Origin of the sequence: Paenirhodobacter sp., from assembly GCF_047600745.1 — a bacterium.
Taxonomy (GTDB): Bacteria; Pseudomonadota; Alphaproteobacteria; order Rhodobacterales; family Rhodobacteraceae; genus Rhodobacter.
Genome location: NZ_JASGKI010000004.1, coordinates 1069212 through 1123854, shown reverse-complemented (window position 1 = coordinate 1123854; position 54643 = coordinate 1069212). Strand labels below are relative to the sequence as shown.

The following is a 54643-nucleotide window of genomic DNA, read 5'->3' as shown; positions in this document are numbered from 1 at the left end:
ATCAGGCCGGTGGCCCGCACGGTGCGGAAGCTCGCCAGATGCGCCGCCGGGATGAACAGCGCGATCGCGAGGAGCGAGGGCCACCACTCCACCGCCTGCGCGACGATGGCGGGGGTGAAGCTGCCGCCGATCGCCACGCCGACCACCGGCACGAAACAGTTCCGCAGCTTCATCGGGAACTGCACCAGATAGCCCATCGGCTTCCAGCCGGACAGCGCCGCCCCCGCGACCGCCAGCAACGGCCCGAGCAGCATCGGCAGCGGCAGATGCAGCAGCTTCGCCACCCCGGCCCCCGCCGCCCCGAGCGCCACGGTCAGCGCAAGCGTCGGCAGGTGCACCGGGGTCCGGAAAATCCGGACCTGCATCAGTAATGCGGCGGTTTCTGGTCGGCCAGCGGGATCTGCCCGCCCTCACCATATTCGCGTTCGGCCTCGCGCTCCATCAGCAGCCCGACCATGCGCGCCAGCCGGTCGATCTCCCGCGTCTGGCGGGCCAGCACGTCCGACATGTCCTCGGCGCTTTTCGTCAGGAACGCCACCTGTTCTTCCAGCCGTTCGATCCGGTCCATCTATCCTGCCTCGGGCGCTTGCCGCGCCGCACCCCTTCCGCTACACCCTCGCGCGAGAAACGATCGGGTGCAAGTCATGGCCAGCGAGAAGAAACCGCGCCGCCCGCGCGCGGAAACGCCGAAAGGGTTCCGCGACTATTTCGGCGCGGAGGTGACGGAGCGGACGGAAATGCTCGCCACCATCGCCGAGGTCTATCGCGCGCATGGCTTCGATCCGCTGGAAACCAGCGCGGTGGAGACGGTCGAAGCATTGGGAAAGTTCCTGCCCGATGTGGACCGCCCGAACGAAGGCGTTTTCGCATGGCAGGACGAGGGGGGCGACTGGCTCGCGCTGCGCTACGACATGACGGCGCCGCTCGCACGCGTGGCGGCGCAGTTCCGGAACGACCTGCCCAGCCCCTACCGGCGCTATACGATGGGCCCGGTCTGGCGCAACGAAAAGCCGGGTCCGGGGCGGTTCAGGCAGTTCTATCAATGCGATGCCGATACCGTGGGGGCGCCTTCGGTGGCGGCGGATGCGGAAATCTGCGGCATGCTGTCCGACGCGCTGGAGGCGGTGGGCATTCCGCGCGGCGATTATGTGGTGCGGGTGAACAACCGCAAGGTGCTGAACGGGGTGATGGAGGTTGCGGGTGTGCTCGACCCCTCCGATCCGACCCGGTTCGCCGGTGAGCGTGGCATCGTTCTGCGCGCCATCGACAAGTTCGACAAATTCGGCGAGGCGGGCGTGCGCGCGCTGATGGGGCCCGGCCGCCTGGATGAATCGGGCGATTTCACCAAGGGCGCGGGGCTGTCCAGCGAACAGGCCGATGTGGTCATGGGCTTCATGGCCGCGAAACGCGACACCGGCCCGGCCACCGTCGCGCGGCTGCGCGAACTGGTTGGCGGGTCGGCCCTGGGCACGGCGGGGGTGGAGGAATTGGAATTCATCGCCTCGCTGCTGGACGGGCAGGGGTATGGCCCCGACCGGATCGTGATCGACCCTTCGGTGGTGCGCGGCCTTGGCTATTACACCGGCCCGGTGTTCGAGGCCGAACTGACCTTCGAGATCCTCGACGAAAAGGGCCGCAAGCGGTCGTTCGGCTCGGTCTCCGGCGGCGGGCGCTATGACGATCTGGTCAAGCGCTTCACCGGACAGGAGGTGCCCGCGACGGGTGTTTCCATCGGCGTGGATCGGCTGCTGTCCGCGCTGCGGGCAAAGGGGCGGATCGGCGGCGCGGCGCAGGGGCCGGTCGTCGTCACGGTGATGGACCGTGACCGGATGGGCGATTACCTCGCCATGGCGGCGGAGCTGCGCCGCGCCGGGATCCGCGCCGAGGTCTATCTGGGCAATCCGAAGAACTTCGGCAATCAGTTGAAATATGCCGACAAACGCGCAAGCCCGGTGGCTATCATCCAGGGCACGGACGAAGCCGCCCGCGGCGTGGTGCAGATCAAGGATCTGGTGCTGGGCGCGAAGATCGCCGCTTCGGCGAGCCTTGAGGAATGGAAGAACCAGCCCGCGCAGGTCGAGGTGCCGCGCGGCGAGATGGTGCAGACCGTGCTGCGCATGCTGGGGCTGGGCTGATGGCGGCCAAGGCGCGCGCCCGCGAGATCGGCGAACGGCTGCTGGGGGCCTTTCTGCGGGCAGGGGCACAGGAGGTCACGCCCGATCTGCTGCAACCGGCGGGGACTTTGCTGGATCTCTATGGCGAGGACATCCGCGCCCGGGCCTATGTCACCTCGGACCCGTTGCGCGGCGAAATGATGCTGCGCCCGGATTTCACCGTGCCGGTGGTCGAGGCGCATATGGCCGAGGGCGCCGAGCCCGCACGCTATTGCTACATGGGCGAGGTGTTCCGGCGGCAGGATCATCGCGGCGCCGCGCGGCAGAACGAATACCTTCAGGCGGGCTACGAGGTCTTTGACCGCACCGACCCGATCACCGCGGATGCGGAGGTTTTCGCGCTGTTCGCCCGGCTGCTGGCGCATCTGCGGCCGATGGCGACGGTGGGCGACATCGGCGTGTTGCGCGCGGCTGTGGCGGGGATCGACACCATCGCGCCGCGCAAGGCGGCGCTGGCGCGGCATATCTGGCGGCCCCGGCGGTTCCATGCGCTGATGACGCGCTATGCCGGGCTGGCGCCGGTGCCCGCGCATCGGGCGGCGCTGCTGGCCGGGGCGGTGCCGGACGACGCGCCCTGGATCGGGCTGCGCGCGCCCGAGGAGATGCAGGCCCGGATCGCGGTTCTGCGCCAGGATGCCGAGGCCGCGCCGATCCCGGCGGAGGTGGTGGCGCAGTTCGACGCGCTGTTTTCGCTGTCCTGCCCCGCGCATGAGGCGCCCCGGCGGCTGGCGGATCTGGGCATCCCGGCGCTCGCCCCGGCCATCGACCGGCTGGAACGGCGGCTTGCGGCGATGGCCGCGCGCAGCATCGACACCTCGGCCCTGATCTTCGAGGCGAGCCATGGCCGCAGTTCGATGGAATATTACGACGGTTTCGTTTTCACCTTCTCGGCCGAAGATCCGACCCTGCCGCCGATCGCCTCGGGCGGGCGCTATGACGCGCTGACCCGGGTGCTGGGCGGGGGACGCGAAATCCCGGCGGTGGGCGGGGTGATCCGCCCCGGACTGGTCGCCGATCTGGAGGCACGCGGATGATCAAGCTCGGTGTGCCCTCGAAGGGCCGTCTGATGGAGAAGACCTTCGACTGGTTCGCGGCGCGCGGCGTGACGCTGCGCCGAACCGGGTCGGAGCGCGAATATGCCGGCGCGGTCGAGGGCGTCGAAGGGGTGGAGCTGGTGCTGCTCTCGGCGGGCGAAATCCCGCGCGAACTGGCGGCGGGGCGGATCCATCTGGGCGTCACGGGGTCCGATCTGGTGCGCGACAAGCTGGCCGACTGGCAGGGGCTGGTGCGGGAACTGGCGCCGATGGGCTTTGGCCATGCCGATCTGATCATCGCCGTGCCCGCCTGCTGGCGCGATGTCGATACGCTGGAGGATCTGGACGCCGCCGCCCACGCCTTCCGCGAGGCGCATGGCCAGCGGCTGCGGATCGCCACGAAATACCACCGGCTGGTGCGCGAATTCCTGACCCGCGAGGGCGTGGCCGACTGGCAGTTGGTTGACAGCCAGGGCGCGACCGAAGGCACGGTCAAGAACCTCACCGCCGAGGCGATCGCCGACATCACCTCTTCGGGTGAAACGCTGCGGGCGAACCATCTGAAGATCCTGTCGGACGGGCTGATCCACCAGAGCCAGGCCACGCTCTTCGCCGCGCATGGCACAGAATGCGACGCGCAGATCACGGCCTTTGCCGCGCAACTGGGGCTATAGCGCCCCCGCGTGCATCGGCGCGGATGCCGGATCAGTCACATGGGGCGTGTCGGCACTCTGGATCGCGGTGAAACGGTGGTGGGGAGATTCCCTTCGGCCTGATGCCGACAGAAACCGGATCGTTTGGGGGCTGCGATCCGATCCGGGGCCGGGCCTTCGCGAAGGGCGCGTCACGCGGGCGGCAGGGGTGCGCCGATGTCCAGCCCGCTGTCCACCGCCGCGAGGCGCGCGGCCTCGATCCGGGTCTTTACCTCGGGATCGGGAAGATCCTGCGTCCAGACTCCGGTGAGCGCATAGCGCACCCGGGCGGAGCGGCGGGCCTGATCCTCGATCCGGTCGATGAAGGCCGGGCCCTGCGTGGTCAGCAGATCCTCCAGCGGACCGGCGGCCAGAAGGCCGACCTGCCACGGATTCTCGGCCTTGCGCAGCGCGCGCAGGACGAAGGTGAACAGTTCTTCGGGATGGGCGTCGAGCTCGAACACGCACAGGTCGGACCAGGCCATCTCCTCCGGATCGCCCTCATCCGCGCGGTGTTCCGACAGCCAGACATCCGCCAGCGCCTCGACCGAATGCACCCCTTCCGGGGCGCCCGCCTCGGTGCACAGCCGGGTGATCAGATCGGGGGGCAGGGGGGTCATGCGATACCTTTCAGGGATTTCCGCCGAAGAGCCGCGTCCAGAACCCGGCACAGTCCTTGCTATCACGGTTTACGGTCGAATACATGACGTAGAACTGCTGCGCATCCGGTTCCGGTTGCCGCATCAGATGCACCGAGACCGTTTCGCATTTGCCGCTCAGGGAAAGCGAAGAACTGGTGCTGATGTTGCGCGTCCGCGTTTCGCCGTCCGGCAGGGTGAGCGTGGCGACCGGGGTTTTCGTGTAGTCCCGCCCGACCGAAAGCAGCATGTCATCCGCCACCCGGTAGCGCGCGCCCACGGGCATGTCATAGACCGCGTTCGGGCGCAGAGTGCTGCCGGGGTCGCCCGCCGCATTCGCCCAGCCGAACCACGACCACGACCGCAGCGAAAACGTCAGATCCCCCAGCCCCGTCACGATGAAGGTGATCAGCGCCACCCCCACCGCCTGAAGCGCCATGCTGAGCAGGTTGCTGAGCGTGGCCGAAACCGTATCGCGCAACAGCCAGTGGTCGAGCACGCGGCGCAGAAACGCGGGTTTCCCGCCCTCGGTCACTGCATCATTTCCTTGGTCGCGCTCAGCTTCACGCCTTCGTAGTCGCGCAGCACCCGGTCGATGTCCCATTGCAGGCGGGTCAGGAAAACCGTGTCGCCGTCATTGTCCGTCGCGATATGCTGCTTGTTGACGTTGACCAGCTTCTCGACCAGATCCTTCGGCCCCTGCACCCAGCGGGCGGAGGTGAATTGCGAGGGCTCGAACCGCACCGGGATGCCGTATTCGATTTCGATCCGGCTCGCCAGCACGTCGAATTGCAGCGCGCCGACCACGCCGACGATGAAGCCTGAACCGATGGCAGGCTTGAACACCTTCGCCGCGCCCTCCTCGGCGAATTGCATCAGCGCCTTTTCCAGGTGCTTCGCCTTCATCGGGTCGGTGGCGCGGACGGATTGCAAGAGTTCCGGCGCGAAGGAGGGGATGCCGGTGAAGCGCAGCGTCTCGCCCTCGGTCAGCGCGTCGCCGATGCGCAATTGCCCGTGGTTCGGGATGCCGATGATGTCGCCCGCCCAGGCCTCTTCCGCCAGTTCGCGGTCGGCGGCGAGGAACAGCACCGGGTTGCTCACCGCCATCGGCTTTTTCGTGCGCACATGCAAAAGCTTCATCCCGCGCTCGAAATGCCCGGACGCCAGCCGCACGAAGGCCACACGGTCGCGGTGCTTCGGGTCCATGTTCGCCTGCACCTTGAAGACGAAGCCGGTGACGGCCTTTTCGTCGGGCCGCACCACGCGTTCGGCGGCGGGCTGCGGCTGCGGCTCCGGCCCATAGGTGCCGATGCCGTCCATCAGTTCCTTCACGCCGAAGGAATTGATCGCCGAGCCGAACCAGATCGGCGTCATCGACCCTTCGAGGAACCGGTCCCGGTCGAAGGCGGGCAACAGTTCGCGCGCCATCTCGATCTCCTCGCGCAGCTTCGCGAGCTGCTCGGCCGGGATATGTTCGGCCAGTTTCGGGTCGTCCAGCCCCTTGATTTCAATCGACTCCGCCACCCGGTTACGGTCGGCCCGGTCCATCAGTTCGAGCCGGTCGTTCAGCAGGTCGTAGCAGCCGACGAACTCCCGCCCGGAGCCGATCGGCCAGCTTGCGGGGGAGACGTCGATCGCCAGATTCTCCTGAATCTCGTCGATGATCTCGAATGTGTCGCGCGCCTCGCGGTCCATCTTGTTGCAGAAGGTCACGATCGGCAGGTCGCGCAGGCGGCAGACCTCGAACAGCTTGCGGGTCTGGCTTTCCACGCCCTTCGCCCCGTCGATCACCATCACCGCGGTATCGACGGCGGTCAGCGTGCGATAGGTGTCCTCGGAGAAATCCGAGTGGCCGGGGGTGTCGACCAGATTGAACCGGAACTCCTTGAAATCGAACGACATCGCCGAGGCCGAAACCGAAATCCCCCGGTCCTGCTCCAGCTTCATGAAGTCCGACCGCGTGCGCCGCGCCTCACCCTTGGCCCGCACCTGTCCGGCCATCTGGATCGCGCCCCCGAACAGCAGGAACTTTTCGGTCAGCGTGGTCTTGCCGGCGTCCGGGTGCGCGATGATCGCGAAGGTCCGGCGGCGGGCGATTTCGGGCGGAAGGGCGTTCTGGGTCATGCCGTGCCTTTAGCCTCTGCCGGGCCTTTCGGCAATGCCCTCAACGCGTGGAAAGCCCTGTGAATGCTGGGGCAATGTCATGGCGGGCTTGGCTGTTCTCCCCCGCTTTGTCATGCTGGCGCCCGAAGCGGGCAGGGGGGAGTCATGGAAAACAAGGTGCGGGCGCTGTTCCAACGCTACGAGGGATTTTTCAACCGGGCCCTTCATGGTGATGTCGATCTGGAAGAACTCGCATCGCTGTATTCTGCCGAATTCGTAGGGGCTGGCCCGGCAGGTGTGCGGACAGGGAAAAATGATGACCAGTTCAGAGGGGCGATGGCACAGGGCTACGATCACTATCGGGCGGTCGGAACGAAGGAAATGCGGATACGCAATATTCGCCTCTCGGCGATAGATGAGCTTCATTGCGTGGCTCATGTCGCCTGGGTTGGCACCTATATCCGCAAGGAACGGCCGGATGCGACCATAGCCTTCGACGTTCACTATCTGGTTCAGATGTTGAACGGAGAGCCGAGAGTTTTCGGCTGGGTATCGGGCGATGAGCAGGCTCTCCTGAAACGGCACGGCATTGTTTGATCGACCGTCAGCGGCCTTTGGCGGGCGCAGGCCCCGCATGTGGCGCTGTTCCAGAGCCTGCGGATCGTGGTAGGCATGGGGCAAAGACAGGAGGGCATCATGGATCTGGGGATCGGGGGCAAGCGGGCCATTGTCTGCGCGGGGTCGAAGGGGCTGGGGCGTGGCTGCGCCGAAAAGCTCGCGGAGGCGGGGGTGGAGATCATCCTGAACGCGCGCGGGGCGGAGGCGCTGGAGGCGGCGGCGGCGGAGATCGCGGCGCTTGGCGTCCGGGTCACGCCGGTTGCGGCGGATATCACCACGGCGGAGGGGCGGGAACGGGTGCTTGCCGCCGCCGGTGAGGTGGACATTCTGGTCAACAACGCGGGCGGGCCGCCGCCGGGCCTGTGGTCGGACTGGTCGCGCGAGGATTTCATCAAGGCGCTCGACGGCAACATGCTCGCGCCGATCGCGATGATGCAGGCGGTGATCCCGGGGATGATCGCGCGCGGCTGGGGCCGGGTGGTGAACATCACCTCGGCGGCGGTGCGGGCGCCGATTGCGCAGCTGGGCCTGTCGAACACGGCGCGGACCGGGCTGACGGGATTTGTTGCGGGCACGTCGCGGCAGGTGGCGGGCAAGGGCGTGATCATCAACAACCTGCTGCCGGGCATCCATGCGACGGACCGGGCGGTTTCGCTCGATACGGCGGTGTCGCAGGCGAAGGGCATCACGCTGGCCGAGGCCGCCGCCGAACGCGCCGCGACCATTCCCGCCGGGCGCTACGGCACGCCCGAGGAATTCGGCGCCGCCTGTGCTTTCCTGTGTTCGCAATATGCGGGGTTCATCATCGGGCAGAACCTGATGCTCGACGGCGGCGCGGCGAATATCTCGATCTAGCGGGCGGGCAGGGCGGCCATCACCGCCCTGCGCTCCTCGGGCGTCATGTCGCGCCAGCGCATGATCTCGTCGATCGTGCGTTTGCAGCCGGTGCACAGCCCGCTGTCCGGCGCGATCCGACAGGTCCGGATGCAGGGCGTTTCAACCGGCAAGGTAGCTCAGCCGGTCCAGCGCGCCTTGCAGGATGAACCCGGCGGCCACATTGTCGATGCGCTCGGCGCGTTTCTTGCGCGACAGATCCGCCTCCAGCATGGCGCGCTCCGCCGCGACGGTGGACAGCCGTTCGTCCCAGAAGGCGATGGGCAGCGGGGTCAGCTTCTCCAGATTGCGGGCGAAGGCGCGGGTGGATTGGCAGCGCGGCCCCTCGCTCCCGTCCATGTTCATCGGCAGGCCCAGCACCAGCCCGGCGATTTCGCGCTCCGCCACGATCTTCAGCAGTTCCGCCACGTCGAGCGTGAATTTCTCCCGCCGGATCGTGCGCAGGGGGCTTGCCACCTGTCGGCGCAGGTCGGAGACCGCGACGCCGATCGTCTTGGTTCCAAGGTCCAGCCCCGCCACCGCCCCGATGCGCGGCAGCGCCGCTGCGAAATCCTCCATCGTGGCGCAGATCATTGCACGGCTCCGGCTGGGGCGGCGAGCGCCTGGTCGATCATCTTCACCGCGGCGGGGTCGGCGGCGAACTTGCCGCGCGCCTCGGTGGCGATGGCATTGGCGCGCTCGACCTCGCCCAGCATCCGCAGAGAGGACACCAGCTTCGCCCAATCGGCAACCGGCCCGCCCTGAGCCGCCAGCCGGTCGTTCAGCCGCTCGACCATGCCGCGCACGAATTCCATCCGCTCCTCGGGGGACAGACCGGCGGCGGCCTGCATGTCCTCCGCGCTTGGGCCGGTGCCCGGCATCTGGTAATTCTCCTCGCCCGCGACCCAGGCCAGTTGGCGGATGTTCTGCCGGATCGGCTCCTGCCAGGGTGCATCGGCGGGGGTGTTGCGCATCAGCCCGTCCCACAGCCGGAACGCCCGGTCGCCGCGCCCGTTCTGCGCCATCATCAACCCGATGTAGTAAAGCGACAGCCCCTCGCGCGGGTCTTTCTGCAAGGCGGTGGCAAAGACCTCCTCCGCCTGTTTCGTCACCAGCCCGCCCGCCGCGACGACCATATCCTCGCCCAACTGGGCATAATCCGCCGCCGTGGCCGTGTCGCCCTTCACCGCGATCAGCCGACGCTGCGCCTGCCAGCCGGCGGTGTAATTGCCCAGGATCATTTCGTTGCGTGCCAGAAGCTGTAACCCCACCGGATCGTTCGGCCGCTGCGCCACGGCGGAGCGCAGCTTGTCCATCAGTTCGGTGAATTGCGGATCGGGCGCGGGCAGGGCGGGGCGCGTCGCGGCGGCACGGCGCTCGGCTTCGTCCTGCGTGGGGCGGGAACGGTAAAGCTCTTCGGCCGAAGCGATCCGCTCCGCCAGCGGCTGATCCGGATAGCCCGCGATCCCCAGCGTCAGATAGCCCCCGAACGCGCCCAGCAGCACCAGCGCCACCCCCGCGAAGGCGGCGATCGTCACTCCGCGCGGCGCCGCCCCGGCGCGCGCGCCAAGGCCCGCCCCCGCGCGTTCCTGCCGGTCTGCCTCCAGCATGCGGCGCGAAATCTCGATCCGGGCGCGCTCGGCCTCGGCGGGCGCCAGAACGCCGCGCGTCAGATCCCGTTCCACCTCGGCCAGCTGGTCGCGATAGACCTGCATGTCATGGCTGGCGGTGGTGTCCTCTTCCGCCGGGTGGCGGCGCAGCATCGCCAGCCCGAAAAGGGCGGCAATCGCCACGGTCAGCGCGGCGGCAACGATCCAGAACAGCATGGCGTCTCCTTGTCCTTGCCCCGATCTAAGACCTTTGCGCCGGGGGCGGAAGGGCGGGCGCGGAATGTCGCATCGGAAGGATGTCGCTTTTTTCCCGGCGATGCCGCTTGGGTGTGGCTTTTCCCGCGCCGCCCGGTCCATCAAGATGGCAGAACGCGGGGCGACCGCGCGACAGGGATTCGTCGCTCGAAAGGGAACGCATGAGACGGTATTCGATCTTCGCCGTGGCGCGCGAGGCGCTGCGCTACCATGCGGGGTGGGAGCGTGCCTGGCGCGCCCCCGAGCCGAAAAAGCGCTATGACGTCATCGTCATCGGCGCGGGCGGCCACGGGCTCGCCACGGCCTATTATCTGGGCAAGGTGCATGGCATCAAGAACGTGGCGATCATCGAGAAGGGCTGGCTTGGTGGCGGCAACTCGGGGCGCAACACCACGATCATCCGCTCGAACTACCTTCAGGACGCCTCGGCGGCGATCTTTGAAAAGGCGTTGCAGCTTTATGAGGGGCTGTCGCAGGATCTGAACTACAACGTGATGTTCAGCCCGCGCGGCCTGCTGATGCTGGCGCAGTCCGAACACGAAATCCGCGGCTACAAGCGCACCGTCCACGCCAATGCGCTTCAGGGCATCAAGACCGAATGGATCTCGCGCGAGCGGGTGAAGGAACTGGTGCCAATCATCAACATCGACGGGCCGCGCTATCCGGTCCTTGGCGCGCTGTATCAGGAACGCGGCGGCACCGCGCGGCACGATGCCGTATGCTGGGGCTATGCGCGCGCCTGCGACGCGATGGGGATGGACATCATCCAGCAATGCGAGGTCACGGGCATCCGCGTCGAAAACGGCGAGGTGAAGGGCATCGACACGACGAAGGGCCAGATCGACTGCGGCAAGCTGGCCGGTGTCGTCGCGGGCCATTCCGGCGTGCTGGCGAACATGGCGGGCTTCCGGATGCCGATCGAAGCCTGCCCGTTGCAGGCCTGGGTGTCCGAGCCGATCAAGCCGGTGATCGACGTGGTGGTGATGGCGAACCTCGTGCATTGCTACATCAGCCAGTCGGACAAGGGCGAACTGGTGCTGGGCGGCGGCATCGACCATCCGAACAACTACACGCAGCGCGGCTCGTGGTATACGCTCGAAGAAACCACCCGCGCGCTGGTCGAGACCTATCCGATCATCTCGCGGCTGAAGATGCTGCGGCAATGGGGTGGGATCATGGACATCACCGGCGACCACTCGCCGATCATCTCGAAGACGCCGGTGCGGAACATGTTCATGGATTGCGGCTGGGGCACCGGCGGGTTCAAGGCGATCCCGGGCTCTGGCTGGGCGATGGCGGAACTGGTGGCGAAGGGCGAACCCGGGGCGCTGGCCGCGCCGTTCAGCCTCGACCGCTTCAAGGAAGGCCGGTTCATCGACGAATCCGTCGCCGCCGGCGTGGCACACTGAGGAGCAAGACATGCTGACCCTGACCTGCCCTTGCTGCGGTGTCACCGCCGAGGAAACGGAACTCACCTATGGCCACGAGGCGCATCTGAAGCGTTTCGGGCCGGGATCCACCGATGACGAATTCGCAGGCTATCTGTTCACCCGCAAGAACCCGAAAGGCGTGCATTTCGAGCGCTGGCGGCACAGCTTCGGCTGCGGCAAGTGGTTCCTCGCCGCGCGCGATACCGTGACGCTGGAGGTGTATGGCACCTATCCCGCGCAGACCACGGAACCGCCCGCGGATCTGGTCGCCAAAATCAAGGAAAAATGCCCGGAATGGGAGGGCTGGCAATGAGCACGCGTCTGTCCAAGGGCGGTCGCCTGATCGACCGCGCCCGGCCGATGGGTTTCACCTTCAACGGCAAGCCGATGCGCGGCTTCGCGGGCGACAGCCTCGCCGCCGCGCTGTTGGCGAATGGTCAGGTCCTGATGGGCCGGTCGTTCAAATATCACCGCCCGCGCGGCGTGGTGGCGAGCGGCTCCGAAGAGCCGAACGCGCTCGTCAACCTGGGCCGCAACGCCCGGCAGGAGCCCGACCAGCGGGTGACGACGACGGAGCTGTTCGACGGGCTCGAAGCGACCAGCCAGAACCACTGGCCCTCGTTGGAATTCGACGTCGGCATCGTCAACAACATGGTCGGCAAGCTGTTCCCGGCGGGCTTCTACTACAAGACCTTCATGGCGCCGAAGGCGGCGTGGAAGCATCTGTTCGAGCCGGTGATCCGCAAGGCCGCGGGCCTTGGCACGGCGGCGAAGGAGGCCGATCCGGACCGTTACGAACAGGCCTATGGCTATTGCGATGTGCTGGTCGCGGGCGGCGGGGTCGCGGGTCTTGCCGCGGCGCTGAAGGCCGGGGCCGAGGGCAAGCGCGTGATCGTGATGGAGATGACGCCGCATTGGGGCGGGCGCGCGCCTGTCGATGGCGGGCTGATCGAGGGTCAGGCGCCGCAGGACTGGATCGAGGCGCAACTGGCGGAACTGCGCAAGCTGCCGAACGTGCGGCTGATGGCGCGCACGATGGTCGCCGGGCTGCACAATCACGGCTATGCGATCTGCTACGAGCGCGTGGCCGACCATACCCCGGGCGATGGCCGCCCGCGGCATCGGTTGTGGCGGATCCGGGCGGGGGAAACCGTGGCGGCGACCGGGGCGATCGAACGGCCGCTGGCCTTCGCGGGCAACGATGTGCCGGGCGTGATGCTGGCCGGGGCGGTGCGCGACTATATCGTCAACTGGGCGGTCAGTCCGGGGGATCGCGTCGTGGTCGTGACCAACAACGATGACGCCTATCGCACCGCGCTGGCCGTGCTGGATGCCGGGCTGACGGTGGTTGCGGTGGTCGATGCGCGGGACCGCGCGGCGGGCGAGCTTGCGCAGCAGGTGCGGGCGCGCGGCGTTCAGGTGCTGGAGGGCCGGGGCATTGCCGGTGTGCTGGGCGGCAAGCATGTCACCCATGTGCAGGTCTGTGCGCAGGCGGGCGAAGGCGGCGTGACCGAAACGCTCGATTGCGATTGCGTCGCGATGTCGGGCGGCTGGTCGCCGGTGGTGCATCTGTTCTCGCATCTGGGCGGCAAGCTGATCTGGGACGAGGCGGCGGCGATGTTCCGCCCCGATGCCAGCCGCGCGCCGACCGGGCCGGATGGCGCGGTGCTGGTGCGGGCGGTGGGGGCGGCCAACGGTCACCTGACGCTCGACGCGATCGCGGCGGAGGCCGGGCTGAGCGCCACGGTCGAGGCCGAAGCGCCGATCACTCCGGTCTGGGTGATGCCTGCGGGCGCGAAACAGGCGCTGCGGTTCAAGGCGTTCCTGGATTACCAGAACGACGTGAAGGTCTCGGACGTCGAACTTGCCGCGCGCGAGGGCTATACCTCGGTCGAGCATACCAAGCGCTATACCACGCTCGGCATGGCTTCGGATCAGGGGAAGCTGAGCAACATCAACGGTCTGGCGATTCTGTCCGATACGTTGGGGCAGGCGATCCCGACCACCGGCACCACCACTTTCCGCCCGCCCTATACGCCGATCAGCTTTGGTGCCATGGCGGGCGAGGCGCGGGGCGAACTGTTCCAGCCCCGCCGCCGCACGGCGATGCAGGACTGGCATGAGGCGCAGAATTTCCATTGGGAGCCCGTGGGCTTCTGGCGCCGTCCCTATTGCTACCCGCAGGCCGGGGAAACCCATGCCGATGCGGTCTCGCGCGAGATTATCAACACCCGCACGAACGTGGGCGTGCTGGACGCCTCGACGCTGGGCAAGATCGTGGTGAAGGGGCCGGATGCGGGGAAATTCCTCGACATGATGTATACCAACATGATGTCGACCCTGCCGGTGGGCAAATGCCGCTACGGGCTGATGTGCAACGAAAACGGCTTCCTGATGGATGATGGCGTTGTTGCGCGGATCGCCGAGGATACCTGGCTGTGCCACACCACCTCGGGCGGGGCGGACCGGATCCATGCCCATATGGAAGACTGGCTGCAATGCGAGTGGTGGGACTGGAAGGTCTATACCGCCAACCTGACCGAGCAATATGCCCAGATCGCCGTGGTCGGGCCGAAGGCGCGGCAGGTGCTGGAAAAGCTCGGTGGGATGGATGTGTCGAAGGCGGCGCTGCCGTTCATGACCTGGGCGGATGGCACGCTCGCCGATACGCCGGTGCGGGTCTACCGGATCTCGTTCTCGGGGGAACTGTCCTATGAAATCGCGGTGCCCGCGAACAAGGGCGCGGCCTTCTGGGAAAAGGTCATCGCCGCGGGCCGCGAATTCGGCATGATGCCCTATGGCACCGAGGCGCTGCACGTCATGCGCGCCGAGAAGGGCTTCATCATGATCGGCGACGAAACCGACGGCACGGTGATCCCGCAGGATCTGGGCCTCGGCTGGGCGATCTCGAAGAAGAAGGCCGACTATCTGGGCAAGCGCGCGCAGGAACGCAGCTTCATGGCCTCGAAGGACCGGCTGCGGCTGGTGGGGCTGGAAACGCTCGACGGTTCGGTGCTGCCTGATGGCATCTATGCCGTGGCCGATGGCAGCAACGAAAGCGGCCAGCGCAACACCCAGGGCCGCGTGACCTCGACCTATTATTCGCCGACGCTGAAGAAGGGCATCGCGATGGGTCTGGTGGTGCATGGGCCGGAGCGGATGGGCGAGGTGCTGGAATTCATCGGCAAGGATGTCAGCGTCAAGGCACGCATCGTCGATCCGTGCTTCTACGACAAGGAAGGGGAGAAGGCCGATGTCTGAGGCGGTTTCCGCGCTGAAGGGGCGCAGCCAGACGGGCTTTGCCACGGTGGCCGAGGCGGGGCCGGTGGGCATGGTCTCGCTGCGCGCCGATCTGGGGTCGGCGGCGCTGGCGGGTGCGCTGGCCGCGCTCGGGCTTTCGGTCCCGGGTCAGCGGCAGGTGGTGGGCGAAGGGCGGCTTGCCGCCTGGATGAGCCCGGACGAGCTGCTGATCTTCTGTGCCTATGAAGAGGCCGGGCAGGTGGTGACGGATCTGTCCGCAGCGCTGAGCGCCGAACATGCGTTGGTGGTGGATGTGTCCGACATGCGGTCGGTCTTCACCATCACGGGGGCGAAGGGCGACGAGGTGCTGATGAAGCTCTGCCCCGTCGATTTCGCCACCCTGCCGCAGGGCGAGATGCGCCGCACCCGCGCCGCGCAAACGGGCGTGGCGCTGTGGCGCGCGGGGCCGGAGGAACTGCGGCTGATCTGCTTCCGCTCCGTCGCGGGCTATGTCTTCGGGTTGCTCGAAGCGGCCTCGCGCAAGGGTGGCGAGATCTTCTGACCTCAATCGGAGGACAGTTTCATCAGGATCAGGCCGCCCACGATCAGGGCGGCCGCGATCACCCGCGTTGCCGAGACCTGTTCGCCCAGAAAGGCGATACCGACGGCAAAGGCTCCGACCGCGCCGATCCCGGTCCAGACCGTATAGGCGGTTCCAAGCGGCAGCGACCGCATTGCCACGGACAAGAGTCCGAAACTGCCGAGCATGAAGATCAGCGTGCCGACCGTGGGCCAGAACCGGGTGAAACCGTTCGACTGTTTCATCAGCAGCGCCCAGACTACCTCAAGCAATCCGGCGATACCCAGAAAGATCCAGGGCATGAGAGTTCTCCGTCAAAAGGGCCGGGCCGTCCCGGACATCGGCCCCTGACGGGGGGAGGACGTTGCCTCGCGCCGGGGAGTATAGCGGAGGCGATCTGTGCCGGGAACCCGCGCCTTGCCCTTGACCTTGCGAAAATGCGGGCTTCTATAGGGGCAACGGAAACCTTCGCGAAAGGATGAACCATGGCTTTCGAACTTCCCGCCCTTCCCTATGCCCATGACGCGCTCGCCGATCTGGGCATGTCGAAGGAAACGCTCGAATATCACCACGACCTGCACCACAAGGCCTATGTCGACAACGGCAACAAGCTGATCGCGGGCACCGAGTGGGAATCGAAACCGCTCGAAGAGATCGTCAAGGGCACCTATCAGGCCGGCGCCGTGGCGCAGAACGGGATCTTCAACAATGCTTCGCAGCACTGGAACCACACCCAGTTCTGGGAAATGATGGGGCCGGGCGAAAAGAAGATGCCGGGCGAACTTGAAAAGGCGCTGGTCGAGGCGTTCGGCTCGGTCGCCAAGTTCAAGGAAGACTTCGCCGCCGCCGGTGCCGCGCAATTCGGTTCGGGCTGGGCCTGGCTGGTGAAGGATGCGGATGGCAGCCTGAAGGTCACCAAGACCGAAAACGGCGTGAACCCGCTCTGCTTCGGCCAGACCGCGCTTCTGGGCGTCGATGTGTGGGAGCATTCCTACTACATCGACTTCCGCAACAAGCGTCCGGCCTATCTGACCAACTTCCTCGACAAGCTGGTGAACTGGGAAAACGTCGCCTCGCGTCTCTGACCTGCGGCACATGCGACAGAAGGCCCGCTGCCCCGGCAGCGGGCCTTTCCTGTGGGGGTAGGATATGAGCGAAACGACCAAGGGCTTTCTGGCCATCCTCTCCACCTGCGTGATCTGGGGTGTGTGCGGGATCTATTACAAATGGCTCAGCCATGTCCCGCCGATCGAGGTGCTGGCGCATCGGACGGTCTGGTCCTTCGCCTTCTTCGGCACGATCATCCTGGCGCAGGGGCGGATCGGCGTGCTGCGGCGGCTCTTGACCGGGCGGTCGGTGGCGCTGGTCGCGCTGGCGGCGCTGACGATTTCGCTCAACTGGTTCGTCTATATCTGGTCGGTGACCTATGGCCATGTGGTCGAGGCGAGCCTTGGCTATTTCATCTTCCCGCTGGTGGCGGTGGCGCTTGGCGCGGTGGTGTTCCGCGAACGGCTGGGCCGGGCGCAGGCGCTGGCGGTGGGGCTGGCGGCGGTCGCGGTGGGCTTCCTCACATGGGGGCTGGGCGTCGCGCCCTGGATCGCGATGACGCTGGCGGTGACGATGGGGCTTTACGGCATGGTGAAGAAGGGGCTGCATTTCCCCTCCGACATCACGGTGACGGGGGAGGTCGCGCTGCTGACGCCCTTCGCGCTCGCCTGGCTCGCGGCGCTGCACTGGGGCTGGGGCGTTCCGGCGGGGTCGGGGGCGTTCGGCTCGGACTGGACGACCACGCTCCTGCTGATGATCTCGGGCGTGCTGACGGGCGGGCCGCTGGTGCTGTTCGCCTATGGCGCGCAGCGGGTCAAGCTCGGCACGCTCGGCATCCTGTTCTACGTCAACCCAACGTTGCAGTTCCTCATTGCGGTCTTCCTGTTCGGCGAGCCGCTGACGGTCTGGCACATGATCGCCTTCCCGGTGATCTGGCTGGCGCTGGCGATCTATTCGGCGGCGGGGTTCAGGCGCTGAAGGCGGCGTCGAGCGCGGCCATCATCGCGGGCACATCCGGCGCGAAGGTGACAAAGCTGCGCAGGCTGGCATCGGCGAAGCCCTCGCCGATGATGCGCTCGATCAGCGCGGCGAGCGGATCCCAGTAGCCCCCGGTATTCAGCACCACGATCGGCTTTTCATGCAGGCCGATCTGGCGCCAGGTCAGCACCTCGAAGAATTCGTCGAGCGATCCGGCGCCCCCCGGCAGCACCACGATCGCGTCGCAGTTCATGAACATGACCTTCTTGCGCTCGTGCATCGTTTCGGTGACGACGAAGGTGGACAGGTCGCGCTTGCCGACCTCGCGCGGGAACAGATGTTCGGGGATCACGCCGAAGGTGCGCCCGCCCGCCGCCTGCGCCGCCCGCGCGACCTCTCCCATCAGGCCGACATCGCCCGCCCCATAGACCAGTTGCCAGCCGCGCCCGGCCAGCGCCGCCCCGGTTTGATGCGCGGCCTGCATATAGGTGGGCTGCGCGCCGGGGCGCGATCCGCAGAAGACGCAGACGGAGTGGCTCATGGCTTGTCCTTTCCGGAACCGGCATCGACTCGGGTGCGCGGGGGAGTTGCTTTGCCGCGTGATACCGGGTCAGATGGCAGGGCTCAAGATGGCGGGGAGCGGACGATGGCAGAGGGGCAGGGCGGATCCGGCGCGGCGGCGCTGAGGGGCGGGCTGGCGGCGCTGGCCCTCTTGGCGGTCGGGCTCGGCATCTGGGCGATGACCCGGCCGGAGGCGCCTGCACCTGCCGTTCCCGCACCGCGGGCCGCCGTTGCCCCCGGGGTGGCGGATTCTGTGCCGCAGGCCGCTGCTGTCCCGGCCCCTGTGCCGGAGACGCCCGCCCCCGTGGCGCGGTTCGACATGTTGCGCGCGTCGCCGGATGGGGCGGTGACGGTGGCGGGGCAAACGGTGCCGGGCGCGCGGGTCGAGGTTCTGCTGGATGGGGCTGTCGCCGATACGGTGACGGCGGGGGCGGATGGCCGGTTCGCCTCCGTCCTGCTGGCGGAGCCTTCGGCCAATGCGCGGGTGCTGACGCTGCGGGTGACGGCGGGGGGTGTCGCGCGCGATGGCGGCCAGAGCCTGACCGTCGCGCCAAGCCCCGTGACCGTGGCGGCGGAGCATGTCGTGCAGGCCGAGGCGCTGGCCGAGACGCCGATCCTGTCGGAAGAGGAGGGCGTGCGGGTTCTGGCCCCCGCTTCGGCGGATCTGGTGATCGACACGCTGGCCTTTGACGCGACGGGACGGGTGGAGATTTCCGGGCGCGGCGCTCCGTCGGGGGTGGTGCTGCGCGCCTATGTCGATACGGCGGAGGCCGGGCTGACGGCGCCCGGCGCCGGGGGCGCGTGGCGGATGTCGCTGCCGGTGACACGTCCGGGGCCGCATCTGCTGCGGGTCGATGCGCTGGACGCACAGGGCCGGGTCGTCGCGCGCGCCGAGACCGAATTCGAGACCGCCGCCCCCGAAGTCCTGCGCACCGAGGCCGGGAAGGGGCCGAAGATGGTGGTGATCGGCAAGGGGCTGACGCTCTGGGCGATCGCGCGCGATACCTATGGCGATCCGCTGATGTATGTCCGGGTGTTCGAGGCGAACCGCGATCAGATCCGCGATCCGGACCTGATCTATCCGGGGCAGGTCTTTACCCTTCCGGTCCATCAGGGGGTTGGACAACCGGGGGATCCGGATTAGGTAAGGCCCGCCTGACATCAGAGATTAGCCGTGCCCCCCTCGCAGATCACCCAATCCGGCAGCATGAGTGCCGACGAACGCGCGCGCAACGCCCGCACCATCCGCTCCGTCGTGCCCTACCTCTGGCCGAAGGGGGAGGGCTGGGTGAAGCGGCGCGTGGTGGGGGCGCTGGTGCTGCTCGCGCTGGCCAAGGTGATTTCGGTCGCGACGCCGTTCCTGTACAAGGCGGCGGTGGATGCGCTGGCGGGTCCGGCGCAGGCGCAGGGCTGGCTGCTGCCCTTGGGGGCGGTGGCGCTGACGGTGGCCTATGGGGTGGCGCGGCTGGCCTCGACCGGCTTTGGCGAATTGCGCGATGCGGTCTTCGTGCGGGTGGCGCAGCGCGCGCTGCGCAAGCTGGCGCTGGAGACCTTTCGCCATATCCATGCGTTGTCGCTGCGCTACCACATCACGCGCAAGACCGGCGGGCTGAGCCGGATCGTCGAGCGTGGTGTGAAGGGGGTGGAGTTCCTGCTGCGCTTCCTGCTGTTTTCCATCGGGCCGCTGATCCTTGAGCTGACGCTGGTGACGGTGATCTTCGCGGTGATGTTCGACTGGCGCTATGCGGTGGCGGTGGTGGTGACGATCGGGCTTTATGTCTGGTTCACCCTCGCGGTCACGGAATGGCGCGTGGCGATCCGGCAGCGGATGAACGATGCCGATACGGCGGCGAACCAGAAGGCGGTGGACAGCCTGCTGAACTTCGAGACCGTGAAGTATTTTGGCGCCGAGGCGCGCGAAGCCGAGCGCTACGATGCCTCGATGCGGATCTATGAGGGCGCGGCGGTGAAGACGGGGCTGAGCCTCGCCTTCCTGAACTTCGGGCAGGGGCTGATCATCACGGTCGGGCTGGTCGTGGTGATGGTGATGGCGGCGGTCGAGGTACAGGCGGGCACGCTCACGGTGGGCGATTTCGTCATGGTGCAGGCCTATATGATCCAGATCACCATGCCGCTGGGCTTCCTTGGCACGGTCTACCGCGAAATCCGGCAGGCGCTGGTGGATATGGGCGACATGTTCGACCTGCTGCACCAGCCCGCCGAGATCACCGATGTTCCGGGCGCGCCTGCGCTGAAGGTCACGGGGGGCGAGGTGGTTCTGGATCAGGTCACCTTCAGCTATGACCCGACGCGGCCGATCCTGCGCGGCGTGTCGCTGACGGTGCCCGCCGGGCAGACGGTGGCGCTGGTCGGGCCGTCGGGGTCGGGGAAATCGACCATCGGCAAGCTCCTGTTCCGGTTCTACGACGTGACCGGCGGGGCGATCCGGATTGACGGGCAGGACATTCGCGGCGTGACGCAGGAAAGCCTGCATTCCGCGATCGGCGTCGTGCCGCAGGATACCGTGCTGTTCAACGATACGATCCGCTACAACATCGCCTATGGCCGGGCGGAGGCGACAGAGGCAGAGATCATCGCCGCCGCGAAGGCCGCGAAGATCCACGATTTCGTGATGTCGCTGCCCGAGGGCTATGACACGGCGGTGGGGGAGCGCGGGCTGAAACTGTCGGGCGGCGAGAAGCAACGGGTGGGGATCGCGCGGACGTTGCTCAAGAACCCGCCGGTCCTGCTGCTGGACGAGGCGACTTCGGCGCTCGACACCCAGACCGAGCATGACATCCAGGAAAGCCTTGAGGCGATGGGCCGCGGGCGCACCGTGATTACCATCGCGCACCGGCTGAGCACGATTGCCGAGGCCGACCGGATCGTGGTGCTGGAGAAGGGCCGGATCGTCGAACAGGGGACGCATGCCGAGCTTCTGGCCCGCCACGGGCGTTATGCCGCGATGTGGGCGCGCCAATCCGCCGAGGACGATCAACCGCCCGCCTTGGCAAGGGCCGCGGGTTCCGTGTAGAACGGGCCAAACCCGAAGGAGCCGCCCCGTGAGCCAGACCGACAGCTTTATCGACGAAGTGACCGAAGAGGTTCGCCGCGACCGGCTTTTCGCGCTGTTCCGGAAATATGGCTGGATCGGCGTGGTGGGGGTCATCGCCCTTGTCGGCGGCGCGGCCTGGTTCGAATGGCAGAAGGCCGGGCAGCGGGAGAACGCGCGCGCCTTCGGCGATCAGTTGATGGCGGCGTTGCAGGCCGAGAATCCGCAGCAGATGCTGGATGCGATTCCCGCAGGCGGGACGCAGGGCGCGCTGGTGAAGCTGACGACGGCGGCGCAGGCGCTTCGCGACGGCAGGACGGATGAGGCGCTGGCCGCGCTGAAAACCGTTTATGGCGACCAGACGTTGCCGCGCAACCTGCGCGAGATGGCCGGGCTGAAGGCGGTGATCGTGGGCGGCGACAAGCTGCCCGAGGCCGAGCGCAGTGCGTTGCTGTCCGACCTGGCGAAACCCGGCGCGCCCTATCGGCTGCTGGCGGTCGAGCAACAGGCGGTCGCGGCGCTGGCGGCGGGCGACAAGGAAGGCGCCATCGCGAAGGCGCGCGAAATCCTGATGGATGCCGGGCTGATACCGGGCTTGCAACAGCGCGCGAGTGAGTTGATTGTGGCCCTTGGCGGAGACCCCGTGACCCCGGCCCCGGCCCCCGCCGCGGTTCCGGCTGAGTGATGAGGCAGGGAGAAGAGCGGTGAGGCTGATCCACGGAATCGCTGTGCTGGGCATGGCTGCAACGCTTGCGGCCTGCGAAAAGGAAGTCGTCCTGCCGGGTGAACGGCTGGACCCGCGGGACGTGATGACGGGCGTGGCGAGCGAAAAGCCCGCCAATACCGCCCGCCCGATCAGCCTGCCCGCACCGCGCGCGAATGCCGACTGGCCGCAGCGCGGCGGCAATGCGGCGCACAACCTGACCAATGCCGCGATCGGGGCGGGGACCACGCTCGTCTGGACCGCGCCGATCGGCGAGGGCAACAGCCGCCGTTATCGTCTGGTGGCGGAACCGGTGGTGGCCGGCGGGCGGATCTTCACCGTGGACAGCCGCGGGCTGGTGACGGCGACGGCGACGAATGGCGGCCGGGTCTGGCAGGCGTCGGTGACGCCGCCGGGGGACCGGGCGGCGGATGCCTCGGGCGCGGGGCTCGCCTATGACGCCGGGCGGCTCTATGTGACCTCGGGCTATGCGCAACTGGTCGCGCTGGATGCGGCGACGGGGGCGGTGGTCTGGCGGCAGGATTTCGATGCGGGAATCGGCGGCGCGCCCACGGTGGCCGATGGCGTGGTCTATGTCTCGGTGCGCGACGGCTCCGGATGGGCGGTGCGCGCGGCGGATGGCAAGGTGCTGTGGCAGATGGGCGCGGCGCCCGCGCGGGCCTCGATGACGGGCGTTTCTGCGCCTGCGGTGGATGCCCGGGCGGTGGTCATGCCCTATGCCACGGGCGAGCTGGTCGGCGCGCTGAAGGGCAACGGTCTGACGCTCTGGATGTCGCATGTCGCGGGCGGGCGCACCGGGCGGGCCTATACGATCGTCGCCGACCTGACCGGGGAGCCGGTGATTGTCGGCGGCACGCTTTATGCCGGGTCTTCGGCGGGCAAGCTCTCGGCCTTCGACATGAATTCGGGCGACCGGATCTGGACCGCGGCCGAAGGGCCGAATTCCCCGGCGCAGGTGGCGGGCGGGGCGATCTTCCTCGTGTCCGATCAGGGGCGGCTGGTGCGGCTCGATGCCGGGTCGGGCGCGGTGGTCTGGTCCCATGACCTGCCCTATTACACCACCGAAAAGACGAAGAAGCAGAACCAGATCCATGTGCATTACGGGCCGGTGCTGGCGGGGAACCGTCTGTTCGTGGCCTCGTCGGACGGTAAGCTGCGGGTGTTCGATCCGGTCTCCGGCAATCTGGTGAGCGAGGCGGAAATCCCCGGCGGGGCGGCCTCGGATCCGGTTGTCGCGGGCGGCACGCTTTATGTCCTGTCGCAGGATGGCAACCTTCTGGCTTTCCGTTGACGTGAATCGCGTATAAAGGGGCTTCTTCGCCCGAAGGAGCGCATCATGAGCTTTACCCTCGCCATCGTCGGCCGCCCCAATGTCGGCAAGTCGACGCTGTTCAACCGTCTGGTCGGCAAGCGGCTGGCGCTGGTCGATGACCAGCCCGGTGTCACGCGTGACCTGCGCGAGGGCGATGCGCGGCTGGGCGACCTGCGTTTCATCGTGATTGATTCGGCGGGGCTGGAACTCGCCGAGGATGACAGCCTTCAGGGCCGGATGCGGCGCCTGACCGAACGCGCGGTGGAGGAGGCGGACATCTGCCTGTTCCTGATCGACGCGCGGGTGGGCGTGACCCCGGCGGATGAGATTTTCGCCGACATTCTGCGCCGCAAGAACGCGCATGTGATCGTGGCCGCGAACAAGGCCGAAGGCTCCGCGGGCGATGCCGGGGCGATCGAGGCCTGGGGGCTGGGCCTTGGCGAACCGATCCGGATTTCCGCCGAACATGGCGAGGGGCTCGACGATCTCTATGACGTGCTGCAACCGCTGGCCGACCGGTTCGCGGCGCAGCATGCGGCGGACATGCCCGAAACGGATGTCGAGGTCGAAGAGGATTCCGAGGAGGAGGGCACCTTCCGGATGCCCACCGCCGCGAAGCCGCTGCAACTGGCGGTGATCGGGCGGCCGAATGCCGGAAAATCGACGCTGATCAACAAGATCTTGGGCGAGGACCGGCTGCTGACCGGGCCGGAGGCCGGGATCACCCGCGATGCGATCTCGGTCTCGACCGAGTTCATGGGCACGCCGATGCGGATCTGGGACACCGCCGGGATGCGCAAGCGCGGCAGGATCAACGACAAGCTGGAAAAGCTGTCGGTGGCCGACGGTCTGCGCGCGGTGCGCTTCGCCGAGGTGGTGGTGGTGCTGCTCGACGTCAATATCCCGTTCGAGGTGCAGGATCTGCGGATCGCCGATCTGGCCGAAAGCGAGGGCCGGGCGGTGGTCGTTGCCGCGAACAAATGGGATCTCGAAGAGGACAAGCCCGAGAAGCTGAAGGAACTGCGCGAGAGTTTCGAGCGCTCCCTGCCGCAGCTCCGGGGTGCGCCGCTGGTGACGGTTTCGGCCAAGACGGGCAAGGGGCTCGACCGGCTGCATAACGCGATCATCAAGGCCTATGAGGTCTGGAACCGCCGGATCTCGACGGCGAAGCTGAACCTCTGGCTTCAGGCGATGACCGAGGCGCATCCGCCACCCGCGCCGGGCGGGCGCCGGATCAAGCTGCGCTACATGACCCAGGCCAAGACCCGGCCGCCGGGATTTGTCGTCATGGCGACCCATACCGACAAGCTACCCGACAGCTATGCGCGCTATCTGGTGAACGGGCTGCGGACAGATTTCGACATGCCGGGCACGCCAATTCGGCTGTTCTTCCGCGATCAGGGGACGAAGAACCCCTACAAGGACCGGAAGAAGTCGATCCCCTCGCGGCTGACCAAACACGTCGAGGCGCGCAAGGCCGCCGAACGGAAGGGCAAATCCGTGGGCGGCGTCGTCCCCGGCGGCACGGTCCGGCCCGACAAGCCCAAGCCGAAGGGGCAGCGCCCGCCGAAGAAATAAGCCTTTTGGCCGCCATGCGCCCTTGGCATGCTGCGGGATCGCCAAGCGCGAGCCCGCAGCATGCTGGCCACGCAGCCAGAGTTGACCCAGGGTGACGGACCAGGGCACGCCGACAGCGGTGGGCTATCCGGGGGCGGGTATTCTGGTGTTCGGTCCCGGGGTCAGCGCACGTCGCGGGCCTTGGCATAGGCCGCGTTGTAGCAGTCCTTGAAGCCGTCCATGCTCTCGGTCAGGCCCTGCGCCTGACAGTCCGCGGTGGCCTCGCGGGAGAACAGTTCATCCAGCGCTTCCCGCCCGCATCCGGCGACGATAAGGGCGAGTGCGAACACGATTGCGGTTTTCATGGGATCCTCCGTTCATCGTCGGCGAAGATAGTGGTTGGCGCGGCGGGCGGCAATCCGTGCCGCGCACCAGTGTCCCGGGAAGGTGCCGAGGGTGGCCATCCTGCCAAAGCCCTGACCGGTGTCCGGGGGCAGGGGCCGAGCGTCGGCCACGCCACCCGGCACTAGAGCGTGTTTCTGCCTTTCGGATTCATGCTTCCCAGCTTGGTTGTGTTGTGATTCCCTTCTGTTGAAGCCGATATGGGGGTCGCCGATGGGCAAATCACATCCGATAGAGTTGCGAACGCGAGTTGTTGGGTATGTCGATGGAGGCCATGGGCACCGCGAAGCGGCGCGTCATTTCCGGGTGTCCCCGAAATTCGTCAACGATCTGGTCCGGCTCCGCCATGAAACCGGGTCGCTGGCGCCGCGGCGGCAAGGCAACGGCGGCGGGCAGGGCAAGCTGACGGGCGCGACCGAGTGGATCGAGGCCCGCGTCGCCGCCAAGGGCGAGATCACGCTCGACGAGTTGGTCGCGGAGCTGGCTGAGACGCATGGCATCGCCGTCCACCGCGCCACCGTCTGGCGGGTCTGACACACAAAAAAGATCTTCAGGCGCTTGAACAGAAGCGCAAGGACGTCGCCGACAAGCGACATATCTGGATTGCCAAACGCCAGACATTCATGGCCAATCATCTGGAACGGCTGGCTTTCGTCGACGAAACCTCGATCAAGACCAACATGGCGAAGCCCACCGGCTGGGCGCCGCGCGGGCAGCGCCTGGTCGATCACGCGCCGTTCGGCCACTGGCGAACCCAGACCTTTGTTGCGGCTTTGCGCCATGACCGGCTGGACGCCCCGTGGGTCTTCGACGGCGCAATGAACGCCGAGGTGTTCACCCTTTACATCGAAACACAGCTGGTGCCGACCCTGCGCCCCGGAGATGTGGTCATCCTGGACAACCTCTCAAGCCACAAAAGCCCCGGCGCAGCGACCGCCCTGCGCGGCATTGGCGCCTGGTTCCTGTTTCTGCCGCCCTATAGCCCCGACCTTAACCCCATCGAAATGGCGTTCTCCAAGCTGAAATCCCTGATCCGAAAGGCAGCCGCACGAACCTACGATCAGCTATGGAATGCCGTCGGACAGCTCTGCAACCTCTTCTCGGAAGAGGAGTGCTACAACTACTTCAGAGCGGCAGGATATGAGGCTGATTGACGGCAACACGCTCTAACCGAACCCCGCCGACCCCCCGAAAAACACCGGCCACCGCCCGGATCGGTTCCGGTCGTCGTGCGGCACCGAAAATCCGCGATGGCGGTCATCACTCAGCGCAGAACAACCCCGACCGGCGTCCGGAGGGTGAACATCGCGCGGCGCGGAGACGCACCGGCGACAGACTCGGCGGAGGAAGTCCGACTCGCTGATCCGGGGGTCAGGGGAAGATCCAGACCGGGGTGCCGACGGAGACCATCTTGTAGATGTCCTCGATTTCCCGGTCGGTGACGGCGATGCAGCCTGCGGTCCAGTCCTTGCCGCGGCCTTTGTCCTTGCCCGCCCGGCCGTGGATGAAGATGTCGCCGCCGGGCTTGCGCCCCTGCGATTCGGCATAGGCGCGGTCCTGCGGGTTCGGATAGGAGATGCCGATCGACAGGTGATAGGCGGAACGCGGGTTCTGCCGGTCGATGAAATACAGGCCCTCGGGGGTCTTGCCGTCGCCCTCGAACCGCTTCTTGCCGACCGGATTGCCGCCCAGGGCGATCTTGTATTCCTTCACCACCTTGTCGATCGAGATCAGATACATCTTCCGCTCGGCCTTGTAGATCTGGATCTGCGTGATCTTCGGCCCGGTATAGGGAAGGAACTTCGCCGAATCCCCTCCGCAGGATGCCAGAAGGGTAAGGCCCGAAAGCCCCATCAGAAGGGTGCGACGCTGCATGGTTTGCCTGTGTTCACTGCTCGTTTTTCCACACCCTAGCAGATGTGGTTTTATGCGCGAAGTCCCTAATCGCGCGTGAACAGGGCTGCAAGCTCGACATGATCGGACCAGCGGAACTGATCCACCACGATCAGCCGGGTGATGGAAAACCCGGCATCCACCAGCGTTTTCGCGTCCCGCGCGAAGGTGACCGGGTTACACGAGACATGGACCAGCCGGCGCAGGCGCGAATCGGCGATCTCGCGCACCTGGGCCTCGGCGCCCGCGCGGGGCGGGTCGATGACCACGGCATCGTAACGGTCGATCTCGTCGGGCAGCAGCGGGCGGCGGAACAGGTCGCGGGCCTCATGCGTCACGCGCTTCAGCCCCTGCGCGGCCCGCCATCCGGTATCGAGCGCCGTCAACATGGCGGCCTCGCCCTCGACGGCATGGATTTCGGCGGTTTCGGCCAGCGGCAGGGCAAAGGTGCCGCAGCCCGCGAACAGATCGGCCACCCGACCCGCGCGCCCCACCGCGTGGCGCACGAAGCCGACGAGCGCCGCCTCGCCCTCCGCTGTGGCTTGCAGGAAGGCGCCGGGCGGCGGGGTGACCCGGGCCCGACCGAACACCTGCCGCGCCGGGCGCCGGGCGGCGACGACCTCGCTGCCCCAGCTCAGCCGCGCCAGATCGTGGCGATGCGCGATGGCCGACAGATCGGCGAACAGCGCGGGGTCGATGTCCTTGCCGCCCCTTGCCGCGACCTCCACCCCCGATTCGGAGAGCGTCAGGGCAAAGCTCACCTCGCCCTTGCGGGAGGCGCCCGCCGCCGTGGCTTCGTTCAGGGCGGGCAGCGTGGCGCTCAGTTCGGGGCGCAGGATCAGGCAGCCGGGCACCTCGACCACCGTATCCGAGGCGCGGGCATGGAAGCCGACCAGCGTGCCCTTCTTCGTGCGCCGTCCGGAAAACGTCGCCCGGCGGCGCGAATGCAGCGGCGAGGTTTCGACCGCCTCGACCACCGCCTCGATCCCCCGTCCGGCCAGCGCCGTGCGCACCACCTCGGCCTTCCAGCGCGCGACGAACCCGTCCGAGGCATGTTGCAGCACACAGCCGCCGCAGGCGCGGTAGTGCGGGCAGGGCGGTTTCACCCGGTCGGGAGAGGGCGTCAGGATGCGCGGCGCGGCGATGCGACCGTCGATCACCTCGCCCTCGACCTCCTCACCCGGCAGGGCCATGGCGACATGGACGGTGCCGGTGGCGGTGCGGGCCACGCCATCGGCGTGGAGTGAAAGGCGGTCGATGGTAAAGGTCATGGCGGCGGCTCCTTTGGCGCGGGCTTATCAAAGCCCGGGCGGCGGCGCCATGTCCTCTTCGGTGCCGAGGAACCCGCCCGATTGCCGCTCCCAGTAGCGCGCATAAAGGCCGCGCCCCGCCAGCAGTTCGGCATGGCTGCCCTGTTCGACGATCCGGCCCCGGTCGAGCACGACGATCCGGTCCATCTCGGCAATCGTGCTCAGCCGGTGGGCGATGGCCAGAACCGTCTTGCCCTCCATCACCCGCACCAGCGCCGCCTGGATCTGCGCCTCGACCTCGCTGTCGAGCGCCGATGTCGCCTCGTCCAGCACCAGGATCGGCGCGTTCTTCAGGAAGGCCCGGGCCAGCGCGATCCGCTGCCGCTGCCCGCCTGAGAGCTTCACCCCCCGTTCGCCCAGCGTCGCGTCATAGCCGGTGTTGCCCTTGAAATCCTCCAGCCCGAGGATGAAGTCATGCGCCTCGGCGGCCTTGGCGGCGGCGATCATCTCGGCCTCGGTCGCATCGGGGCGGCCATAGAGGATATTCTCCCGCGCGGAGCGGTTGAACATCGCGGTTTCCTGCGTGACCATGCCGATCTGTCGGCGCAGGCTTTCCTGCGTCACCTTCCGCACATCCTGCCCGTCGATCCGGACCGTGCCCTTCTCGGTGTCGTAAAGCCGCAGCAGCAGGGCGACCAGCGTGGATTTTCCCGCGCCCGACGCGCCGACGATGCCGATCCGCTCGCCCGGACGGATCGCCAGCGTGACGTCATCCAGCCCGCCCGCCTGCCGACCATAGGCGAAGCTGACGTGATCAAAGTCGATCGCGCCCCGCACCCGGCTCAGCGTCACGGCACCCGGCGCATCGCTCAGCGTATGGCCGACCGAGAGCGTCTTCATCCCGTCCTCGACCTCGCCCACCGAGCCCCAGATCCCCATCAGCGACATGCTGACCCAGCCCGACATCTGCGCGATCCGCATCGCGATGGCGCCGGAGGCCGCGATGTCGCCTGCCGTGGCGCTGCCCGCACGCCATTCCAGAACGGTGCCCCCCACCAGCAGCACCGGCAGCAGCCCGGACCAGGCCATCTGCGCCAGCCGATACCAGGTGGAGGTGACGCCGAAGTGATGCGCCTTTTCGCGGAACTCCTGCATCGCGCCAAGCGCCGCGCGGTCCTCGTGCTCGGCATGGGCAAAGAGCTTCACCGTCTTGATATTGGTGATCGTGTCCACAACCTGCCCGGTAACGGTGGCCCGCGCCGCCGCCCGGGCGGAGGAGCGCGCCCGCACATGCGGCAGAAACGCCCGGATCAGCCAGATATAGATGAGCAGCCAGACGAAGAGCGCCACTGCTCCCCATTTGTCGATCCCCATCAGCAGCGCGACCGATCCCACCACGGAGGCCAGCGCGAACATGCCGGTGTTGATGACTTCGGAGGCGGTATCGGTCACCGCCCGCGCGGTCTGCATCTGCTTCTGCGCGATCCGCCCGGCGAAGTCGTTGTCGAAGAAGGTCACCGCCTGGCCCATCGTCCAGCGGTGCAGCCGCGACAGCACCAGCGGCATCACGTTCGGGTTGATCAGCAGGTTCGACGCCGCCGAGGACAGGCCGAACACGCCCGGCCGCAGCAGCAGGTAGAACAGCGCGAAGGCGCCGATCAGCAGGCCGTTTTCGGCAAAGATCCGGTCGGGGGAGGAGGCGAGCACGCCGTCGATCACCTTGCCCAGCAGCCAGGCGGAGACCACCTCCATGCTGCCCGCCGCCGCCGACAGCAGCCCCGCCAGCGTGAGCGCGGGCCAGACCCCGGACAGGCACCAGCGGAAAAAGGCACCGAGCCGTTGCGGCGGTGGACCCTCGGCGGGGCGGAAGGCGTCGATCATCGGATATTCCTTGTGTTGCCTCCGATATAGGCGGATCGGCGCGGCAGGCAAAGGTGCGGCGGGTGTGCGTTCCGGCCGGGGCGGCGGTTCAGCGCAGCAGCTCCGCCCGTGTCAGGCGGAAGCCGGAGGCGATCCAGCGCGCCTCGATCTCGCGCAGGCGGGCGCCGAGGGCGGGGCCGCTGAGCGCGGGCATCAGATCCGCCGCCGCGACCGGCAGGCGCTGCGCCGCGCCAAAGGCGATGCGGTCGGGGGCAGGGGGGGCTTCGCCCAGCAGTGCGGCCCGGATCAGCGCGGCATCCGCCGCCTCCGCCCCGAGCCGATAGCCCAGAACCTCGGGCGGATCGCCCGACAGCGCCCCTGCGCGCAGCCGCTCCAGCCGCCGCGCCTCGGATTTCGACAGCCGCAGCCCTTTGGCCGCATCTTCGCCGCCCAGAACCGCCAGCCGCCGCAGCGGATCGGCCCCGGTCTCCAGATGGACGAGCGGCGCCAGCGCGCGGGCATCGGCGCCCGGAAGCACACGGCTCAGGATCCCCGTCGCCTGCATCGCGGCCACGGCGGGGGCCGGGTCGGGCGCGGTCAGCAGTTTGCGCATCTCATGCCCGATCCGCTCGCGCGAGAGCCGGTCGATCCCCTCGGTCAGCGCGGCACAGGCGGCCAGCCCCTCGGGCTCCATCCCCTGCGCCGGGTCGCCATACCAGGCGGTGAAACGGAAGAAGCGCAGGATGCGGAGGTAATCCTCGCGGATCCGGCGTTCGGGATCGCCCACGAACCGCACGCAGCGCCGCCCCAGATCCGCCAGCCCCTCGCCCAGCGGGTCCAGCACCGTGCCATCCGCCCGGGCATAAAGCGCGTTGATGGTGAAATCGCGCCGGGCGGCATCCTCGGTGATCCGGGTGGAAAAGGCCACGGTGGCATGGCGCCCGTCGGTGTCCACATCGCGGCGGAAGGTGGTGATCTCATGCGGCGCGCCAGCGGCGATGACGGTGACGGTGCCATGGTCGATCCCCGTCGGCACCGAGCGCAGCCCCGCCGCAGCAGCCAGCGCGATGACCTGATCGGGAAGGGCATCGGTGCCGATGTCGATATCCGACACCGGCGCCCCCAGGGCCGTATTGCGCACGCAGCCCCCGACCAGAAGGCCCTGATGCCCGGCATCGGTCAGCATGGCCAGCACCCGCTGCACCGGGGCGGAGTGCAGCCAGGGGGCATTCAGCTTCATGGCTCCATCCGGGCGCAGAGCGCGCGCAGGATCCGCGCCGTCGCGCCCCAGATGTAATAGGGCCCATAGGGCGCGACGTAGTAATGCCGCCAGTCGCCGCGCCAGCGCCGCCGCTCGACCCGGAAATGCGCCGCGGTGATATGCGAGAGCGGCACGGTAAAGGCTTCCTCGACCTCGCCGGGTTCGGGGCGGGGGATGAAGGGCGCGCGGATCCGGCCGATCACCGGGGTGACCTCGAAGCCGGTGACGGTCTCATGCGGCTCCATCGTGCCCAGAATCTCGACCTTTTCCGGGGGGAGGCCGATTTCCTCCTGCGCCTCGCGCAGCGCGGCAAAGACCGGGGAGAGGTCGCCGCTCTCGACCTTGCCGCCGGGAAAGGCGATCTGGCCGGGGTGGTGGCGCAGTTGCGAACTGCGCTTCGTCAGCCAGAGCCGCGCCCCGTCCGGCGTTTCCTCGAAGGCGACCAGAACCCCCGCCGCGCGCAGCCTGCGGCCTTCGGGCAGCACGGTGCCGGGGTTCAGGTCGTAATCCGAAGACGGCCGGCCCGGCCGCGTCAGCGCGGCCAGAACCGGGGCAAGCGGGTCAGTCATCTTTCGCCGAACCATCCGGGTTGACCGTCGCCTCGAAGCCGAGGGACGCCGGGTCGAACACATAATGCGCGCCGCAGAACTGGCAATCGGCGGTGACGGTGCCCTCAGGGGTGGTCATGGTGGCGATGTCCTTGGCCGAATAGATCGCCAGGCTGTCGCGCACCTTTTCGGCGGAGCAGGTGCAGCCGAATTCGACCCGCTGCGGATCATAGACACGGGGCTCTTCCTCGTGGAACAGCCGCACCAGCAGCGAGGTCAGTTCGACCGAGGGGCCGATCAGTTCCATATCCTCGACCGTATCCAGAAGCACATTGGCCCGGATCCAGTTCTCATCCTCCTCGCCCGCCAGAATGTCGGAATGCCGCAGCACCCCGCCTTCGCCCGAGCCCTCACGCGCGACACCGGGCGATTGCGGCATCAGTTGCAGCATCACGCCGCCCGCCCGCCACCGCTCGCCCTGACCGGGCAGGACCGAGCGGCCATAGGCCAGCTCGAACCGCGTCGGCAACTGTTCGGATTGCGCGAAATAGGTCTCGGCGCAGGCGGCGAGCGAGCCGCCATCCAGGGGGGTGATCCCCTGATAGGGCAGGGTGCCTTCGCCCTGGTCGATCAGGATCGCGAAATAGCCCTCGCCGATCTGGCGGAAGGGCGGCACGGCCGGGTCGAGCCGGTCGGCATCGAAGCTCGCCCAGCCGCGGATCCGCGCGGGCTGGCCGTCCTCGGTCGGGCCATAGTAATCGGTGGCGATGGTGCGGATCGCACCATTGCCGCGGATCTGCAACGACAGTTTCCAGCGCAGCTTGATCGTCTGCCCGATCAGCGCGGTGAGCAGCGCGGCTTCGGCCACCAGCGCCTCGACCTGCGGCGGATAGGCGTGCTGCGACAGCACATTTTCCAGCACCCCGTCCAGACGGGCGACGCGCCCCCTGACATCGGAGCGGTCGAGCTGAAACGGCAGGACGGTATCGTCCCATGCGATTTGCGAAAGCGTGATCATCTGTTTCCCGGGGTTTTCGGCCAGCCCGGAGGCTGGCATACCCTGCCTATATGGGGGCGACAACCTCTGACCCAAGGGGAAGGTGCATGCGACGTTTCGGAGAGAGTGTGGTGCGGGGCCAGAGCTACCGCAGGCGGCCGGGGGCCTATGCGGTGCTCTTGCGCGATGGCGCGGTGCTGCTGACCCATCAGGCGGAGCCGGTCCCGGAGTTCCAGCTTCCGGGCGGCGGCATCGACCCGGGCGAGGGTCCGGCGCAGGCGCTGCACCGCGAGGTATTCGAGGAAACCGGCTGGAGCATCGCCACGCCGCGCCGGGTGGGGGCCTACAAGCGCTTCACCTATATGCCGGAATATGACCTTTGGGCCGAGAAGCTGTGCCATATCTATGTGGCCCGCCCGGTCCTGCGCTACGGCCCGCCGTCGGAACCCGGCCACACCGCGATCTGGGCCGAGCCCGAGGCGGCGGCGGAGCGGCTGACCAATCCGGGCGACCGGCATTTCCTGATCCGCGTGCTGCGCGGCGCGGGGCTGTTGTAGCCGTTAGTCCGGATGGTGCGGCGCCGCGCCCGAAACGGCGCGATAGGGGCGGGTGACGTCGCGCAGATCGACCGAGAGGCACTCCGCGCTGACCGAAATCGCCCCATCCCCCGCCAGAGCCAGTTCCAGCGCGCCGGTGCCATCCGCGCCCGGCGTCCAGTGCAGGTCGAGCAGCGAGATCACCGTATCGCGGTCGTTACGGTCGATCCCCTGCGAGGCGACCCGCGTCACGTCCGAAATCACCAGCAGCGACCGCACCCGCTCATAGGGGCGGTTCTCGGCTTCGGCCGCCGCCTTGTCCTCCCAGCGGAAGCGGTTGAGCAGAAAGGCGAGGCGGCGCGCCTTCGCATCCCACGCGACATCGCCCAGCGTCAGCACGGCATCCTGAACCAGCGTCGCGATCACCGCCAGATCCTCGGGCGTTTCCGCCCGCAGCGTCAGCGGGCCTTCGCCCCCGTCCTCGAACCGTGCATCCGCCATGTCACTCGCCCCTTACGCGTTCGATCTGCGCGCCGACGGCCCGCAGCTTTTCCTCCACCCGCTCATAGCCGCGATCAAGGTGATAGACCCGGCTGACCACCGTTTCACCCTCCGCCGCGAGCCCGGCAAGGATCAGCGAGACCGAAGCCCGCAGGTCCGTCGCCATCACCGGCGCGCCCTTCAGCCGCTCGACCCCGTGGACGGTGGCATGGCCGCCGTGCACCTCGATCCGCGCGCCCATCCGCACCAGTTCGGGGGCGTGCATGAAGCGGTTCTCGAAGATCTTTTCCTCCAGCACCGAAGTGCCCTCGGCGGTGCAAAGCAGCGCCATGATCTGCGCCTGAAGGTCCGTTGGGAAGCCGGGGAAGGGCTCCGTCACCACATCCACCGCGCGGATCCGGCCGTTCTTGCGGCGCACCTTGAGGCCGGTGGGCGTTTCCTCGACCGAGACACCCGCCGCGTCCAGCTTTTCGCAGAAACTCTCGACCAGCGCGATCTTGCCGCCAAGGCATTCCACCTCGCCGCCGCAGATCGCCGGGGCGAGCATATAGGTGCCCAGTTCGATCCGGTCGGTCACCACCGGGTGGGTCGCGCCATGCAGCCGGTCGACGCCCTGAATTTCGATCACCGAGGTGCCTTCGCCCGCGATCTGCGCGCCCATCTTGCGCAGGCACTGCACCAGATCGACGATCTCCGGCTCCCGCGCGGCATTCTTCAGCACCGAAGTGCCCTTCGCCAGCGCCGCCGCCATCAGGAAATTCTCCGTCGCGCCGACCGAGGCAAAGCGCATCTCATGCACCGCGCCCTTCAGCCCGCCCCGCGTGCGGGCATGCAGGTAGCCTTCCTTCAACTCGATCTCCGCGCCAAGCGCCGTGAGCGCGTCGACATGGATGTCCATCGGCCGCGCCCCGATCGCACAGCCGCCGGGCAGCGACACCACCGCATGGCCCAGCCGCGCCAGAAGCGGCCCGAGGACCAGGTTCGAGGCCCGCATCTTGCGCACGATGTCATAGTCGGCCACCGGGTTGATCTCGCTATGCGAGGACATCGCCAGAACCTTGCCGTCCTGCAACGACGTCACCTCCGCCCCGAGCGAGGCGAGCAGCTGCGTCATCGTCCGGATATCGCTCAGCCGCGGCGCATTGGTCAGCGTCAGCGGCTCGTCCGAGAGCAGCGTCGCCGGCATCAGCGCAAGGCAGGCGTTCTTCGCCCCGGCAATCGGGATCTGGCCATGGAGCGGCCCGTTGCCGCGCACGAGAATGGAATCCATCTAGGCGTCCTCTTGCCCTTCGTCCCCTGCCGCGCGGCCGCGCGCCTGCGCCTTGCGGCGTTGCAGGTTGGCCCGCAGCGCGGCGCGCAGACGCTCATCGCGGCTGGCATCGCGGCTGCTCGCCTCGGGCTTGGCCGGACGTTTCGGGGGCGTTTCGGGGGTGTCTTCGTTCATCGGCTCTCTCTACCGTGCCCGCCCCGGGCTGTCGAGGCTCAGCCGCATTCCGAAAACCCGCATTCCGGGCAGACCATGCAGCCCTCGCCCCGTTGCAGCGCATAGGCCCCGCAGGAGGGGCAGGCCTCTGGCGCGGCGGCCCCCGGCGCCACCGGATCGGCCTTCAGGCCAAGCCCTGCGCCCTTGATATAGCCGATTTCGACCAGATGCCGCTCGATCACCCCGCCGATCGCCGCGAGGATCGAGGGGATATATTTCCCCTCCATCCACGCTCCGCCGCGCGGATCGAACACCGCCTTCAGTTCCTCGACCACGAAGCTGACCTCGCCGCCCCGGCGGAACACCGCCGAGATCATCCGCGTCAGCGCCACGGTCCAGGCGAAATGCTCCATGTTCTTCGAGTTGATGAACACCTCGAAGGGCCGCCGCCGGTCTTCGACAATATCGTTGATGGTGATGTAAAGCGCGTGCTCCGAGCCCGGCCATTTCAGCTTGTAGGTCGTGCCTTCCAGCGCCGGGGGCCGGGCGAGCGGCTCGGTGAGCCCCTTCGGCGCCGGTACGGGGGAGGGTGCGACCGACAGCACCGATCCGGTCACCGCATTGGGCCGGTAGGTGGTGCAGCCCTTGCAGCCCATGTCCCAGGCGGCCATGTAGACCTCGCGGAAGGTGTCGAAGGCAATATCCTCGGGCACGTTGATCGTCTTGGAGATCGAACTGTCCACCCACTCCTGCGCCGCCGCCTGCATCCGCACATGGTCGAGCGGCGCCAGCCCCTGCGCATCCACGAACCAGTCGGGCAGGGGAGCGTCGCCCTTCACCTCGCGCCATGTCTGCACCGCGTAATCGGTGACCTCTTCCTCCGTCCGGCTGCCGTCCTTTTGCAGCACCTTGCGGGTGTAGCTCCAGGCAAAGACCGGCTCGATCCCCGAGGACACATTCCCCGCATAAAGCGAAATCGTCCCCGTCGGCGCGATCGAGGTCAGAAGCGCGTTGCGGATGCCATGGGTGCGCACCGCCTCGCGGATGTCCTCGTCCATCTTCCGCATCATCCCGGAGGCCAGATAGGCATCCGCCTCGAACAGCGGGAAGGCCCCTTTCTCCGTCGCCAATTGCACCGAGGCCTGGTAGGCGGCGCGGGCGATCCGGTGCAACCAGAGACCCGCCCTGCGCGCCGCCTCCTCCGACCCATACCGCTCGCCCAGCATCAGGAGTGCATCCGCGAGCCCCGTCACCCCCAGCCCGATCCGCCGCTTCGCCGCCGCCTCCGCCGCCTGCTGCGGCAGCGGAAAGCGCGAGGCGTCGATGGTGTTGTCCATCATCCGCACAGCCACCGCGACCAGATCGTCGAGCGCCGCCAGATCCATCTCCGCCCCCGGTCCGAACGGATCGCGCACCAGCCGCGCAAGGTTGACCGAGCCGAGGAGACAGGCGCCATAGGGCGGCAGGGGCTGTTCGCCGCAGGGGTTGGTGGCGGCGATCGTCTCGGCATAATGCAGGTTGTTCATCGCGTTGATCCGGTCGATGAAGATCACTCCGGGTTCCGCATAATCATAGGTCGCGCGCATGATCCGGTCCCACAGATCGCGCGCGGGCAGGGTGCGCCACACCCTTTCGCCGAACCGCAGATCCCAGTCCGCCCCGGCCTTCACCGCCGCCATGAAGGCATCCGTCACCAGCACCGAAAGGTTGAACATCCGCAGCCGCCCGGCGTCGCGCTTGGCGGCGATGAACTCCTCGATATCGGGATGGTCGCAACGCATCACCGCCATCATCGCGCCGCGCCGCGACCCCGCCGACATGATCGTGCGGCACATCGCATCCCAGACATCCATGAAGCTCAGCGGCCCCGAGGCATCGGCCCCGAGCGTGGTCACCAGCGCCCCCTTCGGCCGGATCGTGCTGAAGTCGTAACCGATGCCGCCGCCCTGCTGCATCGTCAGCGCGGCTTCCTTCAGCGCCTGAAAGATCCCCTCCATGCTGTCCGGAATCGTGCCCATGACGAAGCAGTTGAACAGTGTCACCGCCCGCCCGGTCCCCGCTCCGGCGAGGATTCGCCCCGCGGGCAGGAAGCGGAAATCCTCCAGCGCGGCATAGAAGCGCGGCTCCCATTCCGCCGGGTTCTGCTCCACCGAAGCCAGCGCGCGGGCCACGCGGCGCCAGCTCTCCTCGACCGTCTGGTCGACGGGCGTGCCGTCCGGTTCCTTCAGCCGGTATTTCATGTCCCAGATCTGCCGGGCGATGGGTGTGGAAAAACGGGTCATCTGATCCTCGGGGTGAAGCGGAAAGCCGTCCGGTGCGCCAGATATGGTGTTGAACGTCACGAAAACCACAATAGCGTGTTTACTCTCAAAAACCAGCGTTGCGAGTGTCGCAGGCTGGGCCTAGACTTGGCGCCATGATGAACCTGATCAAACTCTGCGTGGGCGCCGAGCGCGTCGAGGATCTGCTGGACTGGCAGGCGCTGCATTACGGCACCGGCCCGGCGCGGCACCTGACCCGGATGTGGCCGAAGCGCGGCGATGAAATCCTTGAGGGCGGATCGCTCTACTGGGTGTTCAAGGGGGTCGTTCTGGCGCGGCAGCGGATCCTGGCGCTGGAAGAGGCGCTGGCCCCCGACGGCACGCCGCGCTGCGCTATCGTGCTCGACCGCGAGGTGGTGCGGACCGAGGCGCAGCCGCGCCGCCCGTTCCAGGGCTGGCGCTACCTCACGCCCGAAGACGCGCCCCCGGACCTGCGCAAGGGGCGCGCGCGCGAAGACACGCTGCCCCGCGAGCTTCAGGCCGCGCTGTCCGAGATCGGCCTGCGTTAGCGCAGGATCGGCGGCTTTTCGGGGTCCATGCCGGGGCCGACATGGACATGCTGCACGTCCTCTTCGGGCACTTCGGGCAGATGCAGCACCAGCGCCTTTTCCAGAAGAACCTGCGCCGCCGGGTCTTCGGCGGTCAGGAAGGTCACATCCATCTCCCCGGCCTCCAGCCCGGAGAAGGTCAGCGCCTCGTGCATCGCCTTGGCCACGCCGGGCTGCGCCGTTTCCGGCACGCCGATCAGCGCCAGCACATGGCCGCGCCGCCCGTCCTCATAGGTCACCCCACCCAGCAGCGCCTGCGCGAGCAGGCCGGCGAGCTGGTCGAATTTCGCCTCGAACGCCGGGAGCAGCAGCGCCAGCACTGCGGGCGGCAGGGCGGGGGCGTCGAAGGCCACCGGCCGGGCTTCGGCCCGTTCCGGGGTATGGGTCAGCGTGTGGGTCAGCCATTCCAGCGCCTCGGGCGGCAGCAGCATCGCCGAATCGGCCACGCCCAGGTTGATCCCCAGCCCGACGCCTTCGCCCGCCAGCGTCTGCGCGATCACCCGCCCGGGCAGGGCGGCATAGGGCGCGGGGGCGTCGCTGAACTCGGCCAGACGTTCCTCAAGGTCGAAGGCCAGGACGAAATCACCCTCTTCCGTCTCGAACACCTGCGGGATGATGTCATTGTCCTCGTCCGGCTCGTGTTCGAGCAGCAGGAACAGTTCCGCATCCGCCAGCCGGTCATAGACCGCGAGGCGCAGGGCCTCGTTCTCCGGATCGGCTTCCATCGCGGCATGGGCGCGGTCGTATGGCGTCATAGAACCTCCTTCACCCGGGCGCGCAGGGCGGGCAACAGCTCTGCCCCGAACCATGGGTTGCGTTTCAGCCATGCCGTATTGCGCCACGACGGATGTGGCAAGGGGAAGACGGCAGGCGCATGGGCGCGCCAATCCGCCACCGCCTGCGTCACGTTGCGCGTGCCCAGATGCCAGCGTTGCGCCGCGCCCCCCACCAGCAGCGTCAGATCCATCGGCCCGAGCAGGTCCAGCACCCGCGCCCGCCATGTTGTGGCACAAACGGGCGGCGGCGGCAGGTCCGACCCCTTCGCGTCATAGCCCGGAAAACAGAAGGCCATCGGCACGATCGCCACGCGCGACAGGTCATAGAACGTCTCCGTGCCGATCCCCATCCAGTCGCGCAGCCGGTCGCCCGAAGGATCGGTGAAGGGCCGCCCCGAGGCATGGACCCGCGCACCCGGCGCCTGCCCGACGATCAGCACCCGCGCGCCGGGCCGGAACCAGACCACGGGCCGGGGCGCATGGTGAGTCGCCGTCGCGGCGAACCGGTCGGCGCAGATCCGGCAATTGCGGATTTCGCGCATCAGCCCGGGCGTGCTGTGAGACATCTGTTTCATGCCATCTGGTGAAACTGCGGATTGCGGCGGTATATTTGCCTGATTGGACATAATGCTGCCCGAATGAATGCGTAAGGGCATGGGTATCGTCAACATGTGGCGCGGGAAGCCTTCGATTGTGGCATCGGGTATTGAATTCGTAAACGTCAGCAAGTCATTCTGGACGGGCAAGCAGCGCAAGGTCATCCTGGACCGTGCGAACTTCCGGGTGGAACTCGGGCAGTCGCTGGGGATCCTGGCGCCGAACGGCTCGGGCAAGACCACGATCGTCAACATGATGGCGGGGCTGGAGAAGCCCGACGAAGGCGAGATTCGCAAGGCCTGCCGGATCTCCTTCCCGCTCGGCTTCATGGGCGGGGTCGTGCCGCGCCATTCGGCGCGCGAAAATGCCCGCTACATCGCGCGGCTCTACGGGCTGGATCCGGATTATGTCGAGGCCTTCTGTCGCTGGCTGTGCGACCTGAAGGAATATTTCGACATGCCGGTGGGCACTTACAGCGCGGGGATGCGGGCGCGGTTCACATTTGCGCTGCTGCTGGCGCTGGATTTCGACATCTACCTGATCGACGAGGGGATGCCCTCGACCACCGATGTCGCCTTCAACCGCCGCGCGGGGCAGATCCTGCACGAACGGCTGATGTCCTCGACCGTCGTCATCGTCTCGCATCAGGCTTCGACGCTGGAAAAATTCTGCCGCTCGGCCGCCGTCCTGCGTGATGGGCAACTCTACATGTTCGACACTCTCGAAGAAGCGAAACGGATGTATGACTACAGCTCCTAAGGCCACGCGCTACCGCATTCGTCGGGTTCCGATCCAGCCCGCGGCCCCCGAACCGGCTGCTGCCGCGCCGTCGGAAGACGGTTTCGATCCCGCTGTCTTCACGCCCGTCGATGCGGCACCCAGCGGCTGGCAACTCCGGCTGGCCCGCCGGATCGCGCGCAAGCACGGCATCGAGGTGGCGACCGACGCGGAGGCGGTGGCCGAACTGCGCGCGCGCGGCATCGACCCGTTCGACCGGGCGCAGCTTCTGTCGTTCGAGGGCGTGCCGGAGGGCAAGGCCCCGGCCGGGAGCGCGAACGAATCGGCCCCTCCGCTGCCGGTGGCGGGTACCGCACGCAAACATGCACAGGTGCCGCAGGTCGGCCGGACCGTGCCGCCGCCCGCGCCGCCGCTGAACGAGGCCGAGCGCGTGCGCGAGATCATGCGCATCCAGCAGGACATCGCACAGCGGCGCCGGCGCAAGCTGCTGTTCCTGTTCGCGCGGCTGGCGTTCTTCGTGCTGCTGCCGACACTGGTGACGGGGTGGTATTATTTCGCGGTCGCGACGCCGATGTTCGCGACGAAATCCGAATTCGTGATCCAGAAGGCGGAGGGAGTCGGGTCGTCCGGGGGTGGTCTGGGCGGGCTGTTCGCAGGCACGCAACTGGGCAGCAATCAGGATTCGATCACGGTGCAGAGCTATCTGCAATCGCGCGATGCGATGCTGAAGCTCGATGCGGAACACGGGTTCAAGGCGCATTTCCAGCAGCCTGTTATCGACAGGCTACAGCGGCTGCCGTCCGATAGCAGCAACGAACAGGCTTACAAGCTGTATCAGCGCAATGTGAAGATCGGCTACGACCCGTCCGAAGGCGTGATCCGGATGGAAGTGATCGCCGCCGATCCCGAGACCTCGAAGCAGTTTTCTCAGGCGTTGATCTCCTATGCCGAACAGCAGGTCGACCGGCTGACCTCGCGGCTGCGCGAAGACCAGATGCGGGGCGCGCGCGAAAGCTATGAGGATGCCGAGGCGAAGGTGATCGCCGCGCAGGACAGGGTGCTGCAATTGCAGCAGAAGGTCGGCGTGCTGGATCCGGTCAGCGAAAACAGCCTGGTGATGGAGCAGATCGCGACGTTGCAGACCCAGCTTCAGGCAAAACGTCTGGAACTGAACCAGCTTCTGGACAACTCCGCCCCGAACGCAGCCCGGGTGCAGGGGGCGCGCGGCGATATCGCGCGGCTGGAGCAGTCCATCGCCGGGCTGCGGCAACAGTTGACGACGGCGACGGATGGCACGACCTCTCTGGCCGCCGTCACCGGGCAGTTGCGCATCGCCGAGGCCGATCTGGAAACGCGTCAGGGCCTGCTCGCGGCGGCGGCGCAGCAGATGGAGGCATCGCGGATCGAAGCGAACAAGCAGGTCCGTTTCCTGGAGACCGGCGTCCGCCCGATCGCCCCGGATGAGGCCACCTATCCACGCGCTTTTGAATATACGCTGCTGGCCTTCCTGATCTTCTCCGGCATATATCTCATGCTGTCGCTGACCGTTTCGATCCTGCGCGAGCAGGTGTCGAGCTGAGCCCCGCAGGGAGATGACCATGAAGAACGTGCAGATCGGCGGCCTGACCGTCGGCAACGACCGCCCGCTGACGCTGATCGCCGGCCCGTGCCAGTTGGAAACGCTGGACCATGCGCTGATGATCGCCGAGACGATGGCGCGGGTCTGCGCGGCGAACGGCACGCAATATGTCTTCAAGGCCAGCTACGACAAGGCCAACCGCACCAGCCTGAAGGGCCGCCGTGGCGTGGGGATGGAGGACGGGCTGCGGATGCTCGAAACCGTGCGGGAGCGGATCGGCTGCCCGGTCCTGACCGATGTGCATGACATCGAACAGGCCCGCGCGGCGGGGGCGGTGGTGGATGTGATCCAGATCCCCGCCTTCCTGTGCCGCCAGACCGATCTGCTGCTGGCCGCGGGCGAAACCGGCTGCGTGGTGAATGTGAAGAAGGGGCAGTTCCTGGCGCCCTGGGACATGCCCAATGTGGCGGACAAGATCGCCGCGACCGGCAACGAAAAGATCCTGCTGACGGAGCGTGGCGTGACCTTCGGCTATAATACGCTGGTCGCCGATATGCGCGCGCTGCCGATCATGATGCAGACCGGCTATCCGGTGATCATGGATGCCACCCATTCGGTGCAGCAGCCGGGCGGGCAGGGTGGTTCCTCGGGCGGGCAGCGCGAATTCGCGCCGCTGATGGCGCGCACGGCCGTGAGCATGGGCATCGCCGGGGTCTTCATGGAGACGCATCAGGATCCGGACAACGCGCCCTCGGACGGGCCGAACATGGTGCGATTGGAGAATATGCCGAAGCTGATCGCCTCGCTGATGCAGTTCGACGCGCTGGCGAAGGCGGATCCGTTCCGGCTGTGATTCTCCCCGCGTGTGCGGAAGGGGCCATGCCGCCCCCTGTGCACGGGGTGGATCGTTGCGGATCCTTGACGAGCCCACGCGTTGGGGCGGCCCTCCCGCGCGCAATGTGACCGCAACGTATTCTACCCGGGTCAGGCCCAGCGGCCCCCGCGCGGAGCGAACTGTGCTGGGTACAGGTTTCTGTTGGCTGAGGTCGGCTGCCCCCCGCGCGCGGAGCGAATGACGCGGCCGTTTCCCGGATCCCGCTGCGGCTCGTCTTGCTTGCGCGCTGACGGAGTGGGGGCCGTGCCGAGATAGGCCCCTGTTTGTGCGGTGGGGTAAGGGCCGCCGAAATAACGCCCCCTGTTTTCGCTGGGGGCGGCAGGTTCCCGACGATCAGGTTGGCCCGTTGCACCCATGTTTGGGCGGGGGGCGAGGGTCTTGTCCCGGTGCTGGGGAAGGCGACAATCCCCACCCGGGCGAGGGGGCCGCAGGCGGGGCCTGAGGCGAACCGATCAGTTGGACAGTTGCCCTTCCGCCGTGAGCAGGGTCTTGCCGCCGAGATAGGGCGCCAGCACCTCGGGCAGCCGGACGGAGCCATCCGCCTGCTGGCCGTTCTCCAGCACCGCGATCAGGCAGCGCCCGACCGCAAGGCCCGAGCCGTTCAGCGTCGCGACGAACTCCGGCTTCCCGCCCGCAGCGGGCTTGTAGCGCCCGTTCATTCGCCGCGCCTGGAACTGGCCGCAGGTCGAGACCGAGGAAATCTCGCGGTAGGTGTCCTGCCCGGGCAGCCAGACTTCGAGGTCATAGGTCTTCTGCGCGCCAAAGCCCATGTCGCCGGTGCACAGCACGATCCGGCGATAGGGCAGGCCGAGCTTTTCCAGCACGTCTTCGGCGCATTTCACCATCCGTTCATGTTCGGCGATCGCGTCCTCGGGGCGGCAGAGGGTGACCATTTCCACCTTCTCGAACTGGTGCTGGCGCAGCATGCCCGCCGTGTCCTTGCCCGCCGAACCGGCCTCGGAGCGGAAACAGTTGGTGTGTGCGGTCATCCGGGCGGGCAGGGCGGCTTCGTCCCAGACCTCGCCGGCGATGAAATTGGTCAGCGTGACTTCGGCGGTCGGGATCATCCACCAGCCATTGGTCGTGGCATAGCTGTCTTCGGCGAATTTCGGCAGCTGCCCGGTGCCAAGCATGGTTTCGGGCAGGACCAGCACCGGGGTGATCGCCTCGGTCAGGCCGTGGTCGTTCACATGCAGGTCCAGCATGAACTGCGCCAGCGCCCGGTGGAGGCGCGCGACAGCGCCCTTCAGCACCACGAAACGCGCCCCCGACAGCTTCGCCGCCATGGCGAAATCCATCCCCCCCTGCACCGCCGGAAGCTGGTAATGCTCAACCGGCTTGAAATCGAAGGCGCGCGGCGTGCCCCAGCGGTGGATCTCGACGTTACCGGCCTCATCCGCGCCATCGGGCACATCGTCGAGCGGGGTGTTCGGAACCCATAGCAGCTTGTCGCGCAGATCGGCATCCAGTTGCCCGGCCTTGGCCTGCATCGTGGCAACCTGCGTCTTTTTCACCGCCACCAGGGCGCGCAGCCGCTCGAATTCGGCCTCGTCGCCCTTGGCCTTGGCGGCGCCGACGAGCTTCGAGGCGGCGTTCTGCTCCGCCTGCGCGGTTTCGGCCTGATGGATCGCGGCGCGGCGCTCTTCGTCCAGCGACAGGATCTCCGACGACAGCGGCGCAAGTCCACGGCGCGCGAGGGCGGCATCGAACTGGGCGGGGTTTTCGCGGATCGCGCGGATGTCGTGCATGGGATCACCTCTCTTGCTTGCCTTCGCGTTTATCGCTTTGGCGCGGCGCGCGAAAGCCCCTCGCGGCGCTTGCGCTGCGGGGCCTGCCGGGTTGGATAAAACATTTCTAAAATGGAATTCGAAATGCGTCTCGTCGCGGCTCCTGCCTGTGCGTGCGGGGAGCCTTCCTCGCGATGCCCGCCGAGGGGACCGGCTGGAAGGCCGTCTACGGTCAGGCCGGGGTCCGCGATTCGATCCCGGCGGAGGTCGGGGTATCATCCGCGACAGGGGCAAGACCGCGAATAAACTGTTGCTCCGCCTCGGGCGGGCCGCGGTGTCGATCATCGGCATCGCGATCGGCTGGCGCGAAGGCCTTGTCGTGGTGAGCGTGGGACTTGGATTGGTGTAAAGCCGCCGCCTGTCGTGATGCAGCGCCCGAAGGGGCGCGGGTGATGACCCCGGTCCGGGCCGCTGACGGTCTTCCGCAGCTAGTCGGCGTGGCCGAAGACATCCATGTGGATGATGACATCCGCCTGCGGGATCGCCGCCATGATGCGCCGTTTCAGGTTGTGCGCGATGGCATGGGCTTCGGTGAGCGTCTGGCCGCCGTCCAGTTCGATATGCACCTGCACGAAGGTCATCGTCCCGGCGGTGCGGGTGCGCAGGTCGTGGAAGGCGCGTACGCCGGGGGTGTCGCGGGTGATCTCGGCGATCCGAGCCAGTTCCTCATCGGGCACGGAACGGTTCATCAGCGCGTGCCAGGCGCTGGTGCCGATGCCGATCGCGCCCCGGATCATGATCAGCGCGGCGATGATGGCGACGATGCTGTCCACCCGGCTCCAGCCGAACCAGCCCGACAGGAACAGCGCCAGCACCGCGCCCAGCGTGGGCAGCAGGTCGCCGATGTAATGCAGCCGGTCCGCCGCCACGACCTTGTTGCCGGTCGCGCCGCTGACCCGCCCCTGCCAAGCCACCAGCGCCAGCGTGAGCACGGCCGAGATCAGCATGATCGCCACGCCGAGCCCCTCGTCGCTCAGCCGCTCCGGAAGGGGCCTGATCAGCCGAAGGACGCCCGACCACAGGATCGCGCAGCCCGAGGCGAAGACGAACAGCGCCTGCCCGAGCGAGGTCAGATCCTCGACCGCGGTATGGCCGAAGGCATGGTCTTCGTCCGCCGGACGCGAGGCATAGACGATCGCCCCCAGCCCGGCGAGCGAGATCAGCAGGTCCATCGCGCTATCGGCCAGCGAGGCGGCGATCGACAGCGCCCCCGTCGTCCACAGCGCCCAGAGCTTCAGCCCGACCAGCGTCGTCGAGACCAGCACAGACGCAAGCCCCGCCGACAGGTTCAGCCGGAGTTGGGAATCAATCTTGGGCATCGGCACTGTCCTGGGCGGATTCGGGCCCTGTCCTTAGCGCCGTTCCCGCACCTAGTCACGGGTTTCGTTCGGCTCCACGCCCCAGATCCGCGTCTTCTCGACCCAGCCATCGGCGTCGCTGGAACTGATCTCGCACCAGTCGATGTTGCATTTCCCGAGCTTCGCGATCGCACCCGCCTCGGCCAGCGCGGTGACGGGGGATTTCGGATCGGGGCGGCTGTAGATCTGCGTCATGTCCTCGTCCAGGATCACCGTGCGCACCCCGGACAGCAGCGAATAATGCACCCAGCCGCTGGCGCCGTCGCGGTCCTCGACCCGGCGCCAGTTGCCGAACTCGGCCGTTATCCGCAGTGGCATCCCGGCATGTTTGAACACCCAGTCGATCCGATGGCTGAGCGAGGGGCCGCGCCGGGCGTTGCCCTCGGACCCTTTCAGCGAGACATAGCGCGGCAGCGGCAGGTTGGTCACCGGCCCGCGCCCCTTCTGGTTCGCCAGCGCCATCGACATGTCGAGATCCGTGGGCGGCTGGGCGTCCTCGTCGTCTTCCTGCGCGAAGGCACCCCCGGACAGCGCCAGAAGGACAAGCCCACAGGCCAGCATGCGCCGCAGCGCGGAGATGTGTGCGCAACAAAATTGCGTCGGCATTTCTAATTTCGCCATTTCTGCTCTTTCAGGCCCTTGTGTCTGGGCTCTTTGGGCCTCACTTTGCACCCGGGATCAGTCTATTGGAAGAGAGGAGAGCGCCCCATGTCCGCACCGCGGCTGAATGTTGTCGTGACGCGACGGTTGCCCGAGGTCGTCGAGACCCGGATGAAGGAGCTTTTCGACGTCGAATTGCGCGAAACCGACGCTCCCATGACCCGCGATCAACTGGTTTCGGCCATGGCGCGGGCCGATGTGCTGGTGCCGACGATCACCGATCACATTGACGCGAACATGCTGGCGCAGGCGGGGGAGCGGCTGCGCCTGATCGCGAATTACGGCGCGGGGGTGGATCATATCGACATCGCCTCGGCACGCCAGCGCGGCGTTCTGGTCTCGAACACGCCGGGCGTGACCACGGATGACACCGCCGATATGGCGATGGCGCTGATCCTCGCGGTGACACGGCGGATCCCCGAGGGGCTGGCCCTGATGCAGTCGGGCGAATGGACCGGCTGGGCGCCGACGGCGCTTCTGGGCGGGCGGATCGGTGGGCGGCGTCTGGGGATTCTGGGCATGGGGCGGATCGGGCAGGCGCTGGCCCGTCGCGCGCATGCCTTCGGGATGCAGATCCATTACCACAACCGCCGCCGCCTGCGGCCGGAGATCGAGCAGCCGCTGGAGGCGACCTATTGGGAGAGCCTCGACCAGATGATCGCCCGGATGGACGTGATTTCGGTGAACTGCCCGCATACGCCCTCGACGTTCCATCTGCTGAATGCGCGGCGGCTGAAGATGCTGCGGCCCTCGGCGGTGGTGGTGAATACCTCGCGCGGCGAGGTGATCGACGAGAACGCCCTGACCCGGATGCTGCGCGCGGGCGAGATCGCGGGCGCCGGGCTCGATGTGTTCGAGGGCCGGCACGAGATCAACCCGCGCCTGCGTGCCCTGCCGAATGTGGTGCTGTTGCCGCATATGGGATCGGCCACGATCGAGGGCCGCACCGAGATGGGCGAGAAGGTCATCATCAACATCAAGACCTTCGCCGATGGGCACCGGCCGCCGGATCTGGTCGTGCCGGGCGCGGTCTGAGCGGAAGGGCCGTGGCGGGGGAACCGCCACGGCCTTCAGGTCACTGCTTGTATTCGGGCAGCGCCTTCAATTCGTCCTCGGTCGCCGCGACCCGGAGCGTGATGGCGTCGCCCTCGCGGGTGAGCGTCACCTGAGCGGGGGTGAGCGCCACGGGTTTCGCGCCCATCCCGAGGAAGCCGCCGACATCGACCACGATCTGCGACACGCTGGCATCCGCGCCCATTACCACGTCGCTGACATCGCCGATTTTCTTATCGTCAAGCCCGATCACGGACTTGCCCTTCAGCTCGTCTGCGGTCACCCCCGCCCAGGCGCCGGGCAGGGCGGGCTCCGTGGTCGCGGGGGGCGTGGCGGGCACCGTCGTCGTCTGGGCGGCCAGCGGCAGCGCAAGCATCAGGCCGGTGGCGGTCGTGATGAGAAGCGTTTTCATAGTGTCCTCCTGAGTCGTTTTGCTGTGTCCGGGGCCGTGCCACCCCGTCGGACACATCCCCAACCACCAGATCCGCCCTGCGTTCCGCCGGGGGCGATCAACAAGGTTTGTTCTCACCGGCGGGAACCCGCCTGCGGCTTCTGGCTGGCCTCGGCCCGAAGGCCGGCCCCACCGGCACGGATCTGGCCCGCAATCGGCTGGCGTGTCGATCGCCTGTCACCTGAGAAGGGCGGGGCGGCACCCGGGTTGCGCAACATGTGGCGGGCTGGGCCATGTGGAGGCCGGGATCCGGTGCGGGAATCGGAGGGACAGTCCGGATCCGCATCGACGGATGAGAAAGGGGGCCGATGGCCCCCTTCTTACTGCCTGCGGGCGGCGAGCCAGGCCCGCCAGACATCGGTCGATCCGGCAAAGGCATTGATGTCGGCGATCCCGCCCACGCCGCGCACGACGCCGGTGCCCGTCCATTGCCAGAAGCTCCAGCGCTCGCCCGGATAACGGGCGGTCGGATGGTTCGCGGTCGAACGCAGCCAGAATTCCACCCCCGGCAGGCGGCCAAGCGCATTGTCCGCATAGAAGTCCGGCGTGGTGTAGATGATCGCCCGGGTGCCGTAATATGCCTCGACGATGCGGACATATTCCATGATCTCGTTGCGCACGGTGGCCGGATCGGGGAAGCGGCGGCAGGTCTTCGACTGGTGGTTCCATTCGATGTCCAGAACCGGCGGCAGGTCGCCCTTCACCCGCGGCACGTTCTGGATATACCAGTTCGCCTGTTCGCGCGGCGTGCGGCAGAAGTAATAGAAGTGATAGGCCCCCACCGGCACCCCCGCCGCGCGCGCGAGCGGCGCATTCGCGGCATAGCCCGGATCAACGTAATTCCCGCCTTCGGTGGCCTTGAGCCAGGCGAAGTTGACGCCGCCCGCGCGGGCCTCGAACCAGTTGATCCGGCCCTGATAGCGCGCCGCGTCGATGCCGTGGATCGGCAGCATGGCGGGCGAGACATTGGCCCATGTATGCGGCCGGGTATCGCCGAACTGCGCCGGCACGCCCGGGGCGCGGTAATCGGTCGGGTTCATCAGCTTGGGCGCCATCAGCGTCCCGCGCTTTGGCCCGGGTTTGCCCCCGCCACAGGCCGCCAGTGCCGCCAGCAGCACCGCCATTACCAGAACCTTCGTCTTGCGCATCGTAACACCCCTTGAGTTCGCGCGCAAAATCCCGCAAATCCGCGCCGATGTCACGGGGGGATCAGGGCTGCGGCGCCGCAAGTTCGTCCCAGCAGGCCAGCGCATGGGCCGCATACATCATCCCCGGCCCGCCGCTCATCTGCATCGCCATGCCCAGCACATCGCCCAGTTCCGCGCGCGTGCCGCCCGCTTTCATCAGCGCCTCGGCATGGAACGTGATGCAGGGTTCGCAGCGCAGCACGATCGCCATGCCGAGCGCGACCAGTTCCTTGTCCTTCATGCTCAGCGGGCCGGTTTCCTTCACCGCCTTCGACAGCGCACCGAAGCCGCCCATCGTGGCGGGGATCGTGCGGTTCATTTCCCGCAGCTCGCCGCGCATCGACTCGATCTTTTGCTTGTAGGACATGATGATTCTCCCGGGGCGACCTGCCCCGGGGCGTCTTCTAGCAAACAAATTCACGAATAGGAATGTTTTATCCGAAACGTGCCGGAGCCAGCGCGGCGACGATTTCCGGATCCGGTTCGGGCGCCGTGCCCCCGGCCAGCGCCGCGACAAGTTGCGCCAGCGCCGGGGCGGTCTGAAAGCCGTATCCGCCCTGTCCTGCCAGCCAGAAGAACCCCGGCGCGGCCCGGTCGAACCCCACCACCGGCGTGCGGTCGGGGGCAAAGGTGCGCAGGCCCGCCCAATTCGCCAGAAGCCGCGTGACCGGCGCCGTCACCGCCTCCTGATAGCGGGCGAGGCCCTCGGCCAGCACCATGTCATCGGCCCAGGCATCCATCGGCTCGACCGGATCCTCTTCGGCGGGAGAGACGATCAGCGCCCCGGCATCGGGTTTCATGTACCAGTCCTCGGCGCCGCCGATCAGCATCGGCCAGCGGCTGACATCCAGCCCTTCAGGCGCCGGGATCCGCGCCATCGACCGGCGCATCGGCTGAAGCCCGACCGGCGCCACCCCGGCCAGCGCGGCGATCCGGTCGGCCCAGGCCCCGGCGGCGTTGATGACGACCCGCGCGCGATGGGTCTCGCCCGCCTCGGCCTGCCACAGACCATCGACCCGGCGCAGCGCAGTGACCGGCACCCCGGTCAGCAGCCGCGCCCCGGCGGCACGGGCCTCGCGCTGCCACCGCGCCAGAAGGGCATCCGTGTCGATGTCATGCGCGCTGTCGCCGATTGCGGCATAGGCCACCGTTTCGGGGTTGAGGATCGGCACGATGGCGCGGGCTTCGTCCATGGTGAGTTCGGTCAGGGCCGAAGCGGCCACGTTCCGCGCGAACCGGTCGTGGTTCGCGGCATCATCGACGAACATCACCCCGCGCGGCGTCAGGAACGCCGAAGCGTGGTAAAACGGCCCCGAAGCCTGTGACAGGGCCACGATCGCGCGGTTGCCGTAATGCGGTTCGTAAAGCGCCGCAGAGCGTGCCGAGGCGTGATAGGCCAGTTGCCGCTCCGCCTCCAGCAGGGTGACGGAGCCGAGGGGTGCCAGATGGGCGGCGGCGGAAATCCCCGCGACACCGCCCCCGATGATGAGGAAATCCGTTGTCATGGCCGCATCCTAGGCCCGCGCCGGGGGAAAGGAAAGCGCCGGGCCTTGCGCGCCGGGCCAGCGCTGCTATCCCTTGGGAAACACGTCAGGGAGTTCGACATGACCCGCATTCCGTTTGTTATTGGCGCCGTGGCGCTGTCCGCCTGCACGATGCAGGGCCTGCCCCAGATCGGCGCTCCGGCAGGGAGTACGCCGCGGGCGGAGGACTGGAACAAGCCGGGGACATGCTATGCCGTCGTCTCCAAGGCGGAGGATGGCACCTATACGCTGGCGACCGGGGTGGGCGACGGCAGCGCCGAGCCCGCGGCGGTCCATGCGAAGGGGCTGTCGGCGGCCAAGGTCGATGCGGCGGTGGCGAAGGAAAAGGGGATCATGCAGATCAACCCGGAATGCCTCTCGTCCTATGTCTTCGACCGCGCGGCGGCGGATCCGGCCTCGATGGCGGCGGCGAAGCCTGCTGGCTGAGGGGAGCGGTTTTCCCACAATTCCCGCGTCTCCATAGCGCGGGGATCGGAGAAACTGTCACTTTTGCAACATTCAGGGCATCTGTCCCGTCAGCAGCCGGGGCAGGGGGCCGGACAGGCCCGCCGCCTGCCGCATGAAGGCCCGGCGCAGCGGCCCCACCGCCTGCACGATCCCCATGCCGAGGTCGCGCACCGGGCGCAGCAGCGGATCGTCGTTCGAGAACAGCCGGTTCACCGTATCCATCCCGAGCGCCAGCGCCGTCGCATCGAAGCGGCGCCAGCCCTGATAGCGTTCCAGCACGTCGATGGCGCCGATGTCCTCGCCCCGGCGGGTGGCCTCGATCAGAACTTCCGCCAGCGCGGCGACGTCGCGCAGCCCGAGGTTCAGCCCCTGACCGGCGATCGGATGCACGCCATGCGCCGCATCGCCGACCAGCGCCACCCGGGGCGCGACATAGGCATTCGCCAGCGTCAGGTTCAGCGGATAGGTGAAGCGCGGCCCGGCCAGCGCGATCTGCCCGAGGAAATCGCCGAACCGGGGGCGCAGCACGGCGAGGAAATCGGCGTCCGGCAGGCTCATCAGGGTGCGGGCATTGGCGTCCGTCTCGCTCCAGACGATGGAGGAGCGGTTGCCGGGAAGCGGCAGGATCGCCAGCGGACCGGTGGGCATGAAGAACTGATGCGCGGTGCCGCCATGCGGAAGGTCATGGTCGATGGCGGCGACGACGGCGGTCTGCCCGTAGCCCCAGCCGGTGCGCGAAATACCCGCCCGTTCGGCGGTGCCCGAGCGCCGCCCGTCCGCGCCGATCAGCACGCGGGCCTCGACCTGTTGGCCGTCCGACAGGGTGGCGATGACGCTACCGGGGCCGGACACCTGCGCGGTAACGGCGGTGCCCGGGATCAGGGTCAGGCGGGGGCTGGCCTCCATCGCCGAGAGGAAGGCGCGGTAAAGGAAGCGGTCCTCCAGCATGTAGCCCAGCGGCGGGTGATCGAGTTCGCGCGCGTCGAAATGCAGGAAGAACGGCGCGGGGCCTTCGCCGGGGCGGCCATCGGCGGCCTCGACCGCCATGATCGGCTGGGCCTGCGCGGCGAGGTCGGGCCAGACGCCGATCGCGCCCAGCAGCTTCTGCGAGGCGAGGGCCAGCGCATAGGCGCGCCCGTCGAAGGCATCGGCCGTGCGGGCGCGCGGCGGGCTCGCATCCACCACGGTGACAGTCAGCCCCGCCCGGGCGAGGGCGAGGGCGAGGGCCGGGCCATTCAGGCCGCCGCCGGCGATCAGGACATCGGTTTTCTGCATCATGCCGCAGCATAGGGCGTGACGCGCGGGATTGTCCATGCGCGGCTCTGTCGCTAGCCTGCCTCAACCAACGTCAACGGAGGCATCATGCTGGAACGGTTCTGGTCGGCGGCGCAACAGGGGCGGGCGATTGCGGCGGGAGACCTCGATCCGGTCGATATCGCCGAAGCCTATCTGGAGGCGGCGGCGCAGGCGCCCGATGTCTATGCCCGGCTGATGCCCGAACGCGCGCGCTGCGAGGCGATGGCGGCGCGGGAGCGGGCGCGGGCGGGGCTGCTGCGCGGGCCGCTGGACGGGGTGCCGATCAGTTGGAAGGATCTGTTCGATACCGCCTGCGTGGCGACCGAGGCCGGGTCGCGGCTCCTGAAGGGGCGGATCCCGAAGGCCGATGCCGAGGTTCTGGCGCGGGCGACGTTGCAGGGCGCGGTGTGCCTGGGCAAGACGCATATGACGGAGCTGGCGTTTTCCGGCCTCGGGCTGAACCCGATGACGGCCACGCCGCGCAATGCGGTGACGGCAGGGCTGGCGCCGGGCGGGTCGAGTTCCGGGGCGGCGGTGTCGGTGAAGCTCGCGCTCGCGGCGGCGGCGATTGGTTCGGACACCGGCGGGTCGGTGCGGATTCCGGCGGCCTGGAACGATGTCGTTGGGCTGAAGACGACGCAGGGCCGGGTTTCGACGCGGGGGGTGGTGCCGCTGTGCAACCGCTTCGATACGGTCGGGCCGCTGGCGCGGACGGTGGAGGATTGCGCGCTGGCTCTGGCGCTTCTCGAAGGCGGTCCGGCGCCCGATCTGCGGGATGCGACGCTTTCCGGTGCACGGCTGCTGGTGCTGGAGGGTGTGCCGTTCGAGGGGGCGCGCAAGGGGCCGGTGGCGGGCTTTGAATCGGCGGTGGACCGGCTGGCGCGGGCCGGCGCGCGGATCGAACGCAAGGCCCTGCCGATGGTTGCGCCCGCGATGGCGCTGGCCGGGGTGCTGTATGCGCCCGAAGCCTATGGCCTGTGGAAGGATGTGATCGAGGCCACGCCAGATCTGATGTGGGCGCCGATTCTCGAACGGTTCCGCGGCGGGGCCGGGGTTCTGGCTGCCGATTACGTCGCCGCCTGGGAGGAACTCGGGCAGTTGCGCGCGGATTGGGCGGCGGCAACGGCGGGCTACGATGCGGTCCTGTTGCCCACGGCGCCGATCCTGCCGCCCGACGCGCGCAGGCTGCTGGTCGATGCGGACTATTTCGCGACGGAAAACCTGCTGGCGCTGCGCAACACCCGGATCGGCAACCTGTTCGGGCTCTGTGCGCTGACCCTGCCCACGGGCGAGCCGATGTGCGGGATTTCGCTGATGGCCGCGCCCTTCGGCGAGGAGCGCCTGCTGCGGCTGGGGATTGCCGCCGAGGCGGCGCTGAACTGACACAATCGCGCATCAAGTGCCCGGCGCGGTGTCGTTTTTCTGGACGCGGGCGGCGCGGTTGGGTAACCTCTGGCTTCAACGGGGCGATACGACTCCGATCATGAGGCACAGATGGACACTCCCGAGCGGTTTTCGAACCTGCCCGAATATGCTTTTCCGCGCCTGCGGAAGCTCCTCGATTCGACGCCTCCGGGCGGCGAACCCCTGCATCTGACGCTGGGCGATCCGCGTCATCCGATGCCGGGTTTCGTGGCCGAGGTGCTGGCGGCCAATATCGCGGGCTTCAACAGCTATCCGCCCGCGCCCGGCACGCCGGAACTGCTGTCGGCGATTTCGGCCTGGATCGGGCGGCGCTATGGCGTCGATGTCGGGCCGGATCGGATCATGGCGCTGAACGGCAGCAAGGAGGGGCTGTTCAACGCGGCGATCGCGCTGGCGCCCGAATTCGAAGAACGGCAAGAAGCCGGTCGTTCTGGTGCCCAACCCGTTCTTCCCGGTCTATGCGGTGGCCGCGCTCGAAGTGGGGGCGGAGCCGGTCTATGTCCCGGCGACCGAGGAAACCGGTTTCCTGCCCGATTACGCCAGCCTGCCGAAAGAGGTGCTGGAGCGCACCGTGGTGGCCTATCTGTGCTCGCCCGCCAATCCGCAGGGCGTGGTGGCCTCGCGCGACTATCTGGCGCGACTGCTGCATCTGGCCGAGGAACATGATTTCCGCGTTTTCGCCGATGAATGCTATTGCGAGCTTTACCTGAACGATCCGCCGCCCGGCGTGCTTGAGGTGGCGGCGGCCGAGGGGATCGACCCGGAAAAGGCGGTGGCCTTCCATTCGCTGTCGAAGCGGTCGAACCTGCCGGGGCTGCGGTCCGGGTTCGTG

57 protein-coding genes and 1 pseudogene (2 of these 58 only partly in view) are annotated in these 54643 nt (G+C 67.7%); 27 read left to right on the top strand and 31 right to left on the bottom strand.

Going from position 1 to position 54643, the window contains the following annotated elements:
* Together QM789_RS14245 and QM789_RS14240 are read right to left on the bottom strand one after the other, a co-directional pair.
* A protein-coding gene (locus QM789_RS14245; protein WP_420352526.1) for an AbrB family transcriptional regulator crosses the window boundary here: on the bottom strand, positions 1-365 show its 5' portion. 706 nt of this gene lie to the left of the window's left edge; only the first 365 of its 1071 coding nucleotides appear in the window; its start codon is at positions 363-365; the stop codon falls past the left edge of the window.
* The gene (locus tag QM789_RS14240) at positions 365-568 is read right to left on the bottom strand and encodes a SlyX family protein (protein WP_420352525.1); all 204 of its coding nucleotides are present in this window, start codon (positions 566-568) and stop codon (positions 365-367) included. The genes QM789_RS14245 and QM789_RS14240 overlap by 1 nt, the downstream gene beginning before the upstream one ends.
* 76 nt (positions 569-644) lie before the next feature.
* Between QM789_RS14240 and hisS the strand changes: the two genes are divergently transcribed.
* The 3 genes from hisS to hisG are packed head-to-tail and all read left to right on the top strand — an operon-like array spanning position 645 to position 3882.
* The gene (hisS, locus tag QM789_RS14235; RefSeq protein ID WP_420352524.1) at positions 645-2135 is read left to right on the top strand and encodes a histidine--tRNA ligase; all 1491 of its coding nucleotides are present in this window, start codon (positions 645-647) and stop codon (positions 2133-2135) included.
* Positions 2135-3208: an ATP phosphoribosyltransferase regulatory subunit gene (locus QM789_RS14230; RefSeq protein WP_420352523.1), complete on the top strand. Its 1074-nt coding sequence runs from the start codon at positions 2135-2137 to the stop codon at positions 3206-3208. The genes hisS and QM789_RS14230 overlap by 1 nt, the downstream gene beginning before the upstream one ends.
* Entirely contained in the window at positions 3205-3882 is a 678-nt protein-coding gene (hisG, locus tag QM789_RS14225) for an ATP phosphoribosyltransferase (protein WP_420352522.1), read from the top strand. Before QM789_RS14230 ends, hisG begins: the two co-directional genes overlap by 4 nt.
* A gap of 170 nt (positions 3883-4052) precedes the next feature.
* On the opposite strand, the gene QM789_RS14220 is transcribed toward hisG, so the two are convergent.
* The 3 genes from QM789_RS14220 to QM789_RS14210 are packed head-to-tail and all read right to left on the bottom strand — an operon-like array spanning position 4053 to position 6662.
* On the bottom strand, positions 4053-4520 hold the full coding sequence (locus QM789_RS14220) for a DUF6869 domain-containing protein (protein ID WP_420352521.1): 468 nt from the start codon (positions 4518-4520) through the stop codon (positions 4053-4055).
* A 10-nt stretch (positions 4521-4530) separates the two neighbouring features.
* Entirely contained in the window at positions 4531-5073 is a 543-nt protein-coding gene (locus QM789_RS14215; protein WP_420352520.1) for a hypothetical protein, read from the bottom strand.
* Positions 5070-6662, bottom strand: coding sequence for a peptide chain release factor 3 (locus QM789_RS14210; RefSeq protein ID WP_420352519.1), 1593 nt, complete (start codon positions 6660-6662; stop codon positions 5070-5072). Before QM789_RS14210 ends, QM789_RS14215 begins: the two co-directional genes overlap by 4 nt.
* Positions 6663-6806: 144 nt before the next feature.
* Here QM789_RS14210 and QM789_RS14205 point away from each other — a divergent pair, with 144 nt between their 5' ends.
* On the top strand, positions 6807-7238 hold the full coding sequence (locus QM789_RS14205; protein WP_420352518.1) for a nuclear transport factor 2 family protein: 432 nt from the start codon (positions 6807-6809) through the stop codon (positions 7236-7238).
* 99 nt (positions 7239-7337) lie between these two features.
* Positions 7338-8114, top strand: a complete 777-nt coding sequence (locus QM789_RS14200; protein WP_420352517.1) for an SDR family oxidoreductase — start codon at positions 7338-7340, stop codon at positions 8112-8114.
* Here the strand turns inward: QM789_RS14200 and QM789_RS14195 are convergent.
* Genes QM789_RS14195 through ccmI form a run of 3 tightly spaced genes read right to left on the bottom strand, consistent with a single transcriptional unit; the run spans position 8111 to position 9958 of the window.
* A complete protein-coding gene (locus QM789_RS14195; protein WP_420352516.1) occupies positions 8111-8266 on the bottom strand; it encodes a DUF1289 domain-containing protein in 156 nt (51 codons plus the stop codon). The genes QM789_RS14200 and QM789_RS14195 overlap by 4 nt on opposite strands.
* Positions 8256-8726, bottom strand: coding sequence for a Holliday junction resolvase RuvX (ruvX, locus tag QM789_RS14190; protein ID WP_420352515.1), 471 nt, complete (start codon positions 8724-8726; stop codon positions 8256-8258). The genes QM789_RS14195 and ruvX overlap by 11 nt, the downstream gene beginning before the upstream one ends.
* On the bottom strand, positions 8723-9958 hold the full coding sequence (gene ccmI, locus QM789_RS14185; RefSeq protein ID WP_420352514.1) for a c-type cytochrome biogenesis protein CcmI: 1236 nt from the start codon (positions 9956-9958) through the stop codon (positions 8723-8725). The genes ruvX and ccmI overlap by 4 nt, the downstream gene beginning before the upstream one ends.
* A 200-nt stretch (positions 9959-10158) precedes the next feature.
* Here ccmI and QM789_RS14180 point away from each other — a divergent pair, with 200 nt between their 5' ends.
* From QM789_RS14180 to QM789_RS14165, 4 genes are read left to right on the top strand one after another with little or no spacing between them, the layout of a single operon-like run.
* The gene (locus QM789_RS14180; RefSeq protein WP_420352513.1) at positions 10159-11406 is read left to right on the top strand and encodes a sarcosine oxidase subunit beta family protein; all 1248 of its coding nucleotides are present in this window, start codon (positions 10159-10161) and stop codon (positions 11404-11406) included.
* A 10-nt stretch (positions 11407-11416) separates the two neighbouring features.
* A complete protein-coding gene (locus QM789_RS14175; protein ID WP_420352512.1) occupies positions 11417-11740 on the top strand; it encodes a sarcosine oxidase subunit delta in 324 nt (107 codons plus the stop codon).
* Positions 11737-14688 (top strand): sarcosine oxidase subunit alpha family protein, encoded by a 2952-nt coding sequence (locus tag QM789_RS14170; protein ID WP_420352511.1) that lies wholly within the window; start codon positions 11737-11739, stop codon positions 14686-14688. Before QM789_RS14175 ends, QM789_RS14170 begins: the two co-directional genes overlap by 4 nt.
* Positions 14681-15229, top strand: coding sequence for a sarcosine oxidase subunit gamma (locus tag QM789_RS14165; RefSeq protein WP_420352510.1), 549 nt, complete (start codon positions 14681-14683; stop codon positions 15227-15229). The genes QM789_RS14170 and QM789_RS14165 overlap by 8 nt, the downstream gene beginning before the upstream one ends.
* A 2-nt stretch (positions 15230-15231) precedes the next feature.
* On the opposite strand, the gene QM789_RS14160 is transcribed toward QM789_RS14165, so the two are convergent.
* Positions 15232-15549, bottom strand: coding sequence for a DMT family transporter (locus QM789_RS14160; RefSeq protein WP_420352509.1), 318 nt, complete (start codon positions 15547-15549; stop codon positions 15232-15234).
* 183 nt (positions 15550-15732) lie between these two features.
* Here QM789_RS14160 and QM789_RS14155 point away from each other — a divergent pair, with 183 nt between their 5' ends.
* Positions 15733-16332, top strand: coding sequence for a superoxide dismutase (locus QM789_RS14155; protein ID WP_420352508.1), 600 nt, complete (start codon positions 15733-15735; stop codon positions 16330-16332).
* A 64-nt stretch (positions 16333-16396) separates the two neighbouring features.
* Complete coding sequence (gene rarD / locus QM789_RS14150) at positions 16397-17272, top strand: EamA family transporter RarD (RefSeq protein WP_420352507.1); 876 nt, start codon at positions 16397-16399, stop codon at positions 17270-17272.
* Here rarD and QM789_RS14145 read toward each other — a convergent pair.
* Complete coding sequence (locus QM789_RS14145; protein WP_420352506.1) at positions 17262-17813, bottom strand: TIGR00730 family Rossman fold protein; 552 nt, start codon at positions 17811-17813, stop codon at positions 17262-17264. The two genes, rarD and QM789_RS14145, sit on opposite strands and share 11 nt — an antisense overlap.
* A 105-nt stretch (positions 17814-17918) precedes the next feature.
* Here QM789_RS14145 and QM789_RS14140 point away from each other — a divergent pair, with 105 nt between their 5' ends.
* The 5 genes from QM789_RS14140 to der all read left to right on the top strand — a co-directional run bounded on the left by QM789_RS14140 (position 17919) and on the right by der (position 24499).
* Positions 17919-18977 carry a LysM peptidoglycan-binding domain-containing protein gene (locus tag QM789_RS14140; RefSeq protein WP_420352505.1) on the top strand — a complete coding sequence of 353 codons (1059 nt, stop codon included), beginning with the start codon at positions 17919-17921 and terminating at the stop codon, positions 18975-18977.
* 63 nt (positions 18978-19040) lie between these two features.
* The gene (locus tag QM789_RS14135) at positions 19041-20867 is read left to right on the top strand and encodes an ABCB family ABC transporter ATP-binding protein/permease (RefSeq protein ID WP_420353319.1); all 1827 of its coding nucleotides are present in this window, start codon (positions 19041-19043) and stop codon (positions 20865-20867) included.
* Positions 20868-20895: 28 nt separating this feature from the next.
* Entirely contained in the window at positions 20896-21570 is a 675-nt protein-coding gene (locus tag QM789_RS14130; protein WP_420352504.1) for a hypothetical protein, read from the top strand.
* 19 nt (positions 21571-21589) lie between these two features.
* Complete coding sequence (locus QM789_RS14125) at positions 21590-22900, top strand: PQQ-binding-like beta-propeller repeat protein (RefSeq protein ID WP_420352503.1); 1311 nt, start codon at positions 21590-21592, stop codon at positions 22898-22900.
* A gap of 45 nt (positions 22901-22945) precedes the next feature.
* The gene (der, locus tag QM789_RS14120; protein ID WP_420352502.1) at positions 22946-24499 is read left to right on the top strand and encodes a ribosome biogenesis GTPase Der; all 1554 of its coding nucleotides are present in this window, start codon (positions 22946-22948) and stop codon (positions 24497-24499) included.
* Between the two features lie 161 nt (positions 24500-24660).
* On the opposite strand, the gene QM789_RS14115 is transcribed toward der, so the two are convergent.
* Positions 24661-24843 carry a hypothetical protein gene (locus QM789_RS14115; protein ID WP_420352501.1) on the bottom strand — a complete coding sequence of 61 codons (183 nt, stop codon included), beginning with the start codon at positions 24841-24843 and terminating at the stop codon, positions 24661-24663.
* 343 nt (positions 24844-25186) lie between these two features.
* Between QM789_RS14115 and QM789_RS14110 the strand changes: the two genes are divergently transcribed.
* Both QM789_RS14110 and QM789_RS14105 read left to right on the top strand, forming a co-directional pair.
* Positions 25187-25414 carry a hypothetical protein gene (locus tag QM789_RS14110; protein ID WP_420350218.1) on the top strand — a complete coding sequence of 76 codons (228 nt, stop codon included), beginning with the start codon at positions 25187-25189 and terminating at the stop codon, positions 25412-25414.
* On the top strand, positions 25402-26034 hold the full coding sequence (locus tag QM789_RS14105) for an IS630 family transposase (RefSeq protein ID WP_420353318.1): 633 nt from the start codon (positions 25402-25404) through the stop codon (positions 26032-26034). The genes QM789_RS14110 and QM789_RS14105 overlap by 13 nt, the downstream gene beginning before the upstream one ends.
* A gap of 217 nt (positions 26035-26251) precedes the next feature.
* Here the strand turns inward: QM789_RS14105 and QM789_RS14100 are convergent, their stop codons facing one another.
* From QM789_RS14100 to QM789_RS14075, 6 genes are all read right to left on the bottom strand, one after another.
* Positions 26252-26755 (bottom strand): L,D-transpeptidase family protein, encoded by a 504-nt coding sequence (locus tag QM789_RS14100; protein WP_420352500.1) that lies wholly within the window; start codon positions 26753-26755, stop codon positions 26252-26254.
* 65 nt (positions 26756-26820) lie between these two features.
* On the bottom strand, positions 26821-28044 hold the full coding sequence (locus tag QM789_RS14095; protein WP_420352499.1) for a class I SAM-dependent RNA methyltransferase: 1224 nt from the start codon (positions 28042-28044) through the stop codon (positions 26821-26823).
* Positions 28045-28071: 27 nt separating this feature from the next.
* Positions 28072-29904: an ABC transporter ATP-binding protein gene (locus tag QM789_RS14090; RefSeq protein WP_420352498.1), complete on the bottom strand. Its 1833-nt coding sequence runs from the start codon at positions 29902-29904 to the stop codon at positions 28072-28074.
* Positions 29905-29992: 88 nt separating this feature from the next.
* On the bottom strand, positions 29993-31123 hold the full coding sequence (locus QM789_RS14085) for a CCA tRNA nucleotidyltransferase (RefSeq protein WP_420352497.1): 1131 nt from the start codon (positions 31121-31123) through the stop codon (positions 29993-29995).
* Complete coding sequence (locus tag QM789_RS14080) at positions 31120-31713, bottom strand: CoA pyrophosphatase (RefSeq protein ID WP_420352496.1); 594 nt, start codon at positions 31711-31713, stop codon at positions 31120-31122. The genes QM789_RS14085 and QM789_RS14080 overlap by 4 nt, the downstream gene beginning before the upstream one ends.
* Complete coding sequence (locus QM789_RS14075; protein ID WP_420352495.1) at positions 31706-32710, bottom strand: Hsp33 family molecular chaperone HslO; 1005 nt, start codon at positions 32708-32710, stop codon at positions 31706-31708. Before QM789_RS14075 ends, QM789_RS14080 begins: the two co-directional genes overlap by 8 nt.
* An 86-nt stretch (positions 32711-32796) precedes the next feature.
* Here QM789_RS14075 and QM789_RS14070 point away from each other — a divergent pair, with 86 nt between their 5' ends.
* The gene (locus tag QM789_RS14070) at positions 32797-33246 is read left to right on the top strand and encodes an NUDIX hydrolase (protein WP_420352494.1); all 450 of its coding nucleotides are present in this window, start codon (positions 32797-32799) and stop codon (positions 33244-33246) included.
* Between the two features lie 3 nt (positions 33247-33249).
* Here QM789_RS14070 and QM789_RS14065 read toward each other — a convergent pair whose 3' ends face one another.
* Genes QM789_RS14065 through QM789_RS14050 form a run of 4 tightly spaced genes read right to left on the bottom strand, consistent with a single transcriptional unit; the run spans position 33250 to position 37431 of the window.
* On the bottom strand, positions 33250-33726 hold the full coding sequence (locus QM789_RS14065) for a DUF2948 family protein (protein ID WP_420352493.1): 477 nt from the start codon (positions 33724-33726) through the stop codon (positions 33250-33252).
* Between the two features lies 1 nt (position 33727).
* Positions 33728-34996 carry a UDP-N-acetylglucosamine 1-carboxyvinyltransferase gene (murA, locus tag QM789_RS14060; RefSeq protein ID WP_420352492.1) on the bottom strand — a complete coding sequence of 423 codons (1269 nt, stop codon included), beginning with the start codon at positions 34994-34996 and terminating at the stop codon, positions 33728-33730.
* Positions 34997-35170, bottom strand: a complete 174-nt coding sequence (locus QM789_RS14055; RefSeq protein WP_420352491.1) for a hypothetical protein — start codon at positions 35168-35170, stop codon at positions 34997-34999.
* Between the two features lie 38 nt (positions 35171-35208).
* Positions 35209-37431, bottom strand: a complete 2223-nt coding sequence (locus QM789_RS14050; protein ID WP_420352490.1) for an adenosylcobalamin-dependent ribonucleoside-diphosphate reductase — start codon at positions 37429-37431, stop codon at positions 35209-35211.
* A 137-nt stretch (positions 37432-37568) separates the two neighbouring features.
* On the opposite strand from QM789_RS14050, the gene QM789_RS14045 reads away from it, so the two are divergent.
* Positions 37569-37979 carry a DUF1489 family protein gene (locus QM789_RS14045; RefSeq protein WP_420352489.1) on the top strand — a complete coding sequence of 137 codons (411 nt, stop codon included), beginning with the start codon at positions 37569-37571 and terminating at the stop codon, positions 37977-37979.
* Here QM789_RS14045 and QM789_RS14040 read toward each other — a convergent pair.
* Positions 37976-38773, bottom strand: a complete 798-nt coding sequence (locus tag QM789_RS14040; protein ID WP_420352488.1) for an SseB family protein — start codon at positions 38771-38773, stop codon at positions 37976-37978. The two genes, QM789_RS14045 and QM789_RS14040, sit on opposite strands and share 4 nt — an antisense overlap.
* Positions 38770-39369, bottom strand: coding sequence for a uracil-DNA glycosylase family protein (locus QM789_RS14035; RefSeq protein ID WP_420352487.1), 600 nt, complete (start codon positions 39367-39369; stop codon positions 38770-38772). The genes QM789_RS14040 and QM789_RS14035 overlap by 4 nt, the downstream gene beginning before the upstream one ends.
* A 118-nt stretch (positions 39370-39487) precedes the next feature.
* Between QM789_RS14035 and QM789_RS14030 the strand changes: the two genes are divergently transcribed.
* The 3 genes from QM789_RS14030 to kdsA are packed head-to-tail and all read left to right on the top strand — an operon-like array spanning position 39488 to position 42561.
* Positions 39488-40150, top strand: a complete 663-nt coding sequence (locus QM789_RS14030; protein ID WP_420352486.1) for an ABC transporter ATP-binding protein — start codon at positions 39488-39490, stop codon at positions 40148-40150.
* On the top strand, positions 40134-41708 hold the full coding sequence (locus QM789_RS14025) for a capsule biosynthesis protein (RefSeq protein ID WP_420352485.1): 1575 nt from the start codon (positions 40134-40136) through the stop codon (positions 41706-41708). The genes QM789_RS14030 and QM789_RS14025 overlap by 17 nt, the downstream gene beginning before the upstream one ends.
* A 19-nt stretch (positions 41709-41727) precedes the next feature.
* Positions 41728-42561: a 3-deoxy-8-phosphooctulonate synthase gene (gene kdsA / locus QM789_RS14020; RefSeq protein WP_420352484.1), complete on the top strand. Its 834-nt coding sequence runs from the start codon at positions 41728-41730 to the stop codon at positions 42559-42561.
* 494 nt (positions 42562-43055) lie between these two features.
* Here the strand turns inward: kdsA and serS are convergent, their stop codons facing one another.
* The 3 genes from serS to QM789_RS14005 form a co-directional block, all read right to left on the bottom strand.
* Positions 43056-44351, bottom strand: a complete 1296-nt coding sequence (gene serS / locus QM789_RS14015) for a serine--tRNA ligase (protein ID WP_420352483.1) — start codon at positions 44349-44351, stop codon at positions 43056-43058.
* A 467-nt stretch (positions 44352-44818) separates the two neighbouring features.
* The gene (locus QM789_RS14010) at positions 44819-45709 is read right to left on the bottom strand and encodes a cation diffusion facilitator family transporter (RefSeq protein WP_420352482.1); all 891 of its coding nucleotides are present in this window, start codon (positions 45707-45709) and stop codon (positions 44819-44821) included.
* A 51-nt stretch (positions 45710-45760) separates the two neighbouring features.
* Positions 45761-46354: an SH3 domain-containing protein gene (locus QM789_RS14005; RefSeq protein ID WP_420352481.1), complete on the bottom strand. Its 594-nt coding sequence runs from the start codon at positions 46352-46354 to the stop codon at positions 45761-45763.
* 102 nt (positions 46355-46456) lie between these two features.
* On the opposite strand from QM789_RS14005, the gene QM789_RS14000 reads away from it, so the two are divergent.
* Positions 46457-47443 (top strand): 2-hydroxyacid dehydrogenase, encoded by a 987-nt coding sequence (locus QM789_RS14000; RefSeq protein ID WP_420352480.1) that lies wholly within the window; start codon positions 46457-46459, stop codon positions 47441-47443.
* 40 nt (positions 47444-47483) lie between these two features.
* Here the strand turns inward: QM789_RS14000 and QM789_RS13995 are convergent, their stop codons facing one another.
* The 4 genes from QM789_RS13995 to QM789_RS13980 all read right to left on the bottom strand — a co-directional run bounded on the left by QM789_RS13995 (position 47484) and on the right by QM789_RS13980 (position 50604).
* Positions 47484-47873, bottom strand: a complete 390-nt coding sequence (locus tag QM789_RS13995) for a PRC-barrel domain-containing protein (RefSeq protein ID WP_420352479.1) — start codon at positions 47871-47873, stop codon at positions 47484-47486.
* 359 nt (positions 47874-48232) lie between these two features.
* Positions 48233-49060 (bottom strand): GH25 family lysozyme, encoded by an 828-nt coding sequence (locus tag QM789_RS13990; RefSeq protein WP_420352478.1) that lies wholly within the window; start codon positions 49058-49060, stop codon positions 48233-48235.
* 61 nt (positions 49061-49121) lie between these two features.
* Positions 49122-49466 carry a carboxymuconolactone decarboxylase family protein gene (locus tag QM789_RS13985; RefSeq protein WP_420352477.1) on the bottom strand — a complete coding sequence of 115 codons (345 nt, stop codon included), beginning with the start codon at positions 49464-49466 and terminating at the stop codon, positions 49122-49124.
* 67 nt (positions 49467-49533) lie between these two features.
* A complete protein-coding gene (locus QM789_RS13980) occupies positions 49534-50604 on the bottom strand; it encodes an NAD(P)/FAD-dependent oxidoreductase (protein ID WP_420352476.1) in 1071 nt (356 codons plus the stop codon).
* Positions 50605-50703: 99 nt separating this feature from the next.
* Between QM789_RS13980 and QM789_RS13975 the strand changes: the two genes are divergently transcribed.
* The gene (locus QM789_RS13975) at positions 50704-51069 is read left to right on the top strand and encodes a hypothetical protein (RefSeq protein ID WP_420352475.1); all 366 of its coding nucleotides are present in this window, start codon (positions 50704-50706) and stop codon (positions 51067-51069) included.
* A 72-nt stretch (positions 51070-51141) separates the two neighbouring features.
* On the opposite strand, the gene QM789_RS13970 is transcribed toward QM789_RS13975, so the two are convergent.
* Positions 51142-52368, bottom strand: coding sequence for a UbiH/UbiF/VisC/COQ6 family ubiquinone biosynthesis hydroxylase (locus QM789_RS13970; RefSeq protein WP_420352474.1), 1227 nt, complete (start codon positions 52366-52368; stop codon positions 51142-51144).
* An 87-nt stretch (positions 52369-52455) separates the two neighbouring features.
* On the opposite strand from QM789_RS13970, the gene QM789_RS13965 reads away from it, so the two are divergent.
* Both QM789_RS13965 and QM789_RS13960 read left to right on the top strand, forming a co-directional pair.
* Positions 52456-53769, top strand: coding sequence for an amidase (locus QM789_RS13965; RefSeq protein WP_420353317.1), 1314 nt, complete (start codon positions 52456-52458; stop codon positions 53767-53769).
* A gap of 111 nt (positions 53770-53880) precedes the next feature.
* Positions 53881-54643: pseudogene (locus QM789_RS13960) on the top strand (aminotransferase class I/II-fold pyridoxal phosphate-dependent enzyme); it runs 417 nt beyond the window's last position.

Bases quoted from the DNA above. Each gene is read 5' to 3' on its own strand.
- QM789_RS14240 (WP_420352525.1), bottom strand. From the start codon at position 568: ATGGACCGGATCGAACGGCTGGAAGAACAGGTGGCGTTCCTGACGAAA.
- hisS (WP_420352524.1), top strand. From the start codon at position 645: ATGGCCAGCGAGAAGAAACCGCGCCGCCCGCGCGCGGAAACGCCGAAA.
- QM789_RS14230 (WP_420352523.1), top strand. From the start codon at position 2,135: ATGGCGGCCAAGGCGCGCGCCCGCGAGATCGGCGAACGGCTGCTGGGG.
- hisG (WP_420352522.1), top strand. From the start codon at position 3,205: ATGATCAAGCTCGGTGTGCCCTCGAAGGGCCGTCTGATGGAGAAGACC.
- QM789_RS14220 (WP_420352521.1), bottom strand. From the start codon at position 4,520: ATGACCCCCCTGCCCCCCGATCTGATCACCCGGCTGTGCACCGAGGCG.
- QM789_RS14210 (WP_420352519.1), bottom strand. From the start codon at position 6,662: ATGACCCAGAACGCCCTTCCGCCCGAAATCGCCCGCCGCCGGACCTTC.
- QM789_RS14205 (WP_420352518.1), top strand. From the start codon at position 6,807: ATGGAAAACAAGGTGCGGGCGCTGTTCCAACGCTACGAGGGATTTTTC.
- QM789_RS14200 (WP_420352517.1), top strand. From the start codon at position 7,338: ATGGATCTGGGGATCGGGGGCAAGCGGGCCATTGTCTGCGCGGGGTCG.
- ruvX (WP_420352515.1), bottom strand. From the start codon at position 8,726: ATGATCTGCGCCACGATGGAGGATTTCGCAGCGGCGCTGCCGCGCATC.
- ccmI (WP_420352514.1), bottom strand. From the start codon at position 9,958: ATGCTGTTCTGGATCGTTGCCGCCGCGCTGACCGTGGCGATTGCCGCC.
- QM789_RS14180 (WP_420352513.1), top strand. From the start codon at position 10,159: ATGAGACGGTATTCGATCTTCGCCGTGGCGCGCGAGGCGCTGCGCTAC.
- QM789_RS14175 (WP_420352512.1), top strand. From the start codon at position 11,417: ATGCTGACCCTGACCTGCCCTTGCTGCGGTGTCACCGCCGAGGAAACG.
- QM789_RS14170 (WP_420352511.1), top strand. From the start codon at position 11,737: ATGAGCACGCGTCTGTCCAAGGGCGGTCGCCTGATCGACCGCGCCCGG.
- QM789_RS14165 (WP_420352510.1), top strand. From the start codon at position 14,681: ATGTCTGAGGCGGTTTCCGCGCTGAAGGGGCGCAGCCAGACGGGCTTT.
- QM789_RS14160 (WP_420352509.1), bottom strand. From the start codon at position 15,549: ATGCCCTGGATCTTTCTGGGTATCGCCGGATTGCTTGAGGTAGTCTGG.
- QM789_RS14155 (WP_420352508.1), top strand. From the start codon at position 15,733: ATGGCTTTCGAACTTCCCGCCCTTCCCTATGCCCATGACGCGCTCGCC.
- rarD (WP_420352507.1), top strand. From the start codon at position 16,397: ATGAGCGAAACGACCAAGGGCTTTCTGGCCATCCTCTCCACCTGCGTG.
- QM789_RS14145 (WP_420352506.1), bottom strand. From the start codon at position 17,813: ATGAGCCACTCCGTCTGCGTCTTCTGCGGATCGCGCCCCGGCGCGCAG.
- QM789_RS14140 (WP_420352505.1), top strand. From the start codon at position 17,919: ATGGCAGAGGGGCAGGGCGGATCCGGCGCGGCGGCGCTGAGGGGCGGG.
- QM789_RS14135 (WP_420353319.1), top strand. From the start codon at position 19,041: ATGAGTGCCGACGAACGCGCGCGCAACGCCCGCACCATCCGCTCCGTC.
- der (WP_420352502.1), top strand. From the start codon at position 22,946: ATGAGCTTTACCCTCGCCATCGTCGGCCGCCCCAATGTCGGCAAGTCG.
- QM789_RS14115 (WP_420352501.1), bottom strand. From the start codon at position 24,843: ATGAAAACCGCAATCGTGTTCGCACTCGCCCTTATCGTCGCCGGATGC.
- QM789_RS14100 (WP_420352500.1), bottom strand. From the start codon at position 26,755: ATGCAGCGTCGCACCCTTCTGATGGGGCTTTCGGGCCTTACCCTTCTG.
- QM789_RS14095 (WP_420352499.1), bottom strand. From the start codon at position 28,044: ATGACCTTTACCATCGACCGCCTTTCACTCCACGCCGATGGCGTGGCC.
- QM789_RS14090 (WP_420352498.1), bottom strand. From the start codon at position 29,904: ATGATCGACGCCTTCCGCCCCGCCGAGGGTCCACCGCCGCAACGGCTC.
- QM789_RS14085 (WP_420352497.1), bottom strand. From the start codon at position 31,123: ATGAAGCTGAATGCCCCCTGGCTGCACTCCGCCCCGGTGCAGCGGGTG.
- QM789_RS14080 (WP_420352496.1), bottom strand. From the start codon at position 31,713: ATGACTGACCCGCTTGCCCCGGTTCTGGCCGCGCTGACGCGGCCGGGC.
- QM789_RS14075 (WP_420352495.1), bottom strand. From the start codon at position 32,710: ATGATCACGCTTTCGCAAATCGCATGGGACGATACCGTCCTGCCGTTT.
- QM789_RS14070 (WP_420352494.1), top strand. From the start codon at position 32,797: ATGCGACGTTTCGGAGAGAGTGTGGTGCGGGGCCAGAGCTACCGCAGG.
- QM789_RS14065 (WP_420352493.1), bottom strand. From the start codon at position 33,726: ATGGCGGATGCACGGTTCGAGGACGGGGGCGAAGGCCCGCTGACGCTG.
- murA (WP_420352492.1), bottom strand. From the start codon at position 34,996: ATGGATTCCATTCTCGTGCGCGGCAACGGGCCGCTCCATGGCCAGATC.
- QM789_RS14055 (WP_420352491.1), bottom strand. From the start codon at position 35,170: ATGAACGAAGACACCCCCGAAACGCCCCCGAAACGTCCGGCCAAGCCC.
- QM789_RS14050 (WP_420352490.1), bottom strand. From the start codon at position 37,431: ATGACCCGTTTTTCCACACCCATCGCCCGGCAGATCTGGGACATGAAA.
- QM789_RS14045 (WP_420352489.1), top strand. From the start codon at position 37,569: ATGAACCTGATCAAACTCTGCGTGGGCGCCGAGCGCGTCGAGGATCTG.
- QM789_RS14040 (WP_420352488.1), bottom strand. From the start codon at position 38,773: ATGACGCCATACGACCGCGCCCATGCCGCGATGGAAGCCGATCCGGAG.
- QM789_RS14035 (WP_420352487.1), bottom strand. From the start codon at position 39,369: ATGAAACAGATGTCTCACAGCACGCCCGGGCTGATGCGCGAAATCCGC.
- QM789_RS14025 (WP_420352485.1), top strand. From the start codon at position 40,134: ATGACTACAGCTCCTAAGGCCACGCGCTACCGCATTCGTCGGGTTCCG.
- kdsA (WP_420352484.1), top strand. From the start codon at position 41,728: ATGAAGAACGTGCAGATCGGCGGCCTGACCGTCGGCAACGACCGCCCG.
- serS (WP_420352483.1), bottom strand. From the start codon at position 44,351: ATGCACGACATCCGCGCGATCCGCGAAAACCCCGCCCAGTTCGATGCC.
- QM789_RS14010 (WP_420352482.1), bottom strand. From the start codon at position 45,709: ATGCCCAAGATTGATTCCCAACTCCGGCTGAACCTGTCGGCGGGGCTT.
- QM789_RS14005 (WP_420352481.1), bottom strand. From the start codon at position 46,354: ATGCCGACGCAATTTTGTTGCGCACACATCTCCGCGCTGCGGCGCATG.
- QM789_RS14000 (WP_420352480.1), top strand. From the start codon at position 46,457: ATGTCCGCACCGCGGCTGAATGTTGTCGTGACGCGACGGTTGCCCGAG.
- QM789_RS13995 (WP_420352479.1), bottom strand. From the start codon at position 47,873: ATGAAAACGCTTCTCATCACGACCGCCACCGGCCTGATGCTTGCGCTG.
- QM789_RS13990 (WP_420352478.1), bottom strand. From the start codon at position 49,060: ATGCGCAAGACGAAGGTTCTGGTAATGGCGGTGCTGCTGGCGGCACTG.
- QM789_RS13985 (WP_420352477.1), bottom strand. From the start codon at position 49,466: ATGTCCTACAAGCAAAAGATCGAGTCGATGCGCGGCGAGCTGCGGGAA.
- QM789_RS13980 (WP_420352476.1), bottom strand. From the start codon at position 50,604: ATGACAACGGATTTCCTCATCATCGGGGGCGGTGTCGCGGGGATTTCC.
- QM789_RS13975 (WP_420352475.1), top strand. From the start codon at position 50,704: ATGACCCGCATTCCGTTTGTTATTGGCGCCGTGGCGCTGTCCGCCTGC.
- QM789_RS13970 (WP_420352474.1), bottom strand. From the start codon at position 52,368: ATGATGCAGAAAACCGATGTCCTGATCGCCGGCGGCGGCCTGAATGGC.